Below are 57,671 nucleotides of genomic sequence, written 5' to 3'. Positions count from 1 at the left end.
CCAGACTGCCCTTATGCAGGAGCAGATACCTCCTGAGTACCTAGGCCGCGTTTTCGGCCTCTACGGAACCATCATGGCTTGGGCCATGCCCATGGGCCTCGCAGCCCCCTCCGTTTTTGCGGATCTGCTTGGAGCTCCGTTATGGTTCGTCGGCTCTGGAGCGACCATGGTACTGCTTGCGATGGCTATGCTGCTTGCTCCGAGCGTCCGAAACGTGGGGAAAAGAGATACCGGGCAGATTCAATAGCCCAAGTATTCGAAAAAAAGAGGCAGCAGCCATCGGTTCAAGCGTCAGCCTTCAAGCCCTTGCGACGACGAGGTATTGCACTGACATCCCACATCGCGCTCCTTATTCGTCGCCAACTATCATTTTCGGATTTGCCGGCTTGCGCAAGGCCAAAACGCTCGCGCCGGCAATTGGGCAAAGGCGAAAAATCGACGTGAGCAATCTTTTTTGGCATGGCTGCGCTTCCAGTAAAACGCTAATACACAAAAGGCGGTTCAACCTATGGAACTCATAGTCAAAGCTAAAGACATCTTTTTGGAATATGCCGGCCGCGATATCCTAGATATCGAAGAGTTGGAAATCTACTCCTACGATCGCATCGGCTTGGTGGGAGACAATGGCGCAGGCAAAACCAGCCTGCTTAAAATTCTGAGCGGCAATCTTACCATTGCGGACGCCGACGTCAGGCGTTTCGGCAGCATTGCCCTCATCGGCCAACTCGATGAACTCGACCTTGATGCGGCTCAGGGCAGTGGTGAGATGCTCTCCCGTCTCAACGTCGCCGGAGTGGCGCAGGAGACGATGAGCGGCGGAGAGGAGACACGCGCCAAGATTGCCTCTGCGCTCTCCCAGCAGGCAAGCGCGATCTTTGCTGATGAGCCTACGAGCCACCTCGACCAAGACGGCATCAGTCTTCTCGTCGGACAACTCAAGGCATTTGATGGAGCCCTGCTCATTGTGAGCCATGACCGTTATTTTCTCGATCAGGTAGTGGACAAGATCTGGGAGCTCAAAGACGGCGGTATTTCCGAATTCTGGGGTGACTACTCCGACTATCTGCGACAGAAAGAAGAAGAGCGCAAAGTTCAGGCGGCTCGATACGAAGAGGCGATGCGCGAGCGCGAGCGCCTTGAAGCCGCCATCGAAAAACAACGGAAAAAAGCACGGCAGGTCGACGCCAAGCAGAAGGGCGCAAAGAAAAGCAACGAGAATGCAGGTCGATTGGGACATCAGAAAGCAACCGGCACCAAACAGAAGAGGATGTACCAGGCGGCTAAGAACATGGAGAAGCGCCTCGAAGCGCTCGAAGGGATTGAGGCCCCTGACAGCATTCGCACCGTGCGGTTCCGCCAGAGCAAGGCCCTGGAACTGCATAGTAAATTTCCCATCTCGGCAGACGATTTCAACTTGAGCTTCGGCAACTGCATGCTCTATGACCACGCGAAATTCGAGATACCGCTCGGTGCCAAAGTGGCCATCACCGGTGGCAACGGTACAGGAAAGACCAGCCTGCTGAAGGCAATCGCTCGACGCGCCGACGGTATCAACATCTCTCCCAAGGCAGAGATCGGTTACTTCGAGCAAACAGGCTACAAGTTCGACGCCCGTCAGTCTGCGATCTCGTTCATGCAGGATGGTTGCGAGTACAGCATGACCGAAATCCGAAGCATCCTCGCCTCTATGGGAATCGGACCGCGTGACCTGGCAAAGGACGTTGGCGTTCTCTCGGGAGGCGAAGTCATCAAGCTGCTGCTCGCGAAGATGCTGCTGGGCAGATACAACATCTTGCTCATGGACGAGCCTGGAAATTACCTGGACATCAAGAGCGCCGAAGCCCTCGAGCAGATGATGAGCGCCTATGCCGGAACGATAGTGTTCGTCTCCCACGATAAGAGGCTGGTCGAGAACGTCGCAGACATTATTTACGAAATAAAGGACACCAAGCTAGTCAAAATCTTTCAGCGCGAATAGCCCTAAATGAGCAAGAAATAATCCCCGAACGGAGACAAGGGAGTAAAACGGCAAAGAAAGAGCCTCCGTCCCAACGCAGGGAACGGAGGCTCTTTAATCGCTTTTACTCATCTCCGTCGCTGGTGGCTTTGTCATGACTCTCGTACGAAACGAAACTCAGCGGCATAGTGCGGCACTCAAAATCGCAGGTCAGAACCCTGTCGTCCTACTCCCACTCGATGGTCGCGGGCGGCTTGGACGTGATGTCGTAGCACACGCGGTTGGCGCCGGGAACCTCGGCCACGATGCGGCCGGAGATGCGGGCCAGAACGTCATAGGGCAGCTTGGCCCAGTCGGCGGTCATGGCGTCGCTGGACTCGACGGCGCGCAGGATAATCGGACGCTGATAGGTACGCTCGTCACCCATAACGCCGACGGACTTAATGTCGGGCAGGACCGCAAAATACTGCCAGCAGCTGTGTTCGGAGTTGCGCTCGCCGGTCTGCTCAAACAGGCGCTGGTTGTAGGCGTCGAGCTCCTCGCGCACGATAGCGTCGGCGTTCTTGAGAATCTCGAGCTTCTCCTTATCGACCGCGCCGATGATGCGGATGGCCAGACCCGGGCCCGGGAAAGGCTGACGGAACACGATGTGGCCCGGCAGGCCCAGCGCCAGACCAAGTGCGCGGACCTCGTCCTTAAAGAAGTGGTCGAGCGGCTCGATGAGGTCGAAGTGCACGCCCTCGGGGAACGGGATCAGGTTGTGATGGCTCTTGATGGTGGCCGTCTTGCCGCCCGTCTTACGAGCGCCGGACTCGATGATGTCGGGGTAGATGGTGCCCTGAGCCAGGTACTTGACCGGCTTGCCATCGCACTCGAGCTGCTGGGCCACAGCGAAGAACTCTTTCCAGAACTGCGTGCCGATGATACGGCGCTTCTCCTCGGGCTCGGTCACACCGGCCAGAAGTTCGGCATAGCGGTCCTCGGCGTGGACGTGAATAAAGTCGACGTCGAACTGCTTGGTGAAGACCTCCTCCACCTGCTCGGGCTCGCCCTTGCGCAGCAGGCCGTGGTTGATGAACACGCAGGTCATCTGCTTGCCCACGGCGCGGGCGCCCAGCGCAGCCACGACGGAAGAGTCGACGCCACCGGACAGGGCCAGAATCACGCGGTCGTCGCCGACCTTCTCGCGGAACTCGGCCGTCATGGTCTCGACCAGGTTGTCCATGCTCCAGTTGGGCTCCAGGCCGCAGATCTCAAACAGGAAGTTGCTCAGCAGCTGCTGACCGTACTCGGAATGCTTGACCTCGGGGTGGAACTGCGTAGTGAAGATCTTGCGCTCAACGCACTCCATGGCGGCAACCGGGCACACGTCGGTGCTGGCGGTGACGGTAAAGCCTTCGGGCACCTCGGAAACGGCGTCGCGGTGGCTCATCCACACGGTCTGCTCCATGGGCGTGGAGTTAAAGAGCTTGGCGCCAGCCGTGCGCGTAATGGTAGCGCGGCCGTACTCGCCCACCTCGGAGTGACCGACCTTGCCGCCGAGCGTCACGGCCGTGATCTGATGGCCGTAGCAAAAGCCCAGGACGGGAAGGCCCAGGTCAAAGATGGCAGGATCGATGGACGGAGCGTCCTCGGCATACACAGAAGCCGGGCCGCCAGAAAGGATGAGCGCAGAGGCGTTCATCTCGCGAATCTCATCGGCCGAGATGTCGCAGGGAACGATCTCGGAATACACGTTGAGGTCGCGGACGCGACGGGCAATGAGCTGACCGTACTGCGCACCAAAGTCGAGTACGAGGACCTTTGCGGAAGCCTTTTGATCCATGGTTTCCCCCTCTTGTTGGCGGGGAGCCGGTGCCCACCCGCGTGAATGAACGAAAATAACTTTCATAGTGTACACGTTATATGGGGTTTCTCGTCCCTCGCAGCCATCAGCGCACGGCAAACGCACGACCGGGGCCCTATTTGACGGCAATTGGAGTGATACTAAACGTTACAGATGATGTAATACGTTTGAACATTGGACGCCCTGTGCCACAATACTGCCGAACGACTCCGCCTCTGCGGCGGCAAATACGATAGGAATACCAGCATGAAGCGCATCCTTCTCATCGCCACGGGCGGCACCATCGCATCGACCGAGGACGGCAATGGCCTCTCCCCCGCCCTGACCGGTGAGGAGCTCGCCCAGAGCGTCCCCGAGATCTCGGGCCTCTGCGAGCTCGACGTCGTGCAGCCCATGAACATCGACAGCACCAATATGCGCCCCAGTGACTGGATGCGTATCCGCGACGTCATCGTCGAGGGTTATGCCGACCACGACGGCTTCGTGATTCTGCACGGCACCGACACCATGAGCTACACCGCGGCAGCGCTTTCCTACCTGATTCAGGACAGCCCCAAGCCCATCGTGCTCACCGGCTCGCAAAAGCCCATGGGCAATCCCTTTACCGACGCCAAGCTCAACCTGTACCAGAGCCTGCTCTATGCGCTCGACGAGCACTCGCATGACGTCTCGATCGTGTTTGGCGGCGTCGCCATTGCCGGCACACGCGCCCGTAAGCAGCGCACCATGAGCTTTAACGCGTTCATTAGCGTCAACTATCCGCCCATCGCCTATATCCGCAACGACCGTATCGTGCGCAGCGGGCTTCACGGCACGCATCAAGGCGAAAACCCGGTGCGCTTCTACGACCACATCGACCCACGCGTATTTGTGCTCAAGCTCACGCCCGGCGTGAACCCTGGCGTTCTGGACGCTCTGGCCGATAGCTACGACGCCGTGATTCTGGAGACCTTTGGCATTGGCGGCATCCCCGAGTTCGGCGAGTCCGGCGAGTCGTTCCAAGAGGCAATTTTCCGCTGGGTCGATTCGGGCCGCACCGTCGTTATGACCACGCAAGTCCCCGAAGAGGGCCTTGACCTGGGTGTTTACGAGGTCGGCCGTGCTTACGCCGACCATCCGGGCATTCTGCGCGGCGATGACATGACCACCGAGACGCTCGTGGCCAAGACTATGTGGGCACTCGGCCAGTCACGCGATGCCGCCGAGATTCAGCGCCTGTTCTACAGCCAAGTCAACCACGACCGCGTCCCGATGGCGTAATTCAGTTGTCGACGGGTATCCCCTATTCGATACCCTCGAGAAGCTCTGACACCGTCATGCCAAGGGCGGGCGCGATCTTAAATAGAACCTTGAGCGTGAAATTTGCCGTTCCATCTTCGATTCTGTCGAGATAGGGGCGGCTGATTCCTGCTGCCACACAAAAATCGACCTTGGAGATACCAAGGTCCCTGCGCGTCTCTTCGACCCGCCTGCCAAGAATCTGTTTAGCACGTTCGTCCATGCAGACGAGTTTGAAATGGAGCCGAACATAAACGTAAACTATAGTTTACGTTTTGCCGAATACACAGGAGTTTTCTATGTCGGGTTCTTCGGTCCGCACGTACCGAGCCACGCTTCGCACAAACAGCGCACCGCCCAAGCTCGTCGTCGTTGAAGCAGAATGTCTTTCGCCCGATGAGCGCACAGCATTTGCATTGCTATCAAGTCGCGTCGCCGCCGTTCTGGTCCCTTGCCCGGCGCAAGGCGAACTTGCCATCCAATGCCAAGCGCACAGCTGCTCGCTCAATCAGGCTGCCGTAATCACAACCAGCCAACGCGGTCTGCCCCTTCTCCTAGAAGCCGGTACCGCGCTCACCCTTCGCGGCGCCGGATACGAAAACGAGGCCGCCGCCGATATGGTCTTTAAACCACGATCGAGCGGCGGCCTCGCAGCAGCCATTGAATATGCGTGCAGGCTCGTTGCCTAGAAGAACAAGTTAGAAACCAAAGCCAAAGCCCGTTCCGGTAATCGCCGAGTACATAAAGTAGACGTTGATTACGTTGAGAAACACACCCGTGATGCAGCCGTTTCGCAGGTAGCGCTCGCACACGATGCGCGCCATGGCGGCGGAGTCATCATTGTTTTTAGCCTGGCGTCCTGCCGTAAAGTACGTCGCCACGCTCAGCAGTAGGTTGAGCACCGGCAGTGCCAGCAACTCGTAGCTCTTGCCCCAGCGCGTCACCTCGCCGGCTGCGTTAAACTTCGTTGCCACCTCGGGACCAATGTTGGGGATAACACACGCTGCGACCACCAGCGGAATCACCGCAAGTACGAGCAGAGCAATACCCATGTAGCCAGCTTTTTTGCCATACTTAAACATATGCGTCGTCCTTACACGTTAAAGCGGAAGTGCACGACGTCGCCATCGGCCATGACATAGTCCTTGCCCTCAATACGCAGTTTGCCGGCGGCCTTGGCGCCCTGCTCACCGCCGAGCTCGATGTAGTCGTCATAGCCAATGACCTCGGCCTTAATAAAGCCGCGCTCAAAGTCGGTATGGATGACACCGGCAGCCTGCGGAGCGGTCGCACCCTGACGCACCGTCCAAGCCTTGACCTCCATCTCGCCAGCCGTAAAGAACGACTGCAGGCCAAGCAGCTTGTAGGCGGCCTGCGCGAGCACGTCCAGACCGGGCTGCTCCAGGCCCAAGCTCTCCAGGTAGTCGGCCGCATCCTCGGGATCGAGCTCGGAAAGCTCAGCCTCGATCTTGGCGCAGATGGGCAGTGGCTTGACACCATCGATGGGCGCCAGGTCGTCGTTGAGCATATCCTCGTCCACGTTGGCCACATACAGGATGGGCTTCATGGTGAGCAGGAACAGGCCCTTGGCAGCGGCGCGCTCCTCGTCGGTCATCTCCATGGATGCGGCGCGCTTGCCCTCGTTGAGCCAGGCAAGCAGGCGCTTGGCGACCTCAAACTTGGGCATGAGCTCCTTGTCGCGCTTGGCCTCCTTCTCGAGCTTAGGCAGCTGCTTCTCGAGCGTGCCCATGTCGGCCAGGATGAGCTCGGTCATGATGGTATCGGCGTCACCGGCGGGGTCGACGAACTCGCCCGTGCGGCCCACCTCGCGCATGACGTTGGGATCCTTAAAGTAGCGCACGACCTCACAGATGGCGTCGGTCTCGCGAATGTTGGCCAAGAACTGGTTGCCCAGGCCCTCGCCCTCGTTGGCACCCTTCACCAGGCCAGCGATGTCGACAAACTCGACCGTAGCCGGCACAATGCGGCCGGGGTTAACGATGTCGGCGAGCTTTTGCAGGCGGCTATCGGGCACATCGACGATACCCACGTTGGGGTCGATCGTGGCAAACGGGTAGTTGGCGGCAAGGCCGGTCTTTTTGGTAAGCGCGGTGAACAACGTCGACTTGCCCACGTTGGGCAGGCCCACGATACCGATGGAAAGGGACACGACAGCTCCTTTTGGTACAGGTACTTCAAACTTCATAAGTATAGCGCCGCCGCAGCATCCGGGCGAATCCGGACACCGCGGCGGCGCAAATGAAGCAGAGATAGGGGTCGCTGACTAGTCTGCGAGCTTTTCCACCTGATCGAGCATCTTGTCAAGCTTGGCCTTTGCCTCGGCCTTGACCTTCTCTGCCTCCTCGTGGGCCTTGGCCTTCTGAGCGGCCTTTTCCTCGGCTTCGGGGTCGACGACAACCAAGTTGGACGCATCGTGCTCGACCAGCTTGAGCGCATGTTCGGGACAAACCTTGACACAGGCGCCACAACCCAAACAATACGTGGACTCCAGTGCAAAGCGACCGCTTCCCACCAAATCGCAGGCGGACGTGGGGCACGCGTTAACGCACTCGCCGCACGACGTGCACTTGTCAAAATCGCACTCCGGCGTGCTCACCTGCATGTTCTGGGCAAGCTCGGGGTGGTTTTGCAGCGTCGAGAGCACCAGCTGTCGTCCGTGTGTGAGCGAGCGGCGACGCTTGGTCGTTGTGGTACCGCACATGGTGTTGAGTGTGCGCTCCAGCTGGGTGATCTGATGGCGATGGGCTTTGAGCTTCTGCGTCACCGAAGCCAGTGCCGCCGTCGCCGGATTGAGTTTGGTCACGGTCAGGCCCGTGGTACGGGCAATCTTTTCCATGTATTCCTTGCGCTCGTACTCGCGACGCTTATGGCACTTGAGGCTCTTGGGATCGACCTCTAGGCCCATACCCGTACCGGCCCATTCCTCGGCCTTCGCAATCGCCTCGCCCAGCATGTCCTCGCCACCGGTGTTGCGGCATTTATCGCACACGCCCAGCGGCAGATACACGCTCACGTTGGGATAGTCGGCCAGTACCGAGAACCAAGTCTCGGCCGTAATATCGCCCACGCAGGCAACGACGACCTCATTCTCGCGCGGCATGCGCTTAAGGGCACGCGTGCAGGTAACGTAGGCGGTCTCGTGGCTCGTGGCCGCCGAGACAATGTCGTCATACAGGTTTTTGGGCGCCAGGCGCGGCGAGATAATCGCCTCGGTCGGGCAGGCGGCGGCGCACAGGCCGCACTTGCGGCAGGAGTCGAGAATCTCGATGGCGTCTTCCTCGACCTCGATGGCGTCCACCGGGCACACATCCATGCACGCGGTGCAGCCGCTCTTTTCGTTTTTGCAGGTCAAGCACGGAATGGTGTTGCCGCGCGGACGTTCCTTGTAGTCGGCAGGATTCCACTGCGGCGCCGACGGATCGAGTGCATCGGCCACACCGCCAAGCGGGTTTTTAAGAAAGTCGAAACCCTTGCTGATCTCGATAATGTCATCAAACAGATCGTGTTCCTGCGCCATGCGCGGCCCCTCCCTGAGCAGTGCAAACAAGCAAGAGATAATAATACGCTATCGGTCCACGCCTCGGGCAAATTTCACGCGGCGCATCTTTGCGGCAAATAGCCCATGGCCTATCGCCGCCTCGATTGCACAAGGTCAATCAAGCGCCAAACTATGCCTCGCGCATGAGCTGCACGAGCTTTTGTTTGGTCACCTTGGCCTGCTCGTTGGCCATGTTGCGCTCGTTTCTAAAGACCGCATTTGCAACACTTTGCAGATCGGCATCGGAAATCTCGCCAAGACCCAGCTCCTCGAGAGTCGTCGGCAGACCGACGCGCTGGCAAAACTCGAGCACCTGATCAAGCTCGGGCGCACGCTCCAGGCGCAGCTGCACCACCAGGCCAAATGCCACGGCTTCGCCATGCATGGCCTTGCACTTGGGCAGGATCGTCAGACCGTTGGCGATGGCATGCGCCAACGCCAAGCCACCGCTCTCAAAACCGACGCCCGAGAGCAGAATATTGCACTCGATCAGGCGTTCAACCGCTGGCGACGTACGCCCCTTTTTGAGATCACGCTTGGCAGCGACACCGCACTCCATAAGTGTGTCGTAGCAGGCACGAGCCGCAGCCAGAGCCAAGTGCCCCGGCGCGCCACCGTGCTCGTTGGCGCCGTGCGCCGCGGCGCACGAACGCGCCTCGAAGTACGTTGCCAGCGCATCGCCCATACCAGCGACCGTCATACGCAGTGGGGCCGCTGCGACCACGTTGGTATCAACCACGACCAGATCTGGATTCTTCTCGAGCATCAGGTAGCGGTCGAACGACCCATCCTCGTGATACAGCACCGAAATCGCACTGCACGGACCGTCCATCGAAGCCGCCGTGGGGCATACGCACAACGGCAACTCGGCATAAAACGCTACTGCCTTGGCGATATCGAGCATCTTGCCGCCGCCAATACCCACCACCATGTCGCAATACTCAGCCTGGGCTTCCTTAGCCATTTTTACAACGGCCTCTTCCGTACACGGACCGTCATAAATCTTAAAGAACGGCTCACTCAGATCGTCGTCCAGAAATCCATCGACAATCTGCCTGCACAGCCGATCCTCGGTGCCCTGGTCAAACAAGACATAGGCAGCGCAACCCAACCATGACAAATACCTGCCCTGACGCGAAAGTTCGCCCGGCCCTTGAACATACCGGCCGGGACCGCCATAAACCATGGGAAGCGCCATACGAGAATCCGCCCTTCATCAAACAACGATTGGTGCAAAGTAACCTGCCCCTTTGCACCATAGCAAAAAGGGGCAAAGCCATCTGCTGGCTTTGCCCCTTCCTTAGCTTGATTTACTCATCCATAAGGTAGTAGTGGCCCAGCGCGTCGGCACCCAGGATGGCGTTTGCGACCATCTCGGGCGTCACCTCAAACGGCATGTTGCACATGGTGTCATCGGGCGCGCAGGCGGCCTCGGCAACAATCATGGCCTGCTCGCGCGTAAGCTCGGCAACGCCAAGTTCCTTCATCGTGACCGGCAGGCCCAGCTCAATGCAGAAGCCCAAGACTTCCTCGAGCTTCTCGGTCGGGGCATCCTCGAGTACCAGCTGAACGATGGTGCCGAAGGCGACCTTCTCGCCGTGATACATGCCGTGGCACTCGGGCAGCATCGTCAGACCATTGTGGATGGCATGGGCAGCAGCAAGGCCCGAGCTCTCAAAGCCAATGCCCGAAAGCAGCGTGTTTGCCTCGATGATGTGCTCGACGGCAGGCGTGAGCGCACCCTTCTCCAGCGCAACCTTGGCCTTGACGCCATCGGCCATAAGCGTCTCGTAGCAGAGCTTGGCGAGCGCCAGGCCGGCCATTCCGCCCTTGCCGCCGGCGCAGGTGCCGCCGTCGGCATCGTGCGTTGCCTGGGCCTCGAAATAGGTTGCGAGCGCATCGCCCATACCGGAAACCGTCAGGCGCACCGGGCTCGCCGCGATAACCGTCGTATCCATAAGGACAATGTTGGGGTTTGCCTTAAGGAAGAGATATTTATCGAACTGGCCGTCGTCGGTGTAGAGCACCGAAAGTGCCGAGCACGGTGCATCGGTCGAGGCGATGGTGGGGCAAATGATAACCGGGGACTCCAGGTAATAGGCGACGGCCTTCGCGGTGTCGAGGATCTTGCCGCCACCGACGCCGACGATGATGTCACAACCGTTGTCGCGAGCGAGCGCAACCAGGCGATCGACCTCGCCCTTGGAGCACTCGCCGTTAAAGTCCTCAAACAGCAGCTCGGCCTTAGCCTCGGTAAAACCGCCCTCAATCTTGGCGCCGACACGTTTCTTGCCCGAAGGCGTCACGATGACGAGGGCCTTGCCGCCGAGCGGCTCAACGTAGGAGCCGAGCTTTGCAAGCTCATCGGGACCCTGGATATACTTGCTGGGGCTATTGAAAATTGCAGCCATGTTAATCCCAATCTCTAAAGAAAAAGGGCTCCGTACAGCTGTGTGCGGAGCCCCTCATCAGAACAAGGCGAACTGATTAGAACGTAACCGGAGTGTCGGTGTAGACGCACTCGAGCAGCTGCTCCATCTCCTCCTGGGACGGCTGGCGCGGGTTGGAGCCCGTGCAGGCGTCGAGGATGGCGTTGGCGGCAACGTCGTGCTTCTTGGCCTCGAACTCATCGTAATCGATGATGGACTCGTCGGCCTTCACGCCCTTGGCACCGTAGTTCTTGATGCCCTGCGGGATATCGAGCTTGTCGTTGAGGTCGCGGATCTCCTGAACCAGAGCCTCGACCAGCTCGTCCTCGGTCTCGCCGGCGAGATGCAGGATCTCCTTGGCGATGAAAGCGTAGCGGCTCTTGGCGCGAGCATCCTTGGCGTTGAACTGGATAACCTTGCCCAGGTACATGGCGTTGGCGCAACCGTGGATGATATGATCGCCGGAGAAGGCGGCACCGGTCTTGTGAGCCATGGAGTGGACGATGCCCAGCAGACCCGAGGAGAAGGCGATGCCGGCGATGCACTGAGCGTCATGCATGTGCTGGCGAGCCTCATGATCGCCAGCATAGGACTTGGGCAGCCACTCGACGATCTCGCGGATGGCGTGCAGGGCGTTGGCGTCGGTGTACATGGAGCCGGCAGTGGAGACATAGGCCTCGATGGCATGGGTCAAAGCGTCCATACCGGTGTGAGCGCACAGCTTGGCAGGCATGGTGTAGGTGAGCTCGGGGTCGACGATGGCGACATCAGGGGTGATGTTGAAGTCGGCCAGCGGGTACTTGATGCCCTTGGCGTAGTCAGTGATGACGGAGAACGCGGTGACCTCGGTAGCGGTACCGGAGGTAGAGGAGATGGCGCAGAAGTGAGCCTTCTGACGGAGCTCGGGGAAGGAGAACGGGACGACGGCCTCCTCGAAGGTCTCCTCGGGATACTCGTAGAACAGCCACATAGCCTTAGCGGCATCGATGGGCGAGCCGCCGCCAATGGCGACAATCCAGTCGGGCTCGAACTCGCGCATGGCCTCGGCGCCCTTCATGACCGTCTCGACGGACGGGTCGGACTCGACGCCCTCGAACAGCTTGACCTCGAAACCGGCCTCCTTAAGGTCGGCCTCGACGTCCTGCAGAAAACCGCCGCGACGCATGGAGCCGCCGCCGCTCACGATGATGGCCTTGCTGCCCTTGAGGTTCTTGACCTCGTGACGAGCGCCCTCACCAAAGTACAGATCGCGAGGATTGGTAAAACGTCCCATACTGTGCCTCCTAAACAAGCCCCTCTTAGACTTGCGTATATAACGGAGCACCCGATTGGCTCCGTTAGGACCATTTTGCGCGTTGCCGGCGATGACAATGCGCAATGTCTAAACGTCTCAACGCTCAGACAAACACTATTTTACCGTTCTGGTTGGTCAGTTATTCACCTAAAGCCGCCAATGATGAAACGTTTTTTCTATCCCTGAAGACCCTTGTGCGGCATCCATACTCCCAAGCTGGGCAAACGTTTTATCAAGGTTGACTACATATCCCGGGCAGGACTGTGCCCCTCCAAAATATGCACCGTTCGCCGCCAAAAATCGACCGTTTGCGGCACCGTGATACCACTCGGTCGTCCAAGGTGCCGACATTTGTGTGACATCCGTCTTCGTGGTGCAAAGGTGCAAGTCCAAGTGCGGCACCCCCGGCGTGCCACATGCGGGTAAACTAGAACCTTATATAGAGATATTTGAACCCTAACCGCAGCAAAGGAGGCCCCATGGCATTCGATCCCATTCAAGAAGATTGCCATCGCCTCGTTCTTGAGGCCTTGCGCCGCGACAATATCCCGCTCACCGACGGCCCCGCCGTCGAGCGTCTGATGGAGCAATTCACCCGCAACCCCGCGCCGCTCATCGTGCACGACCGCGACCGCGCCGGGCATCTGATTGCCAAGGTGGTCGAGGCCGTCGACTACCGCATTCCCTTTATCCCTGACGATGCCCAGGCAGAGCAGGAAGAGGCAGCTGCCGAGAACATGCTTCGCGAGGCGGCCGCACTCGATCCGGCCAACTGGGATGCCCAGCGCATGCTGACGGCACTCACCGCCGATTCCAACGAGGACTACATGCAGTATCTGGTGTCCAAGTGCGACGAGGTGGAGCACGATCTGGCACTCAAGATCGCCTCGGCGCAAGACCCCTACGAGCGTGAGGCTGCAGGCGACCTGACCCGCCGTCCCTACCTGCGCTGGCTTGCCGCCTTAGCATCGCGCGCGCTCATTAGCGGCCGTTACCGCATGTCACTGGAGGCAGCGAATCGCAGCTTGGACTTTGCGCCCAACGACCCCGCAGGTGTCCGCCACACCGCGATGCTCGCCATGGCAAAGCTCGAATACCCCGTCGAGGAGCTCAAGCGCTTTCGCTCCGCCCACTCCGTCCCCTATCTCGCCAACACGCCGCTGCGCCGTCGTCCCAAGGACGCGGAGCGCGACTTAGACCCGTGGACGCTCATCGCGCTGATGAGCGCGGCCTGGCGCGAGCTGGACTACGAGGGTGCCGAGCACTACCTGCGCATTCTTGCACGCTCGTGCCCCCACGCCGCCGAGGCGCTCTACTTCCAAACCGAGTTTCCCGATGGCGTCTATGCCCGCGTCAACGTGGGCGTGGGCTCCACCGATGAGCTCGTCCTTGCACTGTCCGAGGCGACGCCGGTGCTGCAGGAGGGCCTGGGCGCTCCCGACAACGCCAGCTTTGCCGCCTGGGTCGCCACCAACGACATCGTGCGTTCCCAGATCGACGAGCGCATCCTACGCGCAGCCGAGCAGGGGCTTCCATTTAAGGGAGGGGACCTCTAATGGATCCGAGCGTCTACATCCCCGCCTACTTGGAGCGCACCTATCTGGCGTCGCACCCCGAGCTCACCGATGCAGCACGCGAGCTTGTCCATAACGACATTAGCGCGAATCCCCAAAAGTATGCGCAGTCCGAGCATGCCCAGGCGCTGCTGTCCTATGCCGGTGTTCACCGCCACCTGCTCGACGAGCTCCATCGCATCGAGGACATGGGCAGCGACGAGGAGTTTGAGCAGACGCGCAACCGCCTGTTCGACGATATGCGCGATGAGCTGCTCAAGATCGTCCGTATCGATGCGCTTGCCGTCGATGCCCAGTTGCTCGCCATCATCCTGGCCGACACACCCGTTGACGCCTGCCTGGGCGACCTGATGAAGCTCGAGGCAACCACGGCCGATTACCTCCAACAAAGCGTGCCCGGGTTTGATATGGAAGCCCCGCACTACTGGGCCAACAAGGTTTTGACGGACGGTGTGACGGCGTCAGATCTCACCGTGAGCGAGCCGGCACTTATCGGGTGGCTCCACACGCTCGAGGCCACCTCGCAGCTGTGCATGGCGAGCGCCCGCTACCGCGCTGCCGCCAACTACGCCCGCCGCGTCCTTAAGGCAGAAGGCTATCCCACCCGAGCTGCCGGCACCGTGTTGCTCGCCCTCGCTCGCCTGGAAGACCAGGACGGCTTTTTTGCCCTGGCTCACCAGCTCGAGGAACAGGTGGGGGCCGATGCACTCGAGAACTCCCCCTGGTACCTGCTCGCCCGCACGATCCTCTTGTTCAAAACGAACAAGATGCGTCCGGCGGCGCGTGCGCTGCGTGAGTTCGCTAACCGCTGCGAGGGCGGCGCGTTCTTCTTGCTGAATCCCATGTACCAGACACCGTACCTTCCCTGCCGACCCGAGCCACGCGATCCCTGGGATCTTTCGCACCAAGCCGTTTGGGAAGCGGACGGCATTATCTCGGACACCCCCGACTTTGCCCCCTGGGCCAATGCCTGCGAAGACGTGTCGCAGCTTGCCCAGGAATTTGCGCGCCGCTACGGATTTTAGTGACGCACTCGACCCGACCATGTCGTTTACGTTAGGAACGGTTTCATGAACCTCCGCTCATCTCTTGCCTGCACCTCGAGCGATATCGCTCGCTGGGGACTGCGCTCCGTCCTTAAGCGCCAGGGCGGCGTACTCCCCGGCCGCATCGCCATGAAGATCGACCCCGAGTTGCTGAGCGACCTCGCGGGCCTTGTCGACCGCAGCGTAGTGATCACCGGCACCAACGGCAAGACCACCACCTCCAACCTCATCGCCGACGCCGTTGCTGCCAGCGGTGCTACCGTGGTATGCAACCGCGCCGGCAACAACATGGAGCCGGGCGTGGTGGGCGCGCTGCTCGAGGCCCGCGGCGGCCTTAAGCACACTGCCAGCGGCAAGCGCGTGGGCGTTTTTGAGTGCGATGAGCTTTACACCGTACGCGTTCTGCCCAAGCTCAAGCCGACGTACTTTGTGCTGCTCAACCTGTTCCGCGACCAGCTAGACCGCTACGGCGAGATCGACCATACCCAAGACGTCATCGCCCATGCGTTGGAGCTCTCTCCGGCAACAACGCTCATCTACAACGCCGACGACCCGCTGTGTGCCGCGATCGCCGCGCGCGTTCCCAATGCAAGCATCGCCTTTGGCATCGACGGCGCCACCAACACCGAGTCCGACCGCATTAGCGACTCACGTTTTTGCTCACAGTGCAACGCACCGTTGGAGTACGACTATGTGCAGTACGGGCAACTTGGCGCCTATCATTGCCCCTCGTGCGGCTGGGCCCGCCCTGGGCTTGTCCGTCGCGTGACGGGCGTGGAGCTCGGCTGCGACGGCTACGGCTTTGACCTGGTCTTTGGATCTGCGCCCGACGCGGCTGCCGTACACATCGCCACGCGCTACAACGGCCTGTACATGGTCTATAACGTTGCCGCCGCCTTCTTTACCGCGCACGAATTGGGCGTGGACGCGGCGCTTCTGCAGCCTACGCTCGATGCCTATGTGCCCGCCGGTGGTCGTATGGGGCGCTGGGATATCGCCGGCCGCACCGTCGAGGCCAACCTGGCCAAGAATCCCGTAGGCTTCGATCGACAAATCCAGTCCATCAAGACGGCCGGCGGCAGACTCTGCGCTTTCTTCCTCAATGACAACGATGCCGACGGCCACGATGTATCGTGGATCTACGACGTCGACTTTGAGCGCATCGCCGACACAACGGGGCTTGTCGCCTTTGCCGGCGGCACACGCGCGCACGACATGCAAGTGCGCCTCAAGTACGCCGGCATCGATGCCGCGATTATCTCGGACGTCGCGCAGGCAATTGGCGCCGTGGCAGACGAGGCCGCCGATGACACCTTCTACGCCGTCGCCAACTACACGGCCTTTCCACCGCTGGTCAAGGAGCTCGACGGACTTAAAGACACCGATGCGGCTACGGTTGCCGCCCACGCTGCAAAGTGCACCAATGGCAGTGCCGTCCCCGTTGGCGTCGCGCCAGTCGAGCTCTCGCGCCCGCTGCTCATCGTCTACCTGTATCCCGATGCCCTCAACCTCTATGGCGACGGCGGCAACGTCATCGCCCTCGAGCGCCGCTGCGCCTGGCGCGGCATCCCCGTTCGCGTGGATGAGGTCCGCATGGGCGAGGTGCTCGATCTGCATGATGCCGATATCGTCATGATGGGCGGCGGATCCGATCGCGACCAGCTAGCCGTGGCACACGAGCTGCTCGCCCAAAAAGACAAGGTCGCAGCCTATGTTGAGGACGGCGGTTCGCTGCTCGCCATCTGCGGCAGCTATCAGCTGCTCGGCCGTTCGTACTATATGGGCGAAAATCGCATCGAGGGCCTGGGCGTCATTGCCGCCGAGACCGTGCGCGGTTCCGACCGCCTGATCGGCAACGTCGCCGTCAAGACCGACCTGGCGCCCGAGCCCTTTGTTGGCTTCGAGAACCACGGCGGCCGCACGCTTTTGGACGCCGATGCCACGCCGCTTGGAACGTCCGTCGTCACGGGCACCGGCAACAACGGCGACGATGGCTTTGAGGGTCTCATCTACAAGGGTGTCATCGGCACGTACCTACACGGACCGGCACTGCCCAAGAACCCCGAGCTCGCCGACTGGCTCATCGCCCACGCCCTCGAGCGCCGTGGCGACGCACAGGCCGCCGCCCTGCTGCCGCTCAAACCCCTCGACGACACCTACGAGCACGCTGCCCACGACGCCGCGATGAAGCTCCTCCCCTAGCACCCCACCACCACAAAGGGGACAGGCACCTTTGTGGTGGTTTTGACCCGTCCCAGCGGTTTGTCTCAATCTGTAACATCTAGACCGTTAAAAGTCGTCTTACTGTTACAGAATGAGATGTTCGTCCCGACGCCTGCCTTTTGTCTCGATCTGTAACACATAGAGCCGATTTATCAGCCCAGATGTTACAGATTGAGATGTTTGAAAATCGGGATTGAGAGAGCCAGCTCCTATGTGGTGGTTTTCCAGTTTGCCAACGATATACGCGCCGGCAAAAAAGTCTGCTATACTCTTTCCCGCTGTCCCCATCGTCTAGCGGCCAAGGACGCCACCCTTTCAAGGTGGATATCGCGGGTTCGAATCCCGCTGGGGGCACCATTTGCATTTTGTTCGAACCCGCGCGATGTTAAGTCGCGCGGGTTCGTTTTTCATCTTGGCCTGTTTTCGTTTCGGCACATGTGCGCCAAATGTGCGCCAAAACAGGTTACATCTTTTGAGATGCCTCGCACGAAACGCTTGCCCGGCAGCACGTCCATAATAGATCTGAGCAGCAAAAAGGGGGCCTCGCACAGGCGAGACCCCCTTCGCGCGCATAATCAAACGTGTCTGTTACACGTAGAACAGGATATCGTCGTAGGTCGGGACCGGCCAGTAGTCGGCGGCCACGATCTCCTCCATAGCGTCCACGGCGGCACGCAGCGCATCCATAGCGGGAACGACCTCGTGCGCGTACACGTTGGCCTGCTCCTGGCCATCGAGGGCCTCGGCCTTCTGATGCACGGCGTCGAGCGCCTTGATGGAGTCGTTGATGGTAGTGATGCCGTTGCAGAGCTTGTTGAGCGTGTTCTGCTCACACTGCATGGCGGCCTCGGCGCCGGCGGCACGGATAGCCTCAAGGCCCTTAGCGACCTTGGTGGCATAGGCGGTAATGACCGGGCGATAGGTACGGCGTGCCTCGCGAACCATCGTGGTGGCCTCGATGTTCATGAGCTTGTTGTACTTCTCGAGCTTGCAGTCGTAGCGGCACTGAGCCTCGGCGCGGGTCAGGACACCCGTCTCCTCAAAGAGCGCAATGGCCTTATCGGAAACAAAGGCGGGCAGGGCATCGGCCGTGGTCTTGTTGTTGGCAAGGCCGCGCTTCTCGGCCTCAACGGGCCACTCATCGGAGTAGCCGTCGCCAGAGAACAGGATGCGCTGGTGATCGGTCAGGACCTTCTTGCAGTACTCGAGCGCGGCGTCCTGGAACTTATCCTCGGGCGTGCCCTCAAGCGCGTCGGCGAAGGACTTGAGCGACTTGGCCACGGCGGCATCGAGCACCAGGTTGGAGTCGGAGACGTTCTGCTCGGAGCCGCAGGCACGGAACTCGAACTTGTTGCCGGTGAAGGCAAACGGGGAGGTGCGGTTGCGATCGGTGTTGTCCTGCATCAGCTTGGGCAGGGTATCGGCGCCCAGGTCGAGCACGCCGCGCGTGGCATGGACGGAAGCCTTGCCATCGATGATCTTCTCGACAACCTCGGTAAGCTGGTCACCCAGGAAGATGGACATAATCGCCGGAGGAGCCTCGTTGGCGCCCAGACGATGGTCATTGCCGGCCGAGGCAACAGAGGCACGCAGGAGCTCCTGATAGTTATCGACGGCCTCGATCACCGCGGTGAGGAAGACGATGAACTGCAGGTTGTCGAGCGGGGTGTCACCCGGATCGAGCAGATTCTCGGACTCGGTGCCGAGCGACCAGTTGTTGTGCTTGCCCGAACCGTTGATGCCCTCGAACGGCTTCTCGTGCAGCAGGCAGACCAGGTCGTGGCGGGAGGCGATGAGCTTCATCTTCTCCATCATGACCAAGTTCTGGTCGATGGCCTCGTTGACCTCACCGTAGACGGGGGCGAGCTCATGCTGGCAGGGAGCGACCTCGTTGTGCTTGGTCTTGGCGGGAATGCCGAGCGCCCACAGCTCGTCGTCCAGATCCTTCATATAGGCCGAGACGGTGGGGCGGATAGCGCCAAAGTAGTGCTCCTCGAGTTCCTGGCCCTTGCAGGGGGCAGCACCAAAGAGGGTGCGGCCGGTGATGACCAGATCCTTGCGCTTGCGGTAAGCGTCCTTCTTGATCAGGAAGTACTCCTGCTCGTCGCCCACGGAAGGAACGACCTTCTTTGGCGTCTTGCCGAACAGCGCCAAAACGCGCTTGGACTCACGCGAGAGCGCGGTCATGGAGCGCAGCAGCGGGGTCTTCTTGTCCAGGGCCTCGCCCGTGTAGGAGCAGAAAGCCGTGGGGATGCACAGGACATCGTCCTTGATAAAGGCGGGGCTGGTGGGATCCCAAGCGGTGTAGCCACGGGCCTCGAAGGTGGCGCGCAGGCCGCCGTTGGGGAAGCTGGAGGCATCGGGCTCACCCTGGATGAGGTTCTTGCCCGTAAACTTGGTAATGGCGGTGCCGTCGTGGTTAGGCTCGAGGAAGCTGTCGTGCTTCTCGGAAGTGATGCCCGAAAGCGGCTGGAACCAGTGCGCGTAGTGCGTAGCACCCTTGGAGATGGCCCAGACCTTCATGGCATGGGCAACGGCGTTGGCCACATCTAGGTCGAGCGGCTCACCGCCCTCGAGGGTTGCAGCAAGGCGCTTCCAAATGTCCTTGGGGAGGCAGTCCTTCATGACTTCCTCAGAGAACACCATGGTCCCGAAGCGGTCAGTAAGTTCGGCCATACGGAACTCCCTTCGTATCGGCACCGCGTGAGAAGCGGTGTTGATTACTAACGAACGAGCCTTAGCTTAGACTCGCCGTGTTTCCGCGACATTACCGTTATGTTGCTGTCACGAAACCAATCAATGAGGTTACAGCAACACAGGATTATTACCACCCTCAACAGCCAACGAACTGCATAAATTGCAGACCTCCCCGCATGGTTTAAGGGTAGTCTTTTTGGGACGGGGCTTTTTTAGCTACCCATCCGGTATCTTCGAAGCTCAAGGCAATATTTGACATAGGGTAGCTAAAAAAGCCCCGTCCCAAAAAGACTACCCTGGGCAACTGGTTGATGGCTATAGAGGCACGTCCCAAATGAGCTACGTTGTTATAGGGAATGACGATAGCGAAGCATCTTCGATTGGTATTCCCAAATGGCAAGTAAAACTCCAGCGTGGCGCAGCGGTGCTGTAGAATCCTTACAACACATCGCACTAAAGTATCTAAAGGAGCACGATATGCGCGTCGACGAGGTTTTTAAGCAGGCGGCATCCCTGGGCACCGTGCCCGTTTCGTTTGAGATGTTCCCGCCCAAGGGCGAGCTCACCCTCGATACGGCTCGCAAGGTGGCAGGCAGTCTGTGCAAGCTTTCGCCGAGCTTTGTCTCGGTCACCTGCTCTGCCGGCGGCTCGGGCAACGGCGCCACCACCGCCCCCATCGCGCATATGATTACGAGCGAATTCGATACGCCCTCGGTGGCGCACCTCACCTGCGTCGGCCGCACGCATGCCGATATCGCCGCCAAGATCGATGAGTACCGCACCGCCGGCGTGAATAACATCCTGGCGCTGCGTGGCGATCTCCCTGCCGGCGCGACTGAGGACGACAAGCCCGCCTCCGAATACGCCCACGCCCGCGACCTCATCCCCGAGCTCGTCGACGCCGGCTTTTGCGTGGGCGCTGCGGCCTACCCCGAGGGCCACATTGCCTGCGAGGACCTCAGCCTCTCGGTCGAATACCTCAAGCAAAAGCAGGACTCCGGCGCAAGCTTCTTTGTGACGCAACTTTTCTTTGATAATGAGTGCTTCTACCGCTTCCGCGAGCTTGCCGATAAAGCGGGCATCACGGTGCCCATCACCGCGGGCATCATGCCGTTTATGAGCAAGTCCCAGATCAGCCGCATGGTCTTTATGTGCGGAGCGTCGCTGCCCTCCCCCGTCATCAAGATTCTCGCCAAGTACGAGAACGACCCCGAGAGCCTGCAGGCAGCCGGTGTAGAGTATGCCACCCGCCAGCTTTGCGACCTCAAAGAGCACGGTGCCGACGGTCTGCACCTGTACACTATGAATCGTCCTGCGATCGCCGCGACCATTATGGAGCGCCTAGGGTAATGGAAAAACCGCACATCGATACAACCACTGTCGAAGTGCCGGCTGACCTTGCGTCGCCGGCGCTTTACCGTATCGACACTGCCCATCATCCCCGAGTCGACCGTGCCGAGATGCTGCGCTATCTGGGCTACGGCGGTCAGCAGATTGAGCCTGAACTGTCACGACGAATTGAGCTTGTGGTCGAGCGCCTAGAACTGGACATTGAGCCCCGTGGCGTGCGATGCGTGTTTGCCGTCGATGCCACGGGCGTCGACGAGCAGGGTGAGCCCTGCATCCGCTTGGTTGGCACGAACGTTGAGCTGCGGGGTCGCGATGTCTATCGACATCTCAAAGACGCCCGCTTTGCCGCGCTCATGGCATGCACCCTCGGCATGGACGCCGAGCGTCGTCTGCGCACCACGGGAGCCCAGCAACCCCTGGAGGGGGCAGTGCTCGACGCCGCGTGCTCTGCCTATGTGGAAGCCGCCGTCGAGCAGATGGACCAGCAAGTCAAGACCGCGGCCGCCGCACACGGACTCGCCGGTAACTGGCGCTTCAGTCCCGGCTACGGCGACTGCCCGCTTACGGCACAGCGCTCGATCGTAAATGTGCTCAACGCCACACGGCTCATCGGGCTTACCGTCACACCTACCAGCCTGCTCATGCCCACCAAGAGCGTGACCGCGGTGATCGGTCTGTTTGACGGCGAGGTCCACGACGCCCAGAGCCGCCCCACCTGCACTATCTGCCGCATGCGTGAGCACTGCCGCTTCCGCGCCGCCCACACCACCTGCTATTCCAGCCATTAGGAGCCATCGATGTTTACTCCGCTTATCACTCATGATTCTGACGGTACTGCGCTGGCGGCACCTGTCAATACTGCGCGCTGCAACGGCGCCGCGTACAAGACGCGCACGATCGACGACCTGCACATTAAGGATGAACGCCTGCGTGCGGCCATCGAGGGCACGGGGCACCTGCTGTTTGACGGCGGCATGGGCACCATGCTGCAGGCCGCCGGCATGAAGGCGGGCGCTCTGCCCGAGCTGCTCAACTTTGAGGAGCCCCAGGTTATCACCGATATCCAACGTCAATATGTCGGGGCTGGCTGTGACGTGATCACCGCCAACACCTTTGGCGCCAACGCCCACAAGCTCGACGGTGCTGCCACCGTGGCAGACGTCTTTGCCGCGGCCGTCACCTGCGCCCGCGAGGCCGGCGCCCGCTACGTCGCCGGCGACATCGGCCCCATCGGTGCCCTGCTGCGCCCCCTGGGCACCCTCAGCTTCGACGAGACCTACGACCTCTTTGCCGAGGAAGTGCGCGCCGGCGTCGCTGCGGGCGTCGACCTCTTTATTATCGAGACTATGACCGACCTGGCCGAGATCAAGGCGGCAGTCCTCGCCTGCCGCGAGAACTCCGACCTGCCCGTCTTTGCCACCATGACCTTTGAGGAAGACGGACGCACCTTCCTGGGCACAAGCCCCGAGGTCGCCGCCATCACGCTCGACGCCATCGGCGCCGACGTTTTGGGCATCAACTGCAGTCAGGGACCGGCCGAGCTCCGCGGGCTCGCCGAACGCATGCTCACCGTTACCGACAAGCCCGTTATGGTGCAGGCCAATGCGGGACTCCCCCGCGTGGACGACAACGGCAACACCGTCTTTGATGTCCAGACACCCGAGTACGCTGAGGCCGTCGCCGGCATGATCGAGGACGGCGTTGGCGTCGTCGGCGGATGCTGCGGCACCACGCCCACGCACATGGCCGCCTTGCGCACGCTCATCGACAACCACACGCCCAGCCCGCGTCACCGCAAGCCCAGCATGTCGGTCACGAGCGCCCAGACCGTGGTGGACCTTCCCTGCGACGGCCACAAGATCGCCGTCATCGGCGAGCGCATCAACCCCACCGGCAAAAAGCGCCTGCAGCAGGCCCTGCGCGACGGAGACCTGGACTACGTCGTGAGCCAGGGCATCAGTCAGCAGGAGCAGGGCGCTGACATCCTGGACGTCAACGTGGGCCTGCCCGAGATCGACGAGGTCAAGATCATTCAACAGGCGACCGAGCAGCTCCAAGGCTCCACGCTGCTGCCGCTGCAGATCGACTCCACCGATCCCGCCGCCGTCGAGGCCGCCGTACGCCGCTATGCCGGCAAGCCCATCATCAACTCCGTCAACGGCAAGCAGCAGATCATGAATGAGATCTTTCCGCTGGTCGCCCACTACGGCACCAATGTCGTCGGCCTCACGCTCGACGAAGGCGGCATCCCCGATACCGCCGAGGCTCGCTTCGCCATCGCCGAGCGCATCGTGGCCGAGGCCGCCCGCTACGGCATCGGACCGGACCGCATCCTCATCGACTGCCTGGTCATGACCGCCTCAACCAACCAGCGCCAGGCCGAGCAGATCCTGCGCGCCATGTCCCTGTGCAAGGAGCGCCTGGGCGTCAAATGCGCGCTCGGCGTGTCGAACATCAGCTTTGGCCTGCCCGCGCGGCCGCTCCTGGGTTCGGTCTTTTTGGCTGCCGCCTTTGGCGCTGGCCTGGACGCCCCCATCATGAACCCGGGTTCCAAGCGCTTTATGGATACCGTCTGCAGCTATCGCGTCTTGAGCGTTGAGGACGAGGGCTCGACCGGATACATCGAGCGCTACGCCGGCTGGACCGATCCGTACAAGATCGCCGCGAACCCGGCGGCGGCCCAGGCGGTATCGACCGACGCTGCGCCCGCTGCTGGCACCGCCGGCACCGACGGCAACAACGACCCGATTCGTCGCATGGTCGTCTCGGGCCGCAAAGGCGAGATCGCCGCCGAGACCGAGCGTCTGCTGGCAGACCACGATGCCATGGACCTCATCAACAATCACTTTATCCCCGCCCTCGACGAGGTTGGCGTCCTCTTTGACCAGGGCAAGTTCTTCTTGCCGCAGCTTATGGCCTCGGCCGAGGCCGCACGCGTGGGCTTCGACACCATCAAGCGCCTGATGCCCGCCGGCGAGATTGCCGACAAGGGCAAGATCTGCGTGGCCACCGTCAAGGGCGACATCCACGATATTGGCAAAAACATCGTTAAGATGCTGCTCGACAACTACGGATACACCGTCTTTGACCTGGGCCGCGACGTCGATCCGCAGGAGGTACTCAAGACCGTCAAGAAGCGCGACATCAAGCTCGTCGGCCTCTCGGCGCTTATGACCACCACCGTCGTGGCCATGGAAGAGACCATCAAGCTGCTTCATGCCGAGGTGCCGGACGTCAAGATCATCGTAGGCGGCGCCGTACTCACCCCCGAATACGCCAAGCAGATCGGCGCGGACTACTACGCCAAGGACGCCGCCGAAAGCGCCCGTATCGCCGAAGAGGTCTTTGGGCGGTAACACAACGGAAACAACCCCGCACCAAAACGTGCCGCACGCGCCACTTGGCACGTGCGGCACGTTAGAATAGAAAAGACTATGCTCGTTTTGGCAGATAGGAGCGCAAGGATGGCGATCACGCCCGCAGAAATCGCGGAAACCCGCGGCATGGTTGAGGAGCAGAACCTCGACATCAGGACCATCACCATGGGTGTTTCGCTCATGGGTTGCGGTGACGAGAACCTCGACCGCATGTGCACGAAGATCTACGACCACGTGACGCACACGGCTGAACATCTGGTCGAGACCGCCGAGAACCTCGAGCGCGAGTACGGTATCCCCATCGTCAACAAGCGCGTTTCCGTCACCCCGGTGGCGCAGATCGCCGCGTGCTGCAAGGATGAGGACCTCACCCCCATCGCGCATGCCCTCGACCGCGCGGCAGAGACGCTCGGCATCGATTACCTGGGCGGCTTCTCCGCACTCGTCCAGAAGGGCATCGGCGACGCCGACCGCCGCGTCATCCAGTCAATCCCCCAGGCGCTCGCTACCACCAGCCGCGTCTGCTCCAGCGTCAACGTCGCTAGCCTGCGCGCCGGTATCAACATGGATGCCGTGCTCATGGCCGCCCAGACCATCATCGACGCCGCCAAGCTCACGGCCGACCAGGATTCCGTTGGCGCCTCCAAGTTTGTCTGCTTTGCCAACATGGTCGAGGACTCCCCGTTTATGGCGGGCGCCGTCCACGGCGGTGGCGAGGCCGACGCCGTCATCAACGTAGGCGTCTCGGGCCCCGGCGTTATGGCCGCAGCCTTGGAGACGCTGCCCGATTCCGCATCGATGATGGAGGTCGCCGAGAAGATTAAGCAGACCGCCTTTAAGATCACCCGCGCCGGCGAGCTCATGAGCCGCGAGGCCGCCCATCGTCTGGGTGTCGAGAAAGGCATTGTCGACCTGTCGCTGGCTCCCACGCCTGCCATCGGCGACTCCGTTGCGCGCATCCTCGAGATCATCGGCGTGGGCACCTGCGGTGGCCCGGGCACGACCTGCGCCCTCGCCATGCTCAATGATGCCGTCAAGAAGGGCGGCGTCATGGCCAGCTCCAGCGTGGGTGGTCTCTCCGGCGCTTTCATCCCCGTGTCCGAGGATGCCGGCATGATCGCCGCCGTCGAGGCCGGTGCGCTTTCGCTCGAGAAGCTCGAGGCCATGACCTGCGTGTGCTCCGTCGGCCTGGACATGATCGCTATCCCCGGCGACACCCCGGTCGAGACCATCGCCGGCATCATCGCCGACGAGATGGCCATCGGCGTCATCAACAACAAGACCACGGCCGTCCGCGTGATTCCCGCCATTGGCAAGGGCGTGGGCGACTGCGTCGAGTACGGCGGCCTGTTCGGCCGTGCACCCATCATGCCGGTGAACCCCAACGCCGGCACCGTGCTTGCCCATCGCGGTGGACGCTTCCCGGCACCGCTGAACTCGCTCAAGAACTAGCTGAGGGGTTCGGGCGAGGAGCCCCGGGGAGGGCAAATATATAAGGTCGCCTGCTCGAACAGTCCTGACTCGCACGGAGAGCACATTAAGTGCTCTCCGGCTCGTGCGGAACTCGCGATCGACCTTATATATTTGCCCTCCCCGGGGCTCCCGCACAACGGGACCTCAGTTGGGTTCTATCCCGGTTGCAGTTGCTTCGCTCCTGCACCACTAGGCTGGTACGGCGGCTTGGCAGTGGAACGGTTCTTTTTCTGATATATGCTGGTTGCGGCTCTTCTTTTGGGAGGAGTCGCTTTTTTGTTGCTAGGAGGTTGGCCCGTGGTTGATGGGGAGAATCGTTCTGAGCTGCTTTCTGCGGATTGGAATGGCGAATGGATGCGCCTGCAAGTTGATCGGCGGCGGGCTGATGATTCTTTTGAGTGGGATAAGCGGGCTCGGCATTTTCGTCCGCTGGAGACTGCCCCGTATGCTCGGAATTTTATGAAGCTGTTGGCGTTAAAGCCTAGTGAATCCGCACTGGATATGGGATGTGGGGCTGGGTCGATTGCTATTCCGCTTGCTCAGGCTGGGCATCCTGTGATTGCGGCTGATTTCTCCCCTGCTATGTTGGGCACGCTTGATGCTGGCATTGAGTACTATGGGCTCGAGAATCGCATTACGCCGCTTGAGCTTGCTTGGGATGATGATTGGGATTTGGTTGGACCGGTCGCAAAGGCGGTGGATGTTGCCTTTGCCAGTCGGTCGGTTACGACGACTAATCTAAAAGGTGCGCTTGCCAAGCTTGATCGTACGGCTCGTCGGCGTTGTGCCGTCACGATGGTCGCCAACTCCAGCCCGCGCTATGATCTGCACCTGATGAACGCCATCGGCGCCTCCGTTACCTGCAGCAATGGCTTTGTGTATGCCTTTAATATCCTTATTCAGATGGGTGCGCTGCCGCAGGTCACGTACTTTGAATCGCATCGTCGCGATACCTTCGACAGCCTTGAAGCAGGTGTGGCGGATTTTTCCCGTATGCTCGATCATGTCCGCAAGGTTCGTTGGGCGTTTATTGCATGGGAGCCGGTCTCTGCGCCCAGCTCATAGCCTGTTCGCAGCCCGCACCGCCCACTCACTCGGCATCCGCATTCTTTGCGAACTGGGCAAACGCACTCCACACCGCGCCGTTCCTGCGCTATCGTGGGACAGATCACGTAGATTTAGGCCCCGTCGCGGGGCGCCCCATACATAGAAAGCGAGAACCCATGGCACTGACAGGAGCCCAGGTCAAGCAGCTTCGCAGCATGGCCCATCACCTCAACCCCGCCATCATCATCGGCAAGTCCGATGTCAACGAGGGCACCGTCGAGCAGACGGTCGCCTACCTGGAGAAGCACGAGCTCGTTAAGTGCTCCGTGCTGGACGGCTCCAGTCTTTCCGCCCGCGAGGCCGCCGAAGAGCTCGCTGAGCGCTGCCACGCCGAGGTCGTCCAGGTCATCGGCCGCAAGTTCTCGCTGTATCGAGAGTCCTCGCGCAAGGATATCGAGAAGATCAAGCTCGTCTAAGAGCCAATGATCCGGCGAGCCAACACATAGCAAGCTTACGGGCGCCCAAGTACTTCGGGCGCCCGTTTTTTTATCGCTCGACCAGCACGCGGTTGAGCCGACCCTCCACCAAGCGCTCATATAGACGCCGCGTCTCGGGCTCGGGTACGCCATTGACCTGCTCCCTCAGATGGTGCATATGCCCGCTGTACAGCTCGACGATATCGCGCCTCCGCCCCGCCGCACTGTAGACACGCATGGCACAGCGCACCATATCCTCACGCGCCGTTTCCTGCCGAAGCCCCGACTCCGCCAGCCAAATCGCCGACTGCAGATCGTTTTCTTCTAGAGATGCATTTGCTCCCTTAATCATGCAATCGATGTACTTTGACTGCATAATGCGTCGCATACGCAAAAAGTAGGTGGGATTACAGCCATTGGGAACATACAGCGGTCCGGCATAAAGCTGCTCAATCTTAAGGCACAGCTCAACTAAATGGGGCCCGCGCGCACCCGTACGATTTCCCAAAACCTCACGGCTTATCTGGTCAAACAGCCGCACATCGGTCTTGACGTAGTCGCCGTTGAGTCCGATGCATTCATTTTGGATGAGTACACACGACTTGCCATCCGGCGTCGGTCCCAAAGCCGACCGCAAGCGCGATATCGTCGAGTACAGGTTGTTACGGGCGCTATTAAACTCGGCATGGGGCCACAGCTCCATTGCCAGCGTCTCGCGGTCGACGAGCGCATCCATGCCCAGTGCAAGCCGCTCGGCAAGCGTCGCCGCCTTCTTGCGGCGCCACATTTTATCCGTGATGGGAAACCCGTCGCGCTCGGCGCGAAACGCACCAAACATGCGAATCTCGATATGGTCGATGGTATCAACGGCTTCAACCTCGCTGGCCTGGAACAGGCGCTCGCCCTCCCCTTCCAAATCGTCGCGCAGCGAGTACCGCGACAGCTCGCGCACGGGAAGCTTCTTGCGTATCCTGGCCGCCGGCTCGCCCAGACAATGCATGGCAAGGCGCGCAAAGAGCCGATACGATGGCTCTAGAATCCCCGCACGATTCATGGACATCCAGGCCGCAAGGTCGCTGTCTCGACCCGCACAGGCCAAATGCAGCGCCACCATCCAGGCCTCCGCTCCACCAACCTGCGTCTGGCTTATATCGAGTAACTCCGCTTCCTCGCGCACCGAAACCATCGAGGTGTTACGCAGATACGCCGCGCGCTCCAGCAGCAATGCGTTATCGCGCATGTACGCAATCGACTCCTCGGCAAGTTTGAGCACTTGGACCGCACGGAACTTTGCATTAACCGGCCGTCCCTCTGCCAGCGACTGCCAGCCTTCTAGCAACAGGCCAAACAGCTGAATCTGGTTGTCGCGCATGCGCACGGCAAAACGATCGAGCTCGTTGAACGCCGCGTCGTCGGTTACCGGCAAGCCGGAAAGGAGCCGCCGTGCCGCCAACACCATACGCACCCAGATAGCCATCGCCTTAAGCCCACGCACGTCGAGCGCCTCCCGCACCACCGTCATCTCGTCGTCGCGCTCGTCGGTTCCCGCGAACGACCCATCAAAGAGCTCCACCAGCATGCTATCGGCCCGTGTAACAATCCCCGCAATGTCGAGCTCACAGTCGTAGGCCTTGCTCGTTTTGAGCCGCTGTAGAACGCCGCCGTCATCTCCCCGCTCGGTCAGACAGCGCTTGACCTCGATATGCGCGGACAACATATCGAGTGCAGTATGGGATGTCTCGATTTCTGGCACGGCCAGGTTCGCAGGAAGCCCAAGCCCGTTGTCCCCATAGCAAACAGCCGTCAGTGTCTGGGCCACCCTCCATGAAACAGGGTCTATTTCGCAGGCCGCCCGTTCGCCCCCGCGCTCGATAACCGATGCCATATAGCGAGCGAGCTTTGTATTGGACACGCTGACCGCTGCCAGATATACGCCAAGCGCCTCGGCAGGCGTTGGCTCTGGAGCCGGATCGTCGACATCGATCGTGCCCAGCGCCGCTCGGCAGATATCGGCCCCGTGCCCCGTCAGAGCAAGATCGACCCCATACTGACCAGCAAGTTCAAGGACCGCATCACGGTCCAAAAAGGCGTCCGCTAGGCCCATCGCCGCATCGCATCGGCCCGCCTTAAGCAAAATCCGGGCCGCCCTCGGAACAAGTTCGGGGCGAACCTCGGCCACCAACTTACGCAAACGCAAGCGTCCGTTATCCTCCGTACCCAGACACGTAAAACTCCGCTCGGCGGGGTCCAAGCCAAAGATCGGGTAGTCGCGTACAAAGTAGGACTGGTCGACCATCGACAGCCTCACCCCACAAGCCTCGAGTTCTGCGATATTGCCCTCGCCCATCAAAATCATGAGACATGCCACGCAAAACAGCGCATTATTGTCGAGCGAAGCCAGATCGGCAAGTGCCGCGCCATATACGTTGACAATCTCGTTTTCGAGCAGACCGGCTACGTCGCCTTGGCCATACAGACCCGTCTGCAATGCCGAAACAAGCTCGGGCACGCCCTGCGTGAGCTGATAAAAGTCGAGCGACGTGCTGATCGAAAACGCCGATGCCCACGCCGAATACTCATAGGCATGCACCTTGAGCATCTGCGCATTGATCTTAACCGAATCGCCCAGCCCGTGAATCAGCTGACGATTTGAAGGACGGCAGGAGATAAAGACCCCTACCCCCATAGCGCGCAGGCCGCGAATCCTGTCGATGAGGTCTTCGGTATCGTGCTGATCGAGGTTTGGCACATTATCGATTGCGATAAGGGAGTGCGGTTTGTCTTTGAGTTCTTCGGTAACCACCTCGAGCTGCATAAACACCTCGCGCCCAATGGCGCGATCGGCCTCGATAATCCGCACGGGGCCTCGCGTCGGGTCGCATTTAACCTCATGGGTGTACTGCAGCAGCACCGAGGTCTTCCCAAACCCGTCGGGCGCATAAAGAACCACGATTCCGGCCTTTCGGCCCTTGGCTATAAGCTCATTCATCAAGCGTTCGCGGCGCACCATATAGCCTCCGCCCAGCGGCATCAGCTCGAGGTCGTCTATACTGCTCAAATCGTTTACCATGCCCACTCCTCAACTCGACCGTATGGACACTGTAACCGCAAGACCATACAGGCCGCGCTATGAATAGAGCGACCTTGTGCTTTAGGTTGTCTTTTGGTACGCAAGCGGCAAGTTTTTGTACAGCAAGGGCAGATTGTTATTAATCCCCCGACTAATCGGTCTTTAAGCAGGTAAATGAGCTTGTCAGCTTGTCCCATCTAAGCGGCAGTGTAACGTAAATGAACAAGGTTCAGCCATGTCATTCAACTCGCCTAGCACCCGCTACCGTCTACGACCTTTTAGTGGCATTTTTGCATAGAATATGGTATGGGATGAATCAAGCTGTTGGGCATCCAGCATTCGTCAAGCTTGCGGCAAGATCTTGGTCAAGTGGGCGGAAAGGGATAGCAAAAAGGCCCCCGCAATGCGGAGGCCTTAGGCAAGGCTATGTCGAGGTGCAGGATTCGCGCTACTCGCAGAGCGAAAGGGCGGCCTCGTCGGCAACGACAACGCAGTTGGTGTGCAGCTGTAGGATCGAAGCCGGGCACTCGGGCGTAACCGGGCCATAGCACATGTCATGCACGGCCTGAGCCTTGGCCTCGCCGTTGGCGACGACCAGGATCATGCGGGCATACATGATGGTCTGGGTACCCATGGTGTAGGCCTGACGAGGGACATCGTCGATGCTGTCGAACAGACGGCTGTTGGCCTGAATGGTGCTCTCGGTGAGATCGACGCAGTGCGTGCCCTTGGAGAAGTGGTCGTCGGGCTCGTTGAAGCCGATATGACCGTTGTTACCAATGCCGAGCAGCTGCAGATCGGGATAACCGGCGGCAGCGACGACCTTGTCGTACTCAGAGCAGGCAGCGGCGGCATCGGGGTTGGAACCGTCGGGCACATGCGTGTTGTTCAGGTCGATGTTGATGTGATCGAAGAAGTTCTTACGCATAAAGTAGTGATAGCTCTGGGGATCGTCGTGCGAAAGGCCGCGATACTCGTCCAGGTTGTAGGTGCTGACCTCGGCAAAGTCGACGTCGCCCTTCTTGTACCAAGCAGCGAGCTGCTTGTAGGCACCGATCGGGGTAGAGCCGGTGGCAAGGCCCAGCACACAGTCGGGCTTGAGGATAACCTGCGCCGAGATAATATTGGCGGCCTTGCGGCTCATATCCTCGTAGTCTTTAGCTTTAATGATCTTCATTACGCATCCTTTCTCGTACAAGAGAGGCAAGGCTCCCCTTACAAGCACTTGCCCGCGGCCCGCGTCGGCCGCAACCAACGTGTGCGGCCACCAGGGCGAGGTCGCGTAATGTATGTGTCTCGTGTCTAGCCGCGTCGAGGCCCCTGCCCGTCCACGGTGACCCGAAGCCTTTTAGCTTCGGACAAATCCCATCTTGCCACGGAGGGCGCCCTCTTTCAAGGGCCCCCTCCGTAAACGTGTTTGAATTGTAGGCTAATGGCCACGTGCACTTGCTAGCGCTCGCGAGCAACGATGAGCTGGTCCATCTCTTCGACATGCACGCCAACGGAGCCCTTGATGCTCGAGAACTCAACGGAGTTGCACACCAAGATGGGAACCGTCACATCGTAGCCCTCGGCAGCAATTGCCTCGCGATCAAACTCAATGAGCACATCGCCCTTATGGACGATGTCACCCACTTGCGCATGTACGGTAAAGTACTTGCCCTCGAGCTGAACAGTGTCCAAACCAACGTGGATGAGCACGTCCAGGCCATCGACCGTGTTAAGCGCAACGGCGTGCCCCGTGGGAAAAATGGCCTCGACCTTGGCATCAGCCGGTGCAATCACACGCGTTCCGGTGGGCTGAATCGCCACGCCCTGGCCCAAAAGACCGGTGGCAAACGTCTGGTCGTTTACCTCGGAGAGCGGAATGACGTCGCCCGAGATGGGAGCATCCAGCGTAAGGACTCGACCACGCATACCAAAAGACCTTAGGACTTTAGTGAACATGCTCCCCCTCGGACATACCAATCAATCAAATAACCTTAACAGTTTACCACTTGGCACCCATTTTTGACCATTAGGGAAGTTCGCGCTTGACAACCTCGACGATGTCGTCGACAACGCGCTGGGTCAGCTCGTGCGTCTCGGCCTCGGCCATCACGCGGACCAGTGGCTCGGTACCGCTCGGACGCACCAGAATGCGGCCGCGGCCGTCAAGCTCCTTCTCGGCAGCAGCGACGGCATCCCAGATGGGCTGGCAATCGTCCAGACCAGCCTTGTTGTCGGAATGCACGTTAACGAGTACCTGCGGGTACTTCTTCATGATGCCGGCAAGATCGGTGAGGGTACGACCGGTGCGCTTGAGCACGGCCAGCAGCTGCAGAGCCGTCACCAGGCCGTCACCGGTGGTGTTGTGCTCCAGGAAGATGATGTGGCCGGACTGTTCGCCGCCGATGACGGCGCCGTCCGCGAGCATGCGCTCCAGAACGTAGCGGTCGCCCACGGCAGTCTGAACCATCTCGAAGCCTTGCTCCTTCATAGCGATGGAGAAGCCAAGGTTGCACATGACGGTCGAGACGATCTCGGAGTTGGCGAGCTTGCCGCGAGCGGCGAGGTCAGAACCGCAGATAGCCAGGATGTAGTCACCGTCGATCTCATTGCCCTCGCTGTCCACGAACAGTACGCGGTCGGCGTCGCCGTCGTGGGCCAGACCGATGTCAGCATGGGTGCGCAGTACGAGCTCGCGCAGGGGCTCGAGGTGAGTGGAGCCGCACTCAACGTTAATGTCAGTGCCGCAGTAATCGGTGTTGATGGCATGGACCGTGGCACCCAAGCGCTGCAGAGCGGCGGGCGTAGTCTGGCAGGAAGCACCGTGACCGCAGTCGACGGCAACGACCAGGCCGTCGAGCCTCAGGCCATCAAGCGTATCGATGGCGTGGTCGACGTATGCCTTGCGGGCATCCTTCATCTTAATGATGTGGCCCACGCCGGCACCGGTCGGCAGCGTGTCGGCAGCCATGGCTTCTTCGGACATGACCCAGGCGCTGATCTCTTCCTCGACAGCATCGGGAAGCTTCATGCCCTTGCGGCTAAAAAACTTGATGCCGTTGAACTCCGGCGGATTATGCGAAGCAGAGATGACGATGCCGCCGTCGAGCTCGTTCTGAACGGTGAGCAGGGCCACGGCCGGCGTGGGGATGACGCCGCAGCAGTGCGGACGGCCGCCCTCGGCCATGATGCCGGCGGTCAGAGCGCTCTCGAGCATGGTGCCCGAAAGACGCGTGTCGCGGCCGACACAGATATCCGGACCAAGGAACTTGGTCGCCGCGCGGCCCAGGCGAAACGCGAGGTCGCACGAGAGGCCGGCATTGGCGACGCCACGGACGCCGTCGGTACCGAAGATGTTCTGGGGCATAGGATCGCTCCTTCCCTAGCAGGCGATATGCAACCGCCCACCCTAGTCGAAAAAGAAAAGCGGGACCCGCCGAGGAATCGGCAGGCCCCGCTTGTACATTGTATCTCGAAAGGAGATAAAACCTTAGCGCTTGGAGAACTGGGGAGCGCGGCGGGCCTTCTTGAGGCCGTACTTCTTGCGCTCGACCACGCGAGCATCGCGCGTAAGGAAACCGGCCTTCTTGAGATCAGCACGGTAGTCGCCAGCGTTCAGAAGAGCGCGAGCAATACCCAGGCGCAGAGCGCCAGACTGACCGGAGATGCCGCCGCCATCGCACAGAGCGATAACGTCGAACTGACCGGCGGTGTCGGTCACCTTGAAGGGAGCAAGGGCGTTCTCAACGAGCTGATGACGGCCGAAATACTGCTCGGCGTCACGCTTGTTGATGGTCACCTTGCCGGTGCCGGGGACGAGACGGACGCGGGCGACGGCGTTCTTACGACGGCCGGTACCCTGGTAGACAACGGTGTTCTCAGCCATCTTTAAGCCTCCAGCTCAATCTTCGTGGGGTTCTGGGCAGCGTGCGGATGCTCGGCACCAGCGTAGACCTTAAGCTTGGTCATCTGGGCACGGCCGAGGGTGGTCTTGGGCAGCATGCCGCGAACAGCGCGCTCGATGACCTTCTCCGGGTGCTTCTCCATAGCCTGGCGGAAGCTCTCAGCCTTAAGGCCGCCGTTGTAGCCGCTGTGGCGATAATAGGTCTTCGTGTCGGCCTTGTTACCGGTAAGCTGGACCTTATCGGCGTTGATGACGACAACGAAGTCGCCGCAGTCGCTGTTGGGCGTGAACTGAGGCTTGTTCTTACCGCGCAAGATCATTGCGATCTGGGTGGCAAGACGGCCCAGGACAGCACCATCGGCGTCGACGAGAACCCAGTTGCGCTGGACCTCGCCCTGCTTGGCGTAGTGAGTCGATTTCGAAATCACTTAGACTCCTCCATGTACAGTACGTGTTGTTACAGAGATTCACGGGGCTCTGCAAGTAACCCGTCCATATTACCCCGCTCGCCGTACGAGTCAACAGGTATTTTGGCTCCGACCAGAGTTTCTGCACATGTCGTCCATGGGTCATGACGTCGCGACACTAGCGCTCGACAAACGCCTCGATATCTCCCAGCAAGCGCTTTGCCTCCTGGCGGCCCTGAATATACAGGTCGAGGAGCTTTGCCGGATCGTGCTCAACATGGCCGACCTCGACCGGCTTTTGCGGAGCAACGACCAGCGCACGGCCCTCACGCTCATACTGCCACAGATGCATGCGCTGGATGTTATAGCGGTCGTGGCGCGTCTCGATAGCCTCAAGCAGATAGGGGTAGTCGGCATAGCGGGCTCGTGCGGCGGGCATAAACTCGTAGGGCTTTTTCTCGTACGAGCGGTCCTGCGTGACAATGACGACCGCGCGATCGAAGCCTGCCTCCTCCAGCACGTGCTCGATGGGGACCGAATCGGCTACGCCACCGTCGACGTATTTGTGCCCGTCAATCTCGACCGGCGGCGTCACCAGCGGCAGCGACGTCGATGCGCGCACGGCGTCGAGGTCGAGCACGGCGCTTTTGACCGACAGGTACGCGGCGGTTCCAAAGAGCATGTCCGTCGCGACGGCGTACATCTCGATGGGGCTCGCGTCGAACGTCTCGCTGTCAAAGGGATCCAGGCGGTCCTGGACATCGTTGAAGATAAAGTCGTAGCCGACGATGGAGCCCGTGGACGCAAACGATGCGGCGCCCATGAAGCGGTTGTCGTTGCAGAAAGCCAGGTTGATGCGGTTAGCACGGCCGATCTGGTGCGACTTGTAGTTCACGCCGTTGAGGGCGCCGGCCGATACGCCATATACCGCCGGAATCTCGACGCCGGCCTCCATGAGAACGTCGAGCGCGCCCGCGGTAAACTGCCCGCGAAAACTACCGCCCTCCAGGACGAGCGCGACCCTGCCGGCGTTCTTTGCTTTATCTTCTGCAGTCATGTTGACCTCCTGCTGTTTCGTTTTGGCCTTCTTCTACCCAGTTTTGGGATGGAGGGCGTGTAGGTTTTGGAGTTGAGGAGGGCGGGGCGGCTGGCGGAAAGCACGTCTCACTCTGCGTTGCTGCGGGGCACGGCAGGCTGCAGCGCGATCGGCATCGCGTCTATATCTAGTCGAGGCATTGCGCGGAGAATCCGCGTATTTGCTTCGCAAATCCGCACCGGCTTCGGCCGCCTGCCGGCGTCCTCGCCCGCGGGCTAAAAACGCTCACGCGTTTTCTTTACGCCCGCGCCCTGCATAGAGTTCGATTCTCCGCGGTTTGGGGGGATCCGTTGATGCTGGGCGAGGCCAGCTGAGATTCGATAAACATCGCATCCATTTTGAGTCGGAAGTTTGCGCGGAGAATCCGCGTATTTGCTTCGCAAATCCGCACCGGCTTCGGCCGCCTGCCGGCGTCCTCGCCCGCGGGCTAAAAACGCTCACGCGTTTTCTTTACGCCCGCGCCCTGCATAGAGTTCGATTCTCCGCGGTACGGGCTGGAAATAAAAAGGCAGGTAGATACGAATATCTACCTGCCTATTACTTGTGGTGGAGGCGCGGAGAATCGAACTCCGGTCCACGAAAGCCCCCTGATTGGCATCTCCAAGCTCAGTCGCTGGTTTTGTCTCGGACGCTTTGCGCGCAGCGACACGCTCGCGGCGTCCTAACCGGTTCGGTCTTAGCCTGCGCCATACCGATTACGTGCGCAGGAGCATTCCCCTAAAATGACGTCGCGCCGGTGTCGGGGAAATCACCGGGTTGACGCGCCGCTATAAACTAAGCAGCGAGAGCCATAGGCTCAAAAGAAGAGTTGTTGTCAATTCAATTTGACGGTACCCCTGTTTAACGAGGCGAGGAGACCTCGGCTTGCTTCCTCTCTCAGAGCTATCGTGTCGAAACCAGTCGCCCCCGAATGTCGGTAAAGTCTGGATGGCATTGGGCACGAGTACCCAACAGCCGTCGACTTTTCAAGGAACATACGGGGCGAGCCCCGCTTGTGAAGTGCTATGTTACCACGTTCTCAAGGAAGACAGATGTTCTATCCACGAGCTGTGAAGACCCCAATGTGCGCTGTACTTCGCACTTTTGCTACCGATCGCGTCACGTATATTTTCGCCAAGCACAATTGACCCGTCGAAAGGACCGTTATGGATACCAAGCAGCAACTCGTCAATGCCCTCGCAGGCCTGGGCTCAACCATTACCGAAGCTATGGATGTCATCGAGGGCTTTGTCCCCTGCGGACATCCCGCCCTCACGGTATCGAACGCACTCGTCGCGCTGGACGCTGACGATGATGCAGCTCTCGCCCAGCAGCTTGAGACCGTCGAGGACTTTATCGACCACGTGAGTGAGAACCGCGGCGTGGCCGCCTACCACGGCATCGAAGTCGAGCTCGCGGGTCCCAAGGCTGATCTGCTCGCAGCAATCCGCGAGGTAGGCGCCCTCATGCAAACCGCAGGCGTCAAGAACACCCAGGTCAACGAGTGGGTCTATCGCAGTCTGGCAGTACTCGACAGCTCCGACGAAAAGGCAGCCGAGCAGCTCGCAGAAAGTCCCGCCATTAAGGCCGAGCTTTTGTAAATAGCAGACGCGGGCCCCTTGGATCATCGTCGTCCAAGAGGCCCGCAAGCAGTTCGCGTCAACCGATAGCCGCGCCGCCGCGTTTGGCCAAAGCAAGAATCGGCATCATTTGACGAGGTGTCTTTGCTGCAAGATCGGCATGTTCGAGCAGTTTGCGATCGTTAGTTACCAAGTAATCAACCTGCGCGCGCTTGCATGCGGCGAGCACCAAGTTGTCCTCGTAATCGCGATGGAGCGTCAGATATTTGTTGGCCAGCCAAAGATCCGACGCATCTGCACCCACGGCCGTGGCGTTTTCGGTCATATTTCGAACAAACGCCAGCGCCGCATCGCCAATCGCGCGGGCAGAAGCCTCGTCGAGCGCTCCCCCGCTGGCAAGAACGCTACGCTTCAGCTCGTGTTGGACAACGTACAGCACGTCCTTAGCGATATGCACCGGAAAGAACAGCAACGCCCCCGTCTCCATCGCCCGCCCAATAAACGCACGCGCGGCAAGCGACTCGGCATGGTCGACGCAAAACGAATCAACCCATACGTTGGCATCCACCATTATTTTGAGGGGAGCCCCGCTCACACGATCATCCCCTTTTGGCGATAGCGCTCGTCCATGGCTTCCGAATAGATTGTGTCCCAATCGCGATCGTCGGATACGTGCGACGTAGCGATGCCCAGGTCCGCGTAAAGCTGATCCGCCGCCGCCCATGATGCGGCGAACGGAGTATCGGGCGCGACGGTCTGCCGCCGGTCGTCGACGGCCGCAAGCACTTCCTCGCACTGCCCGCCACCCTGCGCGACCTTGGCCACCACCTTTTTGATGAGCTCAGGCAGTGACCTGCCCGAAAGCTGCAGCGCTTCCTCGGCGCGCTCTTTAACCGAGCGATCTACGCGAACATTCACCTGCGCCATGCTGCCAACGGTAGCCATCTCAACCTCACCTTCAGAACTTACTAGCAGTGCTAGCACGATCATATATCTGAGCTAACATCTCGTCAAACAAAAGAAGGCCTGCACCCTGGCGGCTGCGATGCCGCCAGGGTGCAGGCCATATACTCAATCGAAAACGCTAACGCAGGTACGCCTTTGCGTTGCCCAGGCTGTAGGCGATCGTTGAGCCGTTGTGCAGCAGTGACGACGTCTGCGGAGTGATCCTGCCGATAATACCCAATGCCAACAGCGCCGAGTTGGTGAGCATCACCTTAGAATAGGAACTCGTCAGACGATCAATGAGGCCCTGGCTCATGCGGCGCAGGCGCACGAGTGCGGCGAGATCCGTGTCGGCCAGGATGATGTCGGCGACCTCCTTGGCAGTGTCGCTTCCACCGCCCATGGCCAGACCCACATCGGCCAGGCCCAGCGCCGGTGAGTCGTTGACGCCGTCGCCCACCATGGCAACGTGGCGCCCCTCGCGCTTAATCCGCTCCACATAGGCGTACTTGTCCTCGGGCAGCAGCTCGGCCTTAAACTCGTCGACACCCGCCTCGCGCGCAATGCGCTCGGCCGTGCGCTCGGAGTCGCCCGTAAGCATAACGACATGTTTGACGCCCAGCGCATGTAGGTCGGCGATGGCCTCACGGACCCCGAGCTTGAGCGGGTCCTCGATGCCGAGCACGCCGACGACCTTGCCGTCGACCGCCAGGTACAGCGGCGACAGGCCCTGCATCTGGGACTCAATGCGTTCCTTAATGTCGGAATCGAGCTGCGCACTCTCGTCCTCAAATACAAAGTGCGCGGAACCGATGATGGCGCGACGCCATTCGATGGACGAAGCGATGCCGTGCGCCACGATGTACTCGACGGCGGCATGGCGCTCGCGGTGTTCGAGCCCACGCTCGCGAGCAGCGTTGATGACTGCGCGCGCCACCGGATGCGGGAAATGCTCCTCCAGGCAGGCAGAAAGGCGCAGGACCTCATCCTCGCTCCAGCCGTCGGTCGTCAGCACGCAAGCCAGGCGCGGCTGCACCAGCTCATGAAGGGCAGCGCGCAAAAATGCGATGTAACCGGCCACGACAAACACCGCACGCAGAGGCGTCGGCAAGAACCAGCGGCGCGCGTAGTGGGCGCCGAAAAGTGTGGCAAAATCCATGACGAGCTTGTGCTTGCGTGGCTCAAGCTGCATCACGTAACCCGTCTTTGCGTCGGCAATGGCCTGGGCATCGAGCGCACCGACGGCGGCCAGCACGGCATCGCGGTGCGGCTCATCGTATTCGAGTGCCATCTGGCCGATGCGGCCATAAACGCGCACCTTGTGCACGCCGTCGATATCGCCGCTAAGCTTAAGAAGTGCATCGAGATCACTCTCTGGCACAGGACCCGCCAATTGAAGACGGGTCCTGCCGGGGATCTCGCTCATAATCGAGAATCTCATAGTTTGTGCCTGGGAGCGTTACTCGGCTGCCTCGTCAGCAGCGGCCTCGCTCTGGGTGATTTAGGCCGCCTCGGCAACCATGTCGTCGACATTAGCCTTGGCCTGCTCGATCATGTCCTGGTAGGCGTTCTTGATGCGCATGCCGCACGCGATACCCTGCACGCAGGCGTTCTTGACCGGAGCGCTGGTGAGCAGCTTGATGCCGTCCGTGCCGAGCAGAAAACCGCCACCAACAAGCAGGGTATTGAACGTCGACTTCTTCATGTTGCTTCTCCCTTTTGCCGCATTGGACGCGGCACGGTGCCTCAGCACCCGAGTAAACAAGTTTGCTTGAGAACACTTTTAGAAATAGTTTAGTTTATCTAACTATTAAGGTCAACAAAGGTTAACTTTTTGGAAATCTTGGAGTCCAAATTCCATTCAGCCCACCTGACCCGAACGGCCGAGTCGTCACGGAACCCGGGAGCCCCGGCAGGGCGGGTGCTTCCTCAAAATGATTTCCCTTCAAAACAATGGGCGTGCCGACGGCACGCCCATTCACTCTATTCCATTCAGCCACCTGACCCGAAAGGCCGAGTCGTCAGGGCGGGGAAGGCCATCGGGCGGGCAGGGCCCGGGCCTTTGCTCGCAACGAGTTCCGCACGCAAAGGAGGCGCCAGTGGCGCCTCCGTCTTGCGCAGGACTGTCCGAAGTTGAGAGTAAAGGCCCGGGCCCTGCCCGCCCGATGGCCTTCCCTGCCCGTGTGCTACGCGAGCGCCTTTCTCAGCAACTCGTTGAAGAGCTTCGGGTTGCCCTTGCCGCGACTCGCCTTCATGCACTGGCCCACCAAATAGCCAATGACCTTCTGGTTGCCGTCGCGGTACTGCTGCGCCTGCTCGGCACAGTTTGCCAGCACCTCGTCCACAATCGGCTGCAGCGTGCCGGCATCGCTCACCTGACGCATACCACGCTCGTCGACGATCTTGTTGGGGTCGTCGCCGGTCTGGGCCATGGCCTCAAAGACCTCGTGCGCCTGGTTGGAGCTGATGGCATCGGTCGCCAGCAGCTTGGCAAGAGCCGCCACCTGAGCCGGCGCGATGCCGGACTCGGTGAGCGACACACCCGCGTCCTTAAGGTAGGCGATCATCTCGTTGACCAGCAGGTTCGCGACCGTCTGGGCCTCCTTGCCAGCCATGCCGGCAGCAGCGGCCTCAAAGAACTCGGCAAACTCCGGGTCGCCGGCGATCTGCTCGGCGTCGGCGGCCTTAATGCCAAAATCGGCCTCAAAGCGGGCGCGCTTGGCATCGGGCAGCTCGGGAATCTCGCCGCGGCAGCGGTCGATGAACTCGTCATCCAGATCGAACGGCGCCAAGTCGGGGTCGGGGAACAGACGATAGTCGTCGGCCGTCTCCTTGACGCGCATGACCACGGTGCGCTTGCGGCTGGGCTCCCAGTGGCGGGTCTCCTGGTAGATGATGCCGCCCTCCTCGAGCACCTCGGCCTGACGGCAGATCTCGTAGGCAAGGCCGTCATGCAGGCTCTTAAACGAGTTGAGGTTCTTGAGCTCGGTCTTGGTGCCCAGCTTGGTCTCGCCGCGGCGACGCAGGCTCACGTTGCCGTCGCAGCGCATGGAGCCCTTCTCCATGGAGCAGTCGGAAATACCCAGCGTCACAAAGATGCGACGGAGCTTTTCCATAAACAGACGCGCCTCCTCGGGCGTGCGCAGATCGGGCTCGGTCACGAGCTCAATCAAAGGCGTGCCGCAGCGGTTGTAGTCGACGAGCGACTCGGCCGCGGCGGTAATGCGGCCCTCGGCACCGCCCACGTGCACCATCTTGGCGGCGTCCTCCTCCATGTGGATGCGCAGGATGCGGATGGGCACGGTGTAAGAACCGTCCTCGCGACGCTCGGGCATCTGCATGTTGGAGGCATCGTAGCTGGCTAGGTGGCCGGCGCGCTGATTGCCCTCGCGCATCGTGGAGGACATGGACGTGGACAGGCCCTCGGCATTGGCCGAAGCGCTCGCCAGGCTCTGGGCCTCGGCCTCGCCAAACGCGCAGTCGGGGCGCTCGGCGGCACCGCGACCGGTCACGTCCAGATCCAGATGACCGTACATGGCAAAGGCGACCGGACCCTGCGTGGTCTGGAAGTTCTTGGCCATATCGGGATAGAAATAGTGCTTGCGGTAGAACATCGAGTGGCGCTGGATCTCGCAGTTGGTCGCGAGACCGGCCTTGACGATGCTCTCGATGGCGCGCTTGTTGGGTACCGGCAGGGCGCCGGGCAGGCCCAGGCACACCGGGCACACGTTGGCGTTGGGCTCGTCATCGTGGCTGAGCTTGCAGTTGCAGAACATCTTGGTATCGAGTGCGGTGAGCTCGGTATGGATCTCCAGGCCAATCACGGCCTCCCAATCCTGCAGGACCTCGGAAAGCTCCTTCATTACAGCTCGCCCCCCTTCCCGGCAAAATCGGGCGCGACGGAAAGCACGGGCGCGCCCGTGGCGGTATCGGCAAAGCCGCGCTCCAGGGCGCGGGCAAACGTGAGCAACTGACGGTCCTTAAAGGCGGGTCCCACCATCTGGGCAGAAACGGGCAGCTGAGTATCCTCGCCCAGGCCCAGCGGCACCGAGATACCACCGTTGCCGCAAATGTTGAGCGAAATGGTGTACAGGTCGGAGAGATACATCTGCGTGGGGTCGCTGATCTCGCCGAACTTAAAGGCCGTGCGCGGCGAAGCGGGCATAAGAATGGTGTCCACCTTGGCATACGCGGCGTCGTAGTCCTGCGTGATAAGCGTGCGAGCCTTTTGCGCGGCATAGTAGTACTTGTCGTACACGCCCGAGGAGAGCAGGTAGGCACCGAGCATCTGGCGGCGCTTGGCCTCGGCACCAAAGCCGTGGGCGCGGCTGAGCGAGCTCTGGTCGGACAGGTTGGCGCAGCCTTCCTCCTGGTAGCCATAGCGAATGCCGTCAAAACGGGCCAGGTTTGAGAACGCCTCGGCCGGGCCGATGACGTAGTATGCGGCGATGGCGGCGTCCAGGTGCGGCAGGTCGACCTCGACCAGCTCGGCACCCTGGTTCTGCAGCTCCTGAGCGGCGCACTGAACAGCGGCCTTGACCTCGGGCGTCAGGCCCTCGGCCTCCATAAACGCGGGGATGATGCCCACGCGCTTGCCCTCTATGCTGTCGTTGAGATGCTCGGTAAAGTCGACGGCGCAATCCTGGCTGGTGCAGTCGTACGGATCGTGGCCCGCGCCGGTAAGCGCATTCATGGCCAGTGCGACATCCTCGACCGTGCGGCCGAAGGGGCCCACCTGGTCGAGCGACGAGCCAAAGGCAACTACGCCGTAACGGCTCACGGCGCCATACGTGGGCTTAAAGCCCACCACGCCGCACAGCGACGCCGGCTGACGAATGGAACCGCCGGTGTCCGAACCCAGCGAGAGAGCGACCTCGCCCGCGGCGACGGCGGCAGCGGAGCCGCCCGAGGAGCCGCCAGGCACGCGCTCGGTATCCCAGGGGTTGTTGGTGCGGTGGAACGCCGAGCTCTCGGTAGAGCTACCAAAGGCAAACTCGTCCATGTTAGCCTTGCCCATGGGCAGGCAGCCGGCGTCGAGCATGCGCTGGACGCAGGTGGCGGTGTAGACGCTCTTGTAGTTCTCGAGCATGCGGGAAGCGCAGGTGGTGCGCGTGCCCACGAGGTTCATGTTGTCCTTAATGGCCAGCGGCACGCCCGCGAGCGGGGGCAGCGGCTTGCCTGCGGCACGGTCGGCATCCACGCGCGCAGCGGCCTCGAGCGCGAGCTCGGGCGACACCTGCAGGAATGCCTGGACCCCGCCCTCGCGCGCCTCGATGGCGGCAAGAGAGGCCTGGGCCACCTCGGTAGCGGTAAAGTCACCGGCGGCAACGCCCGCGGCGATCTGGGCGGCGGTAAGGGAATCGAAGCTCTGCGCCATTACTCGCTCTCCCCCTCTCCCAAAATGGACGGCACGCGGAAGTAGCGGTCGCGCGCGCTGCCAGCGTTTTCGAGCGCAACGTCGAGCGGCAGGTCGCGCTCGGGCTCGCGCAGGTCATCGCCCATCACGTTGGACAGGCTTCCGATAGGATGGAACGTGGGCTCCACGTCGGGCAAGTCATATTGCAAGACGGGCTCGAGCATCTGGACGGCGTCATTCAGGTAGGACGTCATCTGGGTGAGCTCGTCATCGGTCAGTGCGATCTTTGCGTACTCGGCGATGCCGCGCACGTCTTTCTCGCTGAGTGCCATAGGCGCTCCCTTCCGCATAACAGATAAACCGCTCTAGTATACAAGGCAACGCCGCTTGGAGCAGGTGCTTTACCCAAATGCAGCGAAAACGTAACGAGGGCGGCGGTTGGCAGGCGGCAGGCTGGCGGTTCTGCAGCGAAACCGCACCGTCCATAGTGAAAACCGTCCCGCCCACAACGAAAACCATCACAACATTCGACGCTTTTCGTCAAAATCGCGATTTTCATCGAATGTTGTGATGGTTTAGAAGTCCCGACCACCACAAAGGTGCCTGTCCCCTTTGTGGTGGTTCTGGAGAATGTCTTATGCCGAGGCCTTGGCCTTGCGGCGCTTGCGGACCGCGTGGATCACGATGTCCAGCAGCAACAGCACAATGGCCACGACTACAATAAGCACGGCAAACTCGCGCTTGCCCCAGTGGCGGCCGGCCAGCGACTTTTGCTTGTCGACGTCCTTCTTGTTGTACTTGGTGCGCACGCAATGCACCAGCAGGCGATGGTCGTTCACGCCGTAGGGCGTGCAGGTGACGAGCGTCACCTTGTCGGCGCCGGGCTCGATGGTCAGCGACTCCATCTCCTCGGGCAGCACCACCTCGGAGTCCACCATCTTGTAGGCGAGCGTCTTGTTCATGGTGTGCAGCAGCACCAGGTCGCCGGGCTCCAGCGAGTGAATGTCGTCGAACATGCTCAGGTTGCGCATGCCCGAGTGCGCGGTGAGCACGCAATGCGTCGAGGTGCCGCCAACCGGCAGGCTCGTGCCCTCCAGGTGGCCGACGCCCGCCATGAGGACTTCCTCGCTCGTGCCGTGGTAGATGGGCATGCTCACGTCGATGGAGGGGATCTCGACCCAGCTCATCATGGGGTCGCGGTCAAAGATGAGCTGCTGGGCATAGGGCTCGATCTGGTCGGCGGGAAGCTCGGTGGCCTCGCCCGCCAGCTGCTCGTTAAAGGAGCGCGCCTGAAGCAGAATGCGCTCGCGCTCTTCGGCAGACAGCGCGTCCACGGTGCTGGACACCGTGCTGATCTGATTGAACACGCCCGAGGCCTCGAGCCGGTCCAAGATCCACGGCCAGGTCATAAGGCCCACGCCAATAAGGATGATAACGATGGTGATGAGCCGATCGGCCCAGCGCGGCAGTCGCTTGCGACGGCGTTTGGACTTTGGTTGAGGTTTGGGCTGAGGGCTTGAGCCACCGTTGGCCGCGGCGTTATTGCTCTTCATATGTTTGGCGCCCTGCACCATCGCCGGTCACTCCTCTACAACTCAAGTTGTTTAAGCAAATAATAGCCGATTAACGAGCTTCCGCGCCGGACAACGCAGCTAGACAGCATTGCGCAGCGCGAGCATAGGCCAGCATTTGAGTTTTCAAAATGTCCCGAATCGGCGGGGCGATTCGGGATACAATAGCTACAGGAAACGACGCACCCCGCGTAAGTACTTAGGAGCGCGGGCGACCAGTTTCCGACGTTGTTAAATGCCCGGGCCTCTAACCCCGGGCATTCTTATTTGCGCTTGTTACGGCGCAAATGCCTTCTACCGTCCGCACCGCGCGTGCGCCTACGGACCTTAAACCGAACCTCATACGAGTCAAGAAACGCGATGACGAACGAGCCCACCGCCGCGAGGGCGGCGAGCGCGTTAAGGAATTTCAGCATTTGGGGACCTCCGATCGAGTCGTCGGCCGCCCGCGCACGGGATGCGTCGCAAGGGTATTTTACTGCGAGCACTCGCACTTACAGCTGGTAAACGCAATATTTGCAAACATCTGTTCGATATTCATACGCTTGATACATCGGGCAATGGAGCCTGGCTGCGTTATCCCAAAAAGAACGGGGCAGACTCCAGTGCGGAGTCTGCCCCGAAAAGAGAATGGCAAAGCAAGAACGTCGATGGACGAGAAAAGTGTCCGCAAGTCTCATGGCCATCACATCCCACCTGCCAAAGGGATGGGTGAGCGAGCGTTACTCCTGCTCGGACTCCTCAGCCTGCTTACGGCTGCGGATGAGGTGAGCCACGCCGATGCACAGCACCGCACCACCAGCAATCCAGGTGAAGGTCACGCCGTTAAGACCGGTCAGCGGAAGGCCCACGGACTTGGTGTTGCCGACGTTGATGGTGACCTCACCGGCGGCGGCGTTGGTGCCGGTGCCATCCGTGCCGGTCAGCTTGTTGTCGCCGGCAGTGCCGTCGAGCGTGCCGAAGGCGATGTCGGAACGGCCCTTGTCGGACTCGGAGACATCAGCCGAGAGGCCCGTCACTTTCATGGTCGCATCGTCGTACTTCGGGGTGATGGTGAAGGTGAAGGGGTCGGCCTTGGTGTAGGCATCGCCGGGGGCCTGGACCTCGGTCACTTTGTAGGAGCCGGCGTCAAGGCCGGAGACGGCGATCTTGCCGTCGTCGCCGGACGTGAACTTCACGTACTCGGGGAGTTTGCTAGCGTCGGCAACGGTCACGAGCTGGCCCGCGACGACTCCTGCGGCGGCGTCAGCCTTCGAGGCGACATACTGCCCCTGGGTGTTCGCGTCATCGGACTGGATGGCGAAGACAGCGCCCGCGAGGCCCTTCTCGGTGCCCTGGTCGACCTTGTTGAGGTTGAGCTTGAACGCGAAGTCGGCGACGGTGTCCTCGATCGTCGTGCCCGTACCCTCGGCATACGGGTTGTTTGAGTACGTGAGCGTAACGGTGTTGGGGTTGCCGCCCTTGTTGCCGTCAGTTGCGTTGCCGATCACGGCGCTGCCGTTGAGCTTGGCCTTGTAGAAGACGACGATCTTGGTATCTGCGGTCACACCGTCAACGTCCTTGAGGCCCTTCTTGCCATCGCCGACCTTGAACTCGACCGTCAGCTTGTTGGCGTCCCAGGCCACGTCGTACTTGCTCGCATCAATCGGAGAATAAGTGCCGCCGTTCACCGCGTACACCTCGACCGAGCCGCCGACGAAGTCAAGACCGCTGGAAAGCACGTCGGTGAACTTGTAGGCATAGGCGCTGAAGGTGGCGTAGTTGCTGGCGATGGTGCCGGTGAGCCGGTAGTTGACCTCCTGGCCGATCTGGGAATCGGCCACGTCCTTCCACTCGTTGGAGACCTTGATGTCGGCAACGCCGACGGCATCCGCGTCGTCGAGGACCTTCTTCTCGACCGTGGGAACACCCTTCTTTGGCGTGACGGTCGTCGTGCTTTTGCCATCGATCACGGCGTAGACAGGAGAGGTGAACGCGTCGGTCGAGCTGCCGTCAGGAGTGCCGGCGACAGCGGTGAGGAACAGCCAGTAGCCGGCGTCGAGGCCGGAAAGGGACGGGCTGCCCGCGGACGTCGTCTCCCAGCCGGACTTACCCTCCAGGCTGGCAGCGATCAAGCTCAGGACGTTGTCGCTCGCGACCTTCGAGTCGGTCCCGGTAACCCCGGTGTTGGCGTTCAGCCAATCGGCGGCATCCTGCGCGTGGTCGCTGGCAAAGGACGTGTCCTTCGCCTTGATGGCGTCCAGCACGGCTGCCTTGGCATCGTCGCTGGCCCACTCGATGTTGCTCAACGTCGCGGCCCCTCCGGTCGTCACGACCGTCGCCTTGAAGATCTTGATGCCCTTATAGGTCGTGGACTTCGCGTAATCGCTGTCCACGAATGTGACAGTCGACCCGCCCTCAGCAAACGCCATCGTGACCGGGGCCATAACTCCGCCGAAGCTCAGGGCTGCTGTGAGGCCGGCGGTTACTGCCAGGCGTGCGATGTTCTTGTTCACGCTCATCTTCTTTTCCTCCATTTTCCGGTTGGTTCTCATTCGATCGGTCATCATCTGTCTGTGTCTTAGCATCTACTTCGCTACGTCTCGCCCCGCTCTCTGTGGGGCTGCCAGCTACTCTTTATGGCTGCCACCTCCCCGCTTGACCAGGAGCGCGACCACGATGAGTGCGGCTCCGGCGACCGCTGCGGCGGCCGCGGCGTACATTGCCATATCGCCAGTCGAGGGCATAAAGCCTCCGGTGGTAATGCTAGGGGGTGTGCCGGTGGGCGTGTTGATGAGCGACGCCTCCAGGCTGCCCGTCGACCCGTCCGCGCTGTCGGCGCGCAGGGGCGACTCGGCCGTGATGGTGAGTTTGGGCTTGGCGGCGGCCACCTGGTCGACGTCCAGGCCCTCGGCCTTGACCGTCACAGAACGCGCGCCCTCGAAGGCGGTGTAGCCCTTGGGCGCCTTGAGCTCGCGGACCTCCAGCTTGCCCGAGTCCACGCCCGAGACGGTCACGCGGCCGTCCTCGCCCGTGGTGACGGTGGCCTTGCCCTCCGCATCCCACGTGCCTTCGGCCGCCAGTGTGCGACCGCGGTCGTCGGCGATGCTCAGGACCGCCCCGGCAAGCGGCTTGTCGCCGTCGCTGCCGCGCTTGGTGAGCGCGAGATCCCAGGTGTAGGCGCACGCATCGTCGCTCGGCGTGCGGGTGAAGCCGGCGTCGCCGGACTGGTCGGCAAAGGGAGAGCGCGGGTAGCGCAGGTAGACCTCGTTGGGGTTGCCCTTCGCGATGCCGCGGTTGCACGCGCTGTTGAGCGGCGCGTTGTACACGGCGACCACGCGGGCGCCCGCGGTAAAGGCGTCGGCCCCGCCAAGCGCGGCGATCAGGTCGCCGGTGCGCACGGTGAAGGTCTTGCCGTCCGCCGCTACCTTGGTGGCGCACTGGGCCGTGATGTCGGTCCAGCCCTGCGCGGGCTCGGTGCCGGCGCGGCCGTCCTTGCCGGCCGAGACGGCGTCGAAGCCGCCGTCCGCGCCCGCCGCCACGTACACGCGCATGCTCGCGGCGACCTTGGAGGGGTCGAGTCCCGCGCTCATGGTGTCGACGAACCGCACCGTGTAGGTGTCGTAGGCGGTGAGCCCGGCCGGGACCGTGGCAGAGAGGCGCCAGTACAGGTCGTCGGCGACCGTGGCGTCGGCGGCCTTCTGCCAGGCGGCGGTGCTGTCCTCCAGCACATGCTTGGCGACCTTGGGGGTCGCGGCCTTGGGCTTGACAGTGACAGCGCTGCCGCCGACCAGGGCCATGATCGGCGCGGTGCCGACCTCGCCCTGGGCGATGGCGTCGTCGTCGGCGACGATGAGCCAGTAGCCACAGGGCAGCTCGGCCGCCGTGCCCGCGTTAAGGGCCACGGACACGGCACCAGAGCTCTGGAGGGAACGAGTGAGCTGTGCGCTCAGCGCGCTCGTAAGGTGGGAATCGGCGTTGAGCCACTCGGCAGCTTCCTGCGCGGTGGTCTGGGAGCTGGGCATGCCGGCGCTGTGCAACACGGGCAGGACGGCGTCGCGGGCGGCGGCGCTTGCCCAGACAAGGTCGGTGGCGATCTTGGCGTCGTTGTCGTCGTCGATGACGTTGGCGCTAAAGACCTGGTAGGCGTCGTAGCTGCGCGCGACGGTGCCGTTAACGGTAATGGAACCGGTCGCGCTCGGCGCGGCCTGCGCGGATGTGGGGGACACAACCACGCAGGTGCCGATCAAGAGGGCGAGCAGCGCGAACAAGATCGGGAAGGAGCAAACATTCTTATTCACGACGCTCACCTCCCCTCGCGCTCGCCTTACGACGAACGTGCATCCAGGCCGCAGCAGCGCAAAGCACCGCCGCGCCGGCAAGGTATGTCAGTGTGACACCCGACATACCGGAAAGAGGCAGAGAGGTGGAGTAGGTGTTGGTGAAGGTGGGGGTGTCGGTCGAGGTTGAGCTGACGTTGCCGTTGGCGTCGACCTCGTAGTAGGCCGGCGTGCAAGTCAGCGTGCCGTCACCTTTGTCCTCAGCCGTCACCACGACCTTGAAAGTCTTGGTGTCGTTGACGTAGCCCTCGTGCTCGGTGCCGTCGCCCTTGTTGGCGGCGCATTCACGGATGTAGTAGGTGAATGTTGCTTTGCCATTGGTGAAATCGCTGGCTTTGAGGGGACCGATCTTTTGATTGGCAAACGTCACCAGTTGAGAGCTTTTCGGGTCATCAGTGGTCCACTTATACTCAATTGGATTTTCCTTGCTGCCATCCTTAGTAAACAGCTCGAACTTGAAACTCTTCATCTCGCCGCCATCGACCTTCTTGGTCACCTGAGGTGTCCATGAGCCTTCGGCTGAGTATGTATTCTTAAAGGTAGTGTCCTGAGTGATCTCGATGGAAACGTCGCTGCCGCCAGACGGAGCAATCGTGTTCGACTCATTTTTCTTGAGATCAGTGACCGTTACCTTCGTAACCGCATAGTAGGTGTAAGCAATATCCAGCACCTGCCGTGTTTCAGCCTCATTTGTTTCAAACTCAATCTTGTAGATGGTCCTGTCGTAGACCACGCCAGCGACGGGATTGTCGCCAGGGTCCTCAACGAGGTAGTAGACGATCGAACCATCGGAGTAGACCCTGCCCAGATTAAAGGCAAAGTTGCCATCTGCATCGTTCGTGACCCCATCGACAACTTTTGAACAGTCATTAAGCTGCAGCTTGCCATCTTTATCAAAGCTAGGAGCTTTGCCACTTTTGGCAGGCTTCAGCAGTTGGAACTCGAATTCCCCTTCTTCAAGGTTGCGACCCTCAAGTTTTTTGGTTCCGCTGAGCTTCATCTTGGGGTAGACACTCACTCGCATGGTGGAGCCAGCGATAACGTCGCCGTTGGTCATGATGCCGCCACCGTGGATGTTGGAGCTGTTGCCCGTGATGAAGAGGGTCGCAGCACCGGTGGCAGCATCCTTGTCCGCATCGGACGGACTTGCAGCGAGGCCAATCATGTACTTAGCCTGAGCGCCCTCGTACTTGCCGATAGACGTTGGCGTCTTGTCGATCGTACCCGACCAGTTGGCTGCACCGCCGCCAAGCATCTGACCAGTTACGGCTGCGATGTAATCACTGTTGGAACTCGCACGAATAAGGAATAGATCCTTATGGCCGGCATTTTTAAACTCTTCGGTTATCTCGCCACCCTGAACAGATGTGGGCTGGTCTTCATTCTTACCATTAGTGCCGCCTGACAGATTCTCACCGCTCTTGTCAGTGTTGTCGAAAATCGCAATACCGTTTGTGTCGGTAATAGCTGTCTTGCCACTCGGGCAAGCAGCGAAGCCGCCACCATAGCCCTGGGCCGAGTTGTCTTTAATCAGAGTGCTATAGATATATAGCTTTGCGGAAGCAACGGGAGTTTCACTATTTCCATCTTTCCAAGTGCCACCGCCCTGGACGAAGATGCCGCCGCCACCCCAGTCGTTAGTGGTGAGCGTTTCGTTGTTGGTGATGTAGGCTTTCTGGCCACTCACATCAAATTTACCAATAGTCGGAGCAGCGATACGCACGCCACCGCCCTCGGAGTTTTTTGCCACATTGTTGGCGATTGTACCGCCCGAGAAGGTAAAGATACTGAGGGGTTGGTGGAAATAGCCAGCGTAGACACCACCGCCAGCCTCGGCAGAGTAGTTACCAGTGATGTAACCGCCACTAATCTCGAGACTACCGCCGTCGTACGCGGCGATACCACCGCCACCGTGGCAACCGTTGCCGTTATGGGCGTCGAAAGCGTTATTATTCCTGTAATCGAACTGGCAGTTGTTGTTGGTGATGTAGCCGCCCGAGATGGACACGGAAGAACCCAGCGCGCAGATGCCCGCGCCGTAACCCGCCCGATCTTCGAACGTACCATTACCAGAAATCGTGCCACCGGTCATATTAATTGTAGAGCCGTAAGCGTACACGCCACCGCCGTTGGGAGCATAGTTGCCCGCGATAACGCCGCCTTTAAGGTTGAGGGCCGCCCCCTTGCCGCCGTTGACACCAAGCTCAATGCCTGCGCCTTTGCTCATGGAAGTTGCACCGCAAACATAGCCACCGCTCATGTTGACGGTAGAACCGTTCTCGGCATAAATCAGGTTGGCAACTTTGCAGTCCTTGTTTGTGGTGAGCACGCCGCTCTTGAGATTAAACGTACCGCCCGCATACACGTGGATGAGCTTCATTTCGGAGCTCGCAGTGGTGCCCACGATAGCGCCGTTGATCTTGACCTCGTGCCTGTAGAGGGCCTCGGTGGTAGCTGTGCCTATCGGCGTTGACTTTGTTACGTAGTAGGTAAGCGTGCTGGGCGTACCGGTGCCGTTCTCATACTCCAGCTTGGCAAGGTTGCCGTTTTTGTTGCCGCTATCTGAGTATTCCTGATCCTGTGTTGGCGGCAAATCCTCAATCGTGAGCGTCGCACCCGCGGGCACATTGAACATGGACATGTTAGGCGACTTGCCGGACTCCACGCCCGAGTGTTTGATCTTATGCCCGTTGAGGTCGATGGTAACCTCACCCGCGGTCAAGGTAATATCGCTTGCATACTCAATATCAACATTCAAGCGAAATTTGCCGGCCTTTTTACCAACTTGAAGGACATCATATAGGTCCTTTGCAGAATTAATCAGCGTATATCCATCCGCATCCTCCGCAACAGGTGCAATTGCGTCCTCATCATTGACGCCATCATCCGCGGGTTGCTCGGCGTTCTCGTCCTCATCGTCATCGGACGACGGGTCCACCGTGTCAGCCTCGCCGCCCTCGGTGTCGTCACTATTCTGGTTTTCGGTATCCCCGGTGGCGCCGTTTACACCAGCGGATTCACTTGAGGAACCCCCCCCCATTACTGTTTCTTCGGTAGAAACTGTCTGGGCGTCGTTGGCGATGGCCTGCGAGATCGGGGGCATAACGAGCGACAGCACCAGGCTCAAGACGGAAGCTCCGCACAAAGCACCTGCTAGTACACGATGTGCCGCTTTGTTGTTCTGCTTAGATTTATCTGAATTTGCTGTCATCGATGCCTCCTCCCAAAAAAGGCCGCGATCTTGCTCTTTCACGATCAAACTTGAGCGCGCAACCTATAATTGCTCGCGCTCGATATGCATATTATTACTCATTGTTTAAACAACGAAAAGTCCGACTCTTACATTTTCTTTTTCTCAAAGTCTTATTTCTTGACATTTGTTCAAATTATGCAGTGTTTTGGGTGTGTTTCGCAGTTGCGAAACTGCAGGTAGATTTATTGGCAGATCTGGATAAATGACACTTTGTTGTTATTTGTACAACATTTTGTTCTAACCCACTCGGTCTGCGAACGGTCGATATTTGCCCGTAAGCGGTAGCCCATTTACCTGCCAGGATAACCTATCAACTAGATAGTCAATTCCCATGCAGCTAATGTCAACGATAACATGTTCATACATCTACTCTTGAATACTGCCGCTTGTTCCCCGCGTCAATTCACCTCGGCACAAAAAAGCGCCCCGGCAATCGGTTGCCGGGGCGCCCGATCGAACCACCACAAAGGTGTCACTGTCCCCTTCGTGGTGGTTTTGGTCCAACGCACAGTGCTACAGCAGATGCTCCTCGATAAAGATCGCGACGCCGTCTTCGTCGTTGCTCGCGGTCACATAGTCGGCGGCGGCGCGGGTGGCATCGCTGCCGTTTGCCATGGTCACGCCCACGCCGGCGTCGGCCACCATGCAGGTATCGTTATCGGCATCGCCAAACACGCAGATGTTCTGGAGCTCCATGTCGTTGAGCTCCGCCACGCGCACAAGGCCGCGCGTCTTGGACACGCGCGGGTCCATGAACTCGTAGAGCCGCTGCGTGGTTTGCAGAGCCGCCGCCTTGACGGTGCTATCGGCAAACGTCGACGCCCGCTCAATCACCCGCGGCATTACCTCGGGTGCCATGGTAAACATCACCTTGGGCTGCGGTTCGCGCAAAAACTCGGCAAAATCGACCACCTGGTAGGGCACGCAGTCGACGCGCGACAGGTGCTCGACGCACGCGTTGCTCTCGGGCACGTAGAACACGCCGTCTCGGGGGCAGACGGGCGTCGCCGGAAGGTCCGCCATGTGCTTGCAGATGCGCGCGATGGTCTCGCCCGGCAGCGGATAGCTCAGCTCGTTGATGTCGCGCGCACGGTCGATGACCTCGGCACCACCGCAGCCCACCAGCACGTCCACCAGACCTTCGATGCCCCAGAGCTCGTACATGGCCTCGGTCGCGTGGGCGTCGCGCCCGGTGCACAGGCCAAAGAGCACGCCGCGCTCGCGCAGGGCGCGAATCGCCGCCACGGTGCGCGGGGACACCGTGTGCTGGCTCGTGAGCAGCGTGCCGTCGATATCGCAGAACACGGCTTTGATGTGGCTGAAGGTGGTGTCCATGGGGACCTTTCTGGGTTGTGCGGCGGTGTGGGGTGTATTCGTGAACGGCGTACATGGTATACCAAGGCGCAGGCGCGGCCCGTCAAAGCAAAAACCACCACAAAGGTGCCTGGCCCCTTTGTGGCGGCCGGACCCGCAGGATGGCCTGGCCCGAGACGCAAAGCATCACAACATTCGACGTTTTTCGGCAAAATCGCGATTTTCATCGAATGTTGTGATGGTTTTTACTGCTTTGCGGCACGATCCAAATGCCGGCGACCAAATAGCAGCAACGCCGCGGGAACCGCCGTCACGACCATGCCCGCCCCTACGAGCGTCTGCTGCACGCCAAACGTCGCCGCCAGCCACGGGGCAATAGCCAGCGGGGCCACGCCGGCGAACATATTGCCAAAGCCCATGACCGAGTTCACGCGGCCAAGCTGCTCGAGCGGAGCCGTCGTTTGCACGATGGTGTTGTGGAGCGGGTTGACGACGCCCCAAGCTATGCCCAGTACAATCTGGCCGACAAGGGCCACGCCCACGTACGGTGTTCCCACATAGAGCAAACTTCCCAGACCCACGGACATGAGCGCCACGAGCAGCGTTTTAAGGTTGACCAGGTGCGGCGGCATGCGGAGCGCGAGGACGGCGCCCAGCACCGCGCCCACACCGCTGGCCGACGAGAGCCAGCCCATCCACTCAACGCCGACGTGCAGAACATCGCGGTAGAAGAACGACTCCAGCGGGTCGAAGGCGCCGTAGCCAAAGTTTGAAAGGAAAATAATGCAGAACAGCAGGGCGAGGACGCTGTTGGTGAAGACTGTCTTGATGCTGGCTGCGAAGGTGGCGCGAGAAGATGTGTTGGGGTCGGGACTTTGGCTGGCCTTATCCGACGTGATGTCGCCGATTGCGGGTTTGCCTTCGTGTGTGGCGGCCTGACCTGCACTTTGCCTAAAGCCCCAACCGGCGGCGAGCGCCAGTACGGTAAAGATCATCATGAGCACAAACACCGCGCGCGACGACGCAGCCGCCGCGACAAAGCCGCCCAGCGTGGGTCCGACGATGATACTCACGTTTGAAAACATGGCGATGGCGGAGTTGATGTCTTTGAGCTCGACGGGATCATCGGTGAGGTAGGCCGGATAGGATGTGGCGATGGGCTGGGCGAACCCCATCACAAAGCCCAGGAGCACCGCGCCGAGCAGGACGATGCCGGTCGCGCTGCCAAAGGCGATAATCGCCGCGCCGGTTGTCAGCGCGCCGACGATGCTCAGCAAAAAATGGCGGCGCGGGCCCAAAGCGTCGAGCGCCGCTCCACCCGCAAAGGACCCCAGGATCACGAAAACGTTCATAAACAGAACGGCCAGCGATGTCGCCACGACCGAGGCATCGTCTGCATAGGTGAGCGTTCCGATAACGCCGATAAAGTAGCTGGTCTGAAAACCGGTGTAGATGAGAAAGCGCATCGCCACCAGGCGCTTGGCCTGCACGGAAAGCGATGATTGAGGCTTTGAGAAAAGAGAGACGAGCATGGAGACTCCTTGTTTCATACGAATGTGGACGGCGGGCATTCGCCACCGTCTGTCAAATCAATCTATCCGCATGAAACATTAAGGACGCATCAAGCCCCTTTTCTCCGTTTTTCGCCCGTCATGAACTACTTGGTAGATTGTAAGGCATGTCCCACACATCTACCAAAGCAAAATCCACCACAAAGGTGCCTGGCCCCTTTGTGGTGGTTGCGACGTTTACGCTGGTTGAGACTTGGCTAGGCCAGGTCGGCGCCGTTGGTGGCGATGACCTTCTTGTACCAGAAGAAGCTGTCCTTGCGGCTGCGGGCGAGCGTGCCGTTGCCGTCGTTGTCCTTGTCGACGTAGATGAAGCCGTAGCGCTTCTTCATCTCGCCGGTCGAGGCGCTCACCAAATCGATGCAGCCCCACATGGTGTAGCCCATCAGGTCCACGCCGTCCTCGATGGCAATCTCCATCTGCTTGATATGCTCGCGCAGGTAATCGATGCGGTAGCCGTCGTGAATCGCACCGTCCGCCTCGACCTCGTCCACCGCGCCCAGGCCGTTCTCGACGATCATCAGCGGCACCTGGTAGCGGTCGTAGACCTCCTCCAGGTAGTAACGCAGGCCCTCGGGGTCGATCGCCCAACCCCAATCGCTCTTCTTGAGGTACTCGTTGCCGGCGCCACCAAAGATGTTGCCCTGCTCCAGCAGCACCGGGTCAGCCGTGGCCGTGGCGCTCATGTAGTAGCTAAAGCTGTAGAAGTCGACCTTGCCGGCGGCCAGCGTGGCGGCGTCCTCGGGCGAAACCTCCACGTGCACGCCTTCGCGGCGCCACACGCTGGGCGCCCACGAGGGATACGCACCGCGCACCTGCACGTCGCCGCAGTAGAAGTTCATCTCGCGCTGCTGCTTTTGTGCGGCCAGAACGTCTGCCGGATTGCACGTGTGCGGGTAGCAGGCGTTGCCGGCGATCATGCAGCCGATCTTGTTCTGGGGATCGATCTGATGGCCCATGGTGACGCACTTGGCGCTCGCCAGGAACTGATGGTGCAGGGCATCGAAGCGCGCCTGCGGGTCGTCCCAGTCGCAGTCGCCAAAGGCCATGGGCGTGTCGGTTGCCTCGGGCACCATGCCGCCGCCCATCACGCCGCCAAAGCCGCCCATGAGCAGGCAATTGATTTCGTTAAAGGTGAGCCAGTAGCGCACCAGGCCCTTGTACTCGGTCATGACGGTGCAGGCGTAGTTGAGGTAGAAATCGATGAGCTTGGGGTTCTTCCAGCCTCCGTAGTTTTTGGACAGACCATAAGGCAGCTCATAGTGGCTAAGGGTGACCATGGGCTCGATGCCCTGCTCCTGACAGGCCTGGAACACACGGCGGTAGAACTCGATGCCGGCCTGGTTGGGCTCGGCCTCGTCGCCGTTGGGGAAGATACGGCTCCAGTTGATGGACATGCGGTAGCACTTAAAGCCCATCTCGCCAAAAAGCTTGATGTCGTCGAGATAGTGATGGTACATGTCCACGGCCTCGTGGCTGGGATAGTGGTACTGGGGCAGAATGCCGTCGGTAATGTGGCGCGGCTCGGAGACCGTGCCGCCGGTCATGATGTCGGGAACGCCGAGGCCCTTGCCGTCCTCGTTGTATCCGCCTTCGCACTGATTGGCGGCAGTGGCACCGCCCCACAGAAATCCATCGGGAAAAGCCATGTTGGCTCCTTTCGTACGTGTTGGGATGTTGCGTGGACGCCGAAGC

At 60.5% G+C, this 57,671-nt stretch carries 44 protein-coding genes, 1 tRNA gene and 1 other RNA gene (1 of these 46 running past the window's edge); 15 read left to right on the top strand and 31 right to left on the bottom strand.

Annotated features, from left to right (window positions below; genetic code table 11):
• Positions 1 to 247, top strand: the 3' end of a protein-coding gene (locus DWX25_RS04250; RefSeq protein WP_117798973.1) for an MFS transporter. Its footprint begins 1,040 nt before the window's first position; the window shows 247 of its 1,287 coding nt (coding positions 1,041–1,287); its start codon lies beyond the left edge, outside the window; it ends in the stop codon at positions 245 to 247.
• A gap of 261 nt (positions 248 to 508) precedes the next feature.
• Positions 509 to 1,978, top strand: a complete 1,470-nt coding sequence (gene abc-f / locus DWX25_RS04245; RefSeq protein WP_117734620.1) for a ribosomal protection-like ABC-F family protein — start codon at positions 509 to 511, stop codon at positions 1,976 to 1,978.
• A 205-nt stretch (positions 1,979 to 2,183) separates the two neighbouring features.
• Here the strand turns inward: abc-f and guaA are convergent, their stop codons facing one another.
• A complete protein-coding gene (guaA, locus tag DWX25_RS04240; RefSeq protein WP_117583320.1) occupies positions 2,184 to 3,782 on the bottom strand; it encodes a glutamine-hydrolyzing GMP synthase in 1,599 nt (532 codons plus the stop codon).
• A gap of 267 nt (positions 3,783 to 4,049) precedes the next feature.
• Between guaA and DWX25_RS04235 the strand changes: the two genes are divergently transcribed.
• Complete coding sequence (locus tag DWX25_RS04235; protein WP_117763641.1) at positions 4,050 to 5,063, top strand: asparaginase; 1,014 nt, start codon at positions 4,050 to 4,052, stop codon at positions 5,061 to 5,063.
• 22 nt (positions 5,064 to 5,085) lie between these two features.
• On the opposite strand, the gene DWX25_RS09745 is transcribed toward DWX25_RS04235, so the two are convergent.
• Complete coding sequence (locus DWX25_RS09745) at positions 5,086 to 5,304, bottom strand: helix-turn-helix domain-containing protein (protein WP_099432713.1); 219 nt, start codon at positions 5,302 to 5,304, stop codon at positions 5,086 to 5,088.
• Between the two features lie 76 nt (positions 5,305 to 5,380).
• Between DWX25_RS09745 and DWX25_RS04225 the strand changes: the two genes are divergently transcribed.
• Positions 5,381 to 5,770, top strand: a complete 390-nt coding sequence (locus DWX25_RS04225; RefSeq protein ID WP_117734622.1) for a hypothetical protein — start codon at positions 5,381 to 5,383, stop codon at positions 5,768 to 5,770.
• Positions 5,771 to 5,779: 9 nt separating this feature from the next.
• Here DWX25_RS04225 and DWX25_RS04220 read toward each other — a convergent pair whose 3' ends face one another.
• The 6 genes from DWX25_RS04220 to DWX25_RS04195 all read right to left on the bottom strand — a co-directional run bounded on the left by DWX25_RS04220 (position 5,780) and on the right by DWX25_RS04195 (position 12,342).
• The gene (locus DWX25_RS04220) at positions 5,780 to 6,163 is read right to left on the bottom strand and encodes a DUF1648 domain-containing protein (protein ID WP_089572786.1); all 384 of its coding nucleotides are present in this window, start codon (positions 6,161 to 6,163) and stop codon (positions 5,780 to 5,782) included.
• Between the two features lie 11 nt (positions 6,164 to 6,174).
• A complete protein-coding gene (ychF, locus tag DWX25_RS04215) occupies positions 6,175 to 7,251 on the bottom strand; it encodes a redox-regulated ATPase YchF (protein WP_035136922.1) in 1,077 nt (358 codons plus the stop codon).
• Positions 7,252 to 7,365: 114 nt separating this feature from the next.
• On the bottom strand, positions 7,366 to 8,619 hold the full coding sequence (locus DWX25_RS04210) for a 4Fe-4S binding protein (protein WP_117763640.1): 1,254 nt from the start codon (positions 8,617 to 8,619) through the stop codon (positions 7,366 to 7,368).
• Between the two features lie 151 nt (positions 8,620 to 8,770).
• Positions 8,771 to 9,838, bottom strand: coding sequence for a glycerol dehydrogenase (locus tag DWX25_RS04205; protein WP_117794789.1), 1,068 nt, complete (start codon positions 9,836 to 9,838; stop codon positions 8,771 to 8,773).
• Between the two features lie 112 nt (positions 9,839 to 9,950).
• Positions 9,951 to 11,051 carry a glycerol dehydrogenase gene (locus DWX25_RS04200; protein ID WP_117763638.1) on the bottom strand — a complete coding sequence of 367 codons (1,101 nt, stop codon included), beginning with the start codon at positions 11,049 to 11,051 and terminating at the stop codon, positions 9,951 to 9,953.
• A gap of 76 nt (positions 11,052 to 11,127) precedes the next feature.
• The gene (locus DWX25_RS04195) at positions 11,128 to 12,342 is read right to left on the bottom strand and encodes an iron-containing alcohol dehydrogenase (RefSeq protein WP_117734630.1); all 1,215 of its coding nucleotides are present in this window, start codon (positions 12,340 to 12,342) and stop codon (positions 11,128 to 11,130) included.
• A 500-nt stretch (positions 12,343 to 12,842) separates the two neighbouring features.
• On the opposite strand from DWX25_RS04195, the gene DWX25_RS04190 reads away from it, so the two are divergent.
• From DWX25_RS04190 to DWX25_RS04170, 4 genes are all read left to right on the top strand, one after another.
• Positions 12,843 to 13,919 (top strand): hypothetical protein, encoded by a 1,077-nt coding sequence (locus DWX25_RS04190; protein ID WP_117798974.1) that lies wholly within the window; start codon positions 12,843 to 12,845, stop codon positions 13,917 to 13,919.
• Positions 13,919 to 14,962 carry a hypothetical protein gene (locus DWX25_RS04185; protein WP_117743785.1) on the top strand — a complete coding sequence of 348 codons (1,044 nt, stop codon included), beginning with the start codon at positions 13,919 to 13,921 and terminating at the stop codon, positions 14,960 to 14,962. The genes DWX25_RS04190 and DWX25_RS04185 overlap by 1 nt, the downstream gene beginning before the upstream one ends.
• Positions 14,963 to 15,007: 45 nt before the next feature.
• On the top strand, positions 15,008 to 17,185 hold the full coding sequence (locus DWX25_RS09645) for a MurT ligase domain-containing protein (RefSeq protein WP_233505218.1): 2,178 nt from the start codon (positions 15,008 to 15,010) through the stop codon (positions 17,183 to 17,185).
• A 301-nt stretch (positions 17,186 to 17,486) separates the two neighbouring features.
• A tRNA-Glu gene (locus DWX25_RS04170) sits at positions 17,487 to 17,563 on the top strand.
• Between the two features lie 231 nt (positions 17,564 to 17,794).
• Here the strand turns inward: DWX25_RS04170 and DWX25_RS04165 are convergent.
• Complete coding sequence (locus tag DWX25_RS04165) at positions 17,795 to 19,882, bottom strand: glutamine synthetase III (protein WP_117798975.1); 2,088 nt, start codon at positions 19,880 to 19,882, stop codon at positions 17,795 to 17,797.
• A 498-nt stretch (positions 19,883 to 20,380) separates the two neighbouring features.
• On the opposite strand from DWX25_RS04165, the gene DWX25_RS04160 reads away from it, so the two are divergent.
• The 6 genes from DWX25_RS04160 (at position 20,381) to DWX25_RS04135 (ending at position 27,626) form a co-directional block, all read left to right on the top strand.
• The gene (locus DWX25_RS04160; RefSeq protein ID WP_117798976.1) at positions 20,381 to 21,253 is read left to right on the top strand and encodes a methylenetetrahydrofolate reductase; all 873 of its coding nucleotides are present in this window, start codon (positions 20,381 to 20,383) and stop codon (positions 21,251 to 21,253) included.
• Positions 21,253 to 22,041, top strand: a complete 789-nt coding sequence (locus tag DWX25_RS04155) for a vitamin B12 dependent-methionine synthase activation domain-containing protein (protein ID WP_117798977.1) — start codon at positions 21,253 to 21,255, stop codon at positions 22,039 to 22,041. Before DWX25_RS04160 ends, DWX25_RS04155 begins: the two co-directional genes overlap by 1 nt.
• A 9-nt stretch (positions 22,042 to 22,050) precedes the next feature.
• Positions 22,051 to 24,609, top strand: coding sequence for a homocysteine S-methyltransferase family protein (locus tag DWX25_RS04150; protein ID WP_199412315.1), 2,559 nt, complete (start codon positions 22,051 to 22,053; stop codon positions 24,607 to 24,609).
• Positions 24,610 to 24,717: 108 nt separating this feature from the next.
• On the top strand, positions 24,718 to 26,082 hold the full coding sequence (locus DWX25_RS04145) for a PFL family protein (protein WP_035136908.1): 1,365 nt from the start codon (positions 24,718 to 24,720) through the stop codon (positions 26,080 to 26,082).
• 318 nt (positions 26,083 to 26,400) lie between these two features.
• Entirely contained in the window at positions 26,401 to 27,168 is a 768-nt protein-coding gene (locus DWX25_RS04140) for a methyltransferase domain-containing protein (protein WP_233505607.1), read from the top strand.
• Positions 27,169 to 27,326: 158 nt separating this feature from the next.
• Positions 27,327 to 27,626, top strand: a complete 300-nt coding sequence (locus tag DWX25_RS04135; protein ID WP_006234690.1) for a YhbY family RNA-binding protein — start codon at positions 27,327 to 27,329, stop codon at positions 27,624 to 27,626.
• Positions 27,627 to 27,696: 70 nt separating this feature from the next.
• Here DWX25_RS04135 and DWX25_RS04130 read toward each other — a convergent pair whose 3' ends face one another.
• The 8 genes from DWX25_RS04130 to ssrA form a co-directional block, all read right to left on the bottom strand.
• The gene (locus DWX25_RS04130; protein ID WP_117794783.1) at positions 27,697 to 30,696 is read right to left on the bottom strand and encodes a BTAD domain-containing putative transcriptional regulator; all 3,000 of its coding nucleotides are present in this window, start codon (positions 30,694 to 30,696) and stop codon (positions 27,697 to 27,699) included.
• 448 nt (positions 30,697 to 31,144) lie between these two features.
• Positions 31,145 to 31,873 (bottom strand): glucosamine-6-phosphate deaminase, encoded by a 729-nt coding sequence (gene nagB, locus DWX25_RS04125; protein ID WP_117734640.1) that lies wholly within the window; start codon positions 31,871 to 31,873, stop codon positions 31,145 to 31,147.
• A 272-nt stretch (positions 31,874 to 32,145) separates the two neighbouring features.
• Complete coding sequence (locus DWX25_RS04120) at positions 32,146 to 32,643, bottom strand: PTS glucose transporter subunit IIA (protein WP_117798978.1); 498 nt, start codon at positions 32,641 to 32,643, stop codon at positions 32,146 to 32,148.
• Positions 32,644 to 32,713: 70 nt separating this feature from the next.
• Positions 32,714 to 34,051, bottom strand: a complete 1,338-nt coding sequence (glmM, locus tag DWX25_RS04115) for a phosphoglucosamine mutase (RefSeq protein ID WP_117734641.1) — start codon at positions 34,049 to 34,051, stop codon at positions 32,714 to 32,716.
• Between the two features lie 123 nt (positions 34,052 to 34,174).
• A complete protein-coding gene (rpsI, locus tag DWX25_RS04110) occupies positions 34,175 to 34,570 on the bottom strand; it encodes a 30S ribosomal protein S9 (RefSeq protein ID WP_022094634.1) in 396 nt (131 codons plus the stop codon).
• A gap of 2 nt (positions 34,571 to 34,572) precedes the next feature.
• Positions 34,573 to 35,016 (bottom strand): 50S ribosomal protein L13, encoded by a 444-nt coding sequence (rplM, locus tag DWX25_RS04105; RefSeq protein ID WP_022094635.1) that lies wholly within the window; start codon positions 35,014 to 35,016, stop codon positions 34,573 to 34,575.
• A gap of 157 nt (positions 35,017 to 35,173) precedes the next feature.
• Positions 35,174 to 36,052, bottom strand: a complete 879-nt coding sequence (locus DWX25_RS04100; RefSeq protein ID WP_117798979.1) for a patatin family protein — start codon at positions 36,050 to 36,052, stop codon at positions 35,174 to 35,176.
• A 583-nt stretch (positions 36,053 to 36,635) separates the two neighbouring features.
• Positions 36,636 to 36,999: a transfer-messenger RNA gene (gene ssrA, locus DWX25_RS04095) on the bottom strand.
• 237 nt (positions 37,000 to 37,236) lie between these two features.
• Between ssrA and DWX25_RS04090 the strand changes: the two genes are divergently transcribed.
• The gene (locus tag DWX25_RS04090; protein WP_117793970.1) at positions 37,237 to 37,671 is read left to right on the top strand and encodes a hypothetical protein; all 435 of its coding nucleotides are present in this window, start codon (positions 37,237 to 37,239) and stop codon (positions 37,669 to 37,671) included.
• Positions 37,672 to 37,729: 58 nt separating this feature from the next.
• Here the strand turns inward: DWX25_RS04090 and DWX25_RS04085 are convergent, their stop codons facing one another.
• The 14 genes from DWX25_RS04085 to DWX25_RS04025 all read right to left on the bottom strand — a co-directional run bounded on the left by DWX25_RS04085 (position 37,730) and on the right by DWX25_RS04025 (position 57,625).
• Positions 37,730 to 38,245 carry a PIN domain-containing protein gene (locus tag DWX25_RS04085; protein ID WP_158550205.1) on the bottom strand — a complete coding sequence of 172 codons (516 nt, stop codon included), beginning with the start codon at positions 38,243 to 38,245 and terminating at the stop codon, positions 37,730 to 37,732.
• Positions 38,242 to 38,595, bottom strand: a complete 354-nt coding sequence (locus tag DWX25_RS09445) for a hypothetical protein (RefSeq protein WP_158550206.1) — start codon at positions 38,593 to 38,595, stop codon at positions 38,242 to 38,244. Before DWX25_RS09445 ends, DWX25_RS04085 begins: the two co-directional genes overlap by 4 nt.
• Before the next feature lie 139 nt (positions 38,596 to 38,734).
• Entirely contained in the window at positions 38,735 to 39,976 is a 1,242-nt protein-coding gene (locus tag DWX25_RS04080) for an HAD-IC family P-type ATPase (RefSeq protein WP_233505220.1), read from the bottom strand.
• A gap of 120 nt (positions 39,977 to 40,096) precedes the next feature.
• Positions 40,097 to 40,300, bottom strand: a complete 204-nt coding sequence (locus tag DWX25_RS04075) for a DUF1490 family protein (protein ID WP_117763616.1) — start codon at positions 40,298 to 40,300, stop codon at positions 40,097 to 40,099.
• Positions 40,301 to 40,781: 481 nt separating this feature from the next.
• On the bottom strand, positions 40,782 to 42,458 hold the full coding sequence (gene gatB / locus DWX25_RS04070) for an Asp-tRNA(Asn)/Glu-tRNA(Gln) amidotransferase subunit GatB (RefSeq protein WP_117734647.1): 1,677 nt from the start codon (positions 42,456 to 42,458) through the stop codon (positions 40,782 to 40,784).
• A complete protein-coding gene (gene gatA, locus DWX25_RS04065) occupies positions 42,458 to 43,972 on the bottom strand; it encodes an Asp-tRNA(Asn)/Glu-tRNA(Gln) amidotransferase subunit GatA (protein ID WP_117798981.1) in 1,515 nt (504 codons plus the stop codon). The genes gatB and gatA overlap by 1 nt, the downstream gene beginning before the upstream one ends.
• On the bottom strand, positions 43,972 to 44,283 hold the full coding sequence (gene gatC, locus DWX25_RS04060; RefSeq protein WP_055287082.1) for an Asp-tRNA(Asn)/Glu-tRNA(Gln) amidotransferase subunit GatC: 312 nt from the start codon (positions 44,281 to 44,283) through the stop codon (positions 43,972 to 43,974). The genes gatA and gatC overlap by 1 nt, the downstream gene beginning before the upstream one ends.
• A gap of 303 nt (positions 44,284 to 44,586) precedes the next feature.
• The gene (locus DWX25_RS04055) at positions 44,587 to 45,504 is read right to left on the bottom strand and encodes a class C sortase (RefSeq protein WP_158557574.1); all 918 of its coding nucleotides are present in this window, start codon (positions 45,502 to 45,504) and stop codon (positions 44,587 to 44,589) included.
• A 740-nt stretch (positions 45,505 to 46,244) separates the two neighbouring features.
• On the bottom strand, positions 46,245 to 48,023 hold the full coding sequence (locus DWX25_RS04050; RefSeq protein ID WP_158557575.1) for an isopeptide-forming domain-containing fimbrial protein: 1,779 nt from the start codon (positions 48,021 to 48,023) through the stop codon (positions 46,245 to 46,247).
• Positions 48,024 to 48,131: 108 nt separating this feature from the next.
• Entirely contained in the window at positions 48,132 to 49,802 is a 1,671-nt protein-coding gene (locus DWX25_RS04045) for a SpaA isopeptide-forming pilin-related protein (RefSeq protein WP_117798984.1), read from the bottom strand.
• Positions 49,795 to 53,052, bottom strand: coding sequence for a Spy0128 family protein (locus tag DWX25_RS04040; protein WP_117798985.1), 3,258 nt, complete (start codon positions 53,050 to 53,052; stop codon positions 49,795 to 49,797). The genes DWX25_RS04045 and DWX25_RS04040 overlap by 8 nt, the downstream gene beginning before the upstream one ends.
• Positions 53,053 to 53,607: 555 nt before the next feature.
• A complete protein-coding gene (locus DWX25_RS04035) occupies positions 53,608 to 54,429 on the bottom strand; it encodes an HAD family hydrolase (protein WP_117798986.1) in 822 nt (273 codons plus the stop codon).
• A gap of 224 nt (positions 54,430 to 54,653) precedes the next feature.
• Positions 54,654 to 55,940 carry an MFS transporter gene (locus DWX25_RS04030; protein ID WP_158557576.1) on the bottom strand — a complete coding sequence of 429 codons (1,287 nt, stop codon included), beginning with the start codon at positions 55,938 to 55,940 and terminating at the stop codon, positions 54,654 to 54,656.
• A 236-nt stretch (positions 55,941 to 56,176) separates the two neighbouring features.
• Positions 56,177 to 57,625 carry a family 1 glycosylhydrolase gene (locus DWX25_RS04025; protein ID WP_117734657.1) on the bottom strand — a complete coding sequence of 483 codons (1,449 nt, stop codon included), beginning with the start codon at positions 57,623 to 57,625 and terminating at the stop codon, positions 56,177 to 56,179.
• Positions 57,626 to 57,671 lie beyond the last annotated feature (46 nt).

The organism is Collinsella sp. AF18-8LB (genome assembly GCF_003459795.1).
Lineage (GTDB): Bacteria > Actinomycetota > Coriobacteriia > Coriobacteriales > Coriobacteriaceae > Collinsella.
The sequence above is the reverse complement of the archived record's forward strand: the minus strand, read 5'-3'. Positions and strand labels throughout refer to the sequence as shown.

Bases quoted from the DNA above. Each gene is read 5' to 3' on its own strand.
- DWX25_RS04235 (WP_117763641.1), top strand. From the start codon at position 4,050: ATGAAGCGCATCCTTCTCATCGCCACGGGCGGCACCATCGCATCGACC.
- DWX25_RS04120 (WP_117798978.1), bottom strand. From the start codon at position 32,643: ATGTTCACTAAAGTCCTAAGGTCTTTTGGTATGCGTGGTCGAGTCCTT.
- gatA (WP_117798981.1), bottom strand. From the start codon at position 43,972: ATGGCGCAGAGCTTCGATTCCCTTACCGCCGCCCAGATCGCCGCGGGC.
- glmM (WP_117734641.1), bottom strand. From the start codon at position 34,051: ATGCCCCAGAACATCTTCGGTACCGACGGCGTCCGTGGCGTCGCCAAT.
- DWX25_RS04030 (WP_158557576.1), bottom strand. From the start codon at position 55,940: ATGCTCGTCTCTCTTTTCTCAAAGCCTCAATCATCGCTTTCCGTGCAG.
- DWX25_RS04130 (WP_117794783.1), bottom strand. From the start codon at position 30,696: ATGGTAAACGATTTGAGCAGTATAGACGACCTCGAGCTGATGCCGCTG.
- DWX25_RS04225 (WP_117734622.1), top strand. From the start codon at position 5,381: ATGTCGGGTTCTTCGGTCCGCACGTACCGAGCCACGCTTCGCACAAAC.
- DWX25_RS04155 (WP_117798977.1), top strand. From the start codon at position 21,253: ATGGAAAAACCGCACATCGATACAACCACTGTCGAAGTGCCGGCTGAC.
- DWX25_RS04195 (WP_117734630.1), bottom strand. From the start codon at position 12,342: ATGGGACGTTTTACCAATCCTCGCGATCTGTACTTTGGTGAGGGCGCT.
- DWX25_RS04035 (WP_117798986.1), bottom strand. From the start codon at position 54,429: ATGGACACCACCTTCAGCCACATCAAAGCCGTGTTCTGCGATATCGAC.
- gatC (WP_055287082.1), bottom strand. From the start codon at position 44,283: ATGGCACTCAGCGAGAAAGACGTGCGCGGCATCGCCGAGTACGCAAAG.
- DWX25_RS04135 (WP_006234690.1), top strand. From the start codon at position 27,327: ATGGCACTGACAGGAGCCCAGGTCAAGCAGCTTCGCAGCATGGCCCAT.
- DWX25_RS04220 (WP_089572786.1), bottom strand. From the start codon at position 6,163: ATGTTTAAGTATGGCAAAAAAGCTGGCTACATGGGTATTGCTCTGCTC.
- DWX25_RS04200 (WP_117763638.1), bottom strand. From the start codon at position 11,051: ATGGCTGCAATTTTCAATAGCCCCAGCAAGTATATCCAGGGTCCCGAT.
- DWX25_RS04050 (WP_158557575.1), bottom strand. From the start codon at position 48,023: ATGAGCGTGAACAAGAACATCGCACGCCTGGCAGTAACCGCCGGCCTC.
- DWX25_RS09745 (WP_099432713.1), bottom strand. From the start codon at position 5,304: ATGGACGAACGTGCTAAACAGATTCTTGGCAGGCGGGTCGAAGAGACG.
- DWX25_RS04185 (WP_117743785.1), top strand. From the start codon at position 13,919: ATGGATCCGAGCGTCTACATCCCCGCCTACTTGGAGCGCACCTATCTG.
- DWX25_RS04210 (WP_117763640.1), bottom strand. From the start codon at position 8,619: ATGGCGCAGGAACACGATCTGTTTGATGACATTATCGAGATCAGCAAG.
- DWX25_RS09645 (WP_233505218.1), top strand. From the start codon at position 15,008: ATGAACCTCCGCTCATCTCTTGCCTGCACCTCGAGCGATATCGCTCGC.
- DWX25_RS04205 (WP_117794789.1), bottom strand. From the start codon at position 9,838: ATGGCGCTTCCCATGGTTTATGGCGGTCCCGGCCGGTATGTTCAAGGG.
- nagB (WP_117734640.1), bottom strand. From the start codon at position 31,873: ATGAAGATCATTAAAGCTAAAGACTACGAGGATATGAGCCGCAAGGCC.
- rpsI (WP_022094634.1), bottom strand. From the start codon at position 34,570: ATGGCTGAGAACACCGTTGTCTACCAGGGTACCGGCCGTCGTAAGAAC.
- DWX25_RS04075 (WP_117763616.1), bottom strand. From the start codon at position 40,300: ATGAAGAAGTCGACGTTCAATACCCTGCTTGTTGGTGGCGGTTTTCTG.
- DWX25_RS04055 (WP_158557574.1), bottom strand. From the start codon at position 45,504: ATGAAGAGCAATAACGCCGCGGCCAACGGTGGCTCAAGCCCTCAGCCC.
- DWX25_RS04040 (WP_117798985.1), bottom strand. From the start codon at position 53,052: ATGACAGCAAATTCAGATAAATCTAAGCAGAACAACAAAGCGGCACAT.
- DWX25_RS04165 (WP_117798975.1), bottom strand. From the start codon at position 19,882: ATGGCCGAACTTACTGACCGCTTCGGGACCATGGTGTTCTCTGAGGAA.
- DWX25_RS04145 (WP_035136908.1), top strand. From the start codon at position 24,718: ATGGCGATCACGCCCGCAGAAATCGCGGAAACCCGCGGCATGGTTGAG.
- abc-f (WP_117734620.1), top strand. From the start codon at position 509: ATGGAACTCATAGTCAAAGCTAAAGACATCTTTTTGGAATATGCCGGC.
- guaA (WP_117583320.1), bottom strand. From the start codon at position 3,782: ATGGATCAAAAGGCTTCCGCAAAGGTCCTCGTACTCGACTTTGGTGCG.
- DWX25_RS04100 (WP_117798979.1), bottom strand. From the start codon at position 36,052: ATGACTGCAGAAGATAAAGCAAAGAACGCCGGCAGGGTCGCGCTCGTC.
- gatB (WP_117734647.1), bottom strand. From the start codon at position 42,458: ATGAAGGAGCTTTCCGAGGTCCTGCAGGATTGGGAGGCCGTGATTGGC.
- DWX25_RS04190 (WP_117798974.1), top strand. From the start codon at position 12,843: ATGGCATTCGATCCCATTCAAGAAGATTGCCATCGCCTCGTTCTTGAG.
- DWX25_RS04160 (WP_117798976.1), top strand. From the start codon at position 20,381: ATGCGCGTCGACGAGGTTTTTAAGCAGGCGGCATCCCTGGGCACCGTG.
- DWX25_RS04090 (WP_117793970.1), top strand. From the start codon at position 37,237: ATGGATACCAAGCAGCAACTCGTCAATGCCCTCGCAGGCCTGGGCTCA.
- DWX25_RS04025 (WP_117734657.1), bottom strand. From the start codon at position 57,625: ATGGCTTTTCCCGATGGATTTCTGTGGGGCGGTGCCACTGCCGCCAAT.
- DWX25_RS04150 (WP_199412315.1), top strand. From the start codon at position 22,051: ATGTTTACTCCGCTTATCACTCATGATTCTGACGGTACTGCGCTGGCG.
- DWX25_RS09445 (WP_158550206.1), bottom strand. From the start codon at position 38,595: ATGGCTACCGTTGGCAGCATGGCGCAGGTGAATGTTCGCGTAGATCGC.